This is a genomic window from Rhodanobacteraceae bacterium, assembly GCA_016713135.1.
GTDB lineage: Bacteria > Pseudomonadota > Gammaproteobacteria > Xanthomonadales > SZUA-5 > JADKFD01.
Window position 1 is genome coordinate 1 of record JADJPR010000016.1, and the last position, 57,334, is coordinate 57,334.

Genomic DNA, 57,334 nt, shown 5'->3' on the forward strand with positions numbered 1-57,334 from the left:
AGCGACCCGTCACCGTCAGAATCCCATCACCCCCACCCGCGGAGACCCCGCCATGGACCGCACCGAGCGCATCGCCCAGTTGCACGGGCTGCTGTCCACCCATCGCCGCGGCCTCAGTTACGAGCGCCTCATGGCGGAGACCGGCAACTCGCGCTCCACGCTCTATCGCGACCTCTGTTTCATGCGCGACACCCTGGGCGCGCCGCTGGAGCATGAGGGCGAGCCGGCGCGGGTCTGGCGCTACGTCAATCGCAACCTGGATGCCTTCCAACTGCCCGGCGTGTGGCTCAGCGCCGACGAGTTGTACGCCCTGATGCTGGCCCAGCAGGTCCTGAAACAGAGCGGCGCCGGCCTGCTGGGACAGGCCCTCGGCCCGTTGCAGCCGCGCATCCAGAAGATCCTGGGCGACAAGGCCAATCACCTGGACCGCCTGCTGGTCCTGCGCACCCAGGCGCGCCACAGCAACCCCAGCGTCTTCCGCATCGTCACCGAGGCCGTCCTCGGCCGGCTGCAACTGCGTTTCCGCTACCAGGCCCGCTCCACCGCCGAGGAAAAAGAGCGCCAGGTCTCGCCCCAACGCCTGATCCACCACCGCGACAACTGGTACCTGGACGCCTCGCAGGCCGGCCAGACCAGCGTGCGCCGCTTCGCCCTGGACCGCATCCGCCGCCCCGAACTCAGCGCCGAGCCGGCCATCCCCATCCCCATCGCCACCCTCGACTCGGAGGGCGACGCCGGCTACGGCATCTTCGCCGGCCCCGCCGTCGCCACCGCCGTCATTCGCTTCACGCCGCACGCCGCGCGCTGGATCGCAGACGAACACTGGCACCCCCGGCAACAACAACGCCCCCTCCCCGACGGCAGCCTGGAGCTCACCGTCCCCTACGCCAACCCCCGCGAACTGCTGATGGACGTGCAACGCTACGGCGCCGACGCCGAAGTCATCAGCCCGCCGGAACTCCGGGAACAGATGCGCGCGATGCATGCGGCGGCGTTGGGGAGGTATGGGGCTTAGCCGAGCCACTGCGCAGACGGTGTCACCAGCCTGCATTCACCCGGCACAGCGCTGTTGCGCGCCAATCCGGCAGCCGCGAATATCCCAGCCACGCTCATCACCCGGCCACACCGTGTTCCATCTGCTCGACATCCTTGGCCCCAGCGCGCGTGGCCCGGAGATCGCTGCCGCGGTCTCGGAGCTTGCGAGCAACGATGAGACCGAGCGGGGTGCGGTGTTCACGCGGCCGGAGGTGGTCGCGGCGATCCTCGACCTGTCCGGTTATGTCGCCACCCTCCCGTTGCACCGGATGCGTCTGCTGGAGCCTTCGTTCGGCGGCGGCGAGTTCCTTTTGGCGGCGGTGGATCGCCTGCTGGCTGCGTATCGACTGGCCGGCGGTCGCCTCGACGACGCGGCGCGCGCGCTCGGGCCGGCGATTCGCGCCGTGGAACTGCACCGCGACAGTTACGAGACCACCGCGCTGCAGGTCCGCGCGCGCCTGATCGCGCACGGCGTGGACCCGGCCGATGCCGGCGCGTTGTGCCGGGAATGGCTGGTTTGCGATGACTTCCTGCTCTGCGGGCTTGCCGGCGAGTTCGAGTTCGTCGTCGGCAACCCGCCCTATGTGCGCCAGGAGCGCATCCCGGAAGCCTTGCTGCGCGAGTACCGCGCGCGGTTCCGGACGATGTTCGACCGTGCCGATCTTTACATCGCGTTCTACGAGCGCGCGCTCGATCTGCTTGCGCCCGGCGGGCGCCTCGGCTCATCTGCGCCAAACCGCTGGCTCAAGAACAAGTACGGCGGCCCGCTGCGCGCCAAGATCGTGCATGGGTTCGCGCTGCAGCACTACATCGACATGGAAGGCATCGACGCCTTCCATTCCGAGGGGATCGCCTATCCCGCGATCACCGTGATCGCGCGCGCCGCCGGCGATGCGCATATCGCCGCAGCTACACGCGTCGCCCGGCCCGGCGATCACCGACGAGCACGGGCTGCCGCGGCTGGTCGCCGCAATGCTCGCCGAGCAGGCCGACGAGACCCTGGTCGGCGAGATCTCGCTGGCGGGGCCGGCGCGCGCCCTGGCTGCTCGATGACCTGACCCGCCTCGACCTCGTGCGCCGGCTGGAGCAGACCTATCCGACGCTGGAGCAGGCCGGCTGCAAAGTCGGCATCGGAGTCGCCACCGGGTGTGACCGCGTTTTCATCGGCCCGCTCAACGAACTGCCGGTCGAGGCCAGCCGCAAGCTCCCGCTGGTGATGGCGCGCGATCTGATCGACGGGCAGATCCGCTGGGGCGGAAAGGGCGTGGTCAATCCGTTCCGTGACGAAGGCGGTGTCGTCGATCTCGCCGACTATCCGCAGCTGTCTGCCTACTTCCACCAGCATTACCAGGCAGTCGCCGGCCGCCATGTGGCCACCAGGAACGGCGATGCCTGGTATCGCACCATCGACCGCATCTATCCCGATCTGATGCAGCAACCAAAGCTGCTGGTGCCGGACATAAAAGGCGAGGCGACCTTCGTGCTGGACGAAGGCCACTACTACCCGCACCACAACCTCTATTACGTCACCTCCACCCAATGGGATCTGCGTGCGCTGCAGGCTGTGCTGCGCTCCTCGGTCACCGTGTTGCTGGTCGCCACCTACTGCACACGCATGGCCGGCGGGTTCCTGCGCTTCCAGGCCCAGTACCTGCGCCGCATCCGAATCCCACACTGGCACGATGTGCCACCGCCGCTGCGCGACGAATTGGTTCAAGCAGCCTGCGCCAAGGATCAGCAAGCCATCGACGAACCGGTGTTCCGGCTCTACGGCCTGTCTCCCGAAGATGCCGAGCGCACGCGCCAGATGGCGGCGCAAGCGCAAGTCACCGCCAAGCGCAGGAATCGCCGCGAGTGACGCCCAGCCTGTTGCCCGATGACTTCGAGGAACGCGTGCGCCAAGCCACGCGGGCCTTCGGGCAACCGATCCAGCGCCAGCACCGAGCGCACCCAGGGCGGCACGCGTGACAGCGTGCTCGGCGGCAAGAACATGGACGGTTTCATCGATCTCGTCGAGCACGTCGCCCGCCACTGCGGCCTACCCGCCGACGCTGTCCATCGCCAGAAATCCAAGGTCGCCTTGCCGGGGTTCTTCCGCGCGACCAAGGACTGGGATGCCGTGGTCATCCACAAGCAGCGCTTGCTCGGGGTGTTCGAGTTCAAGTCGCAGGTCGGCTCGTTCGGCAACAACTTCAACAACCGCAGCGAGGAAGTCATCGGCTCCGCTGCTGATCTCTGGGTCGCCCACCACCTCGGTGCCTACGGTCACCGGCCGGCGCCACCGAGCGCAATCGCCCAATCCACGCCGGCGTTGCTCAACCCCGTCTACCAGATCGACCCCCGCCCGCCGTTCGTGGGCTGGCTGATGCTGCTGGAAGACTGCGAGCGCTCGACCACCGAAGTGCGCTGCGTCGAGCCCCACTTCCCGGTGTTCCCCGAGTTCAAGGGCGCTTCCTACGCCCGCCGCTACCAACTTCTCTGCGAGCGACTCGTCGAACGCCGCCTCTACAGCGCCGCCGCGCTCGAACTGACGCCAACCGGCAAAGACACCTGCACGTCGTTGTCGCCAGCAACCAGCATCAAGAACCTGTTTGCGGAGTTCGCGGGGAGAGTGTTGGCGGCGAGCGCGGCGGGTTGATTCAGACGCGCAAGCAGGGGCAGCATGCCGCCACACCGTGCGTCGAATTCTGGGTGTCCTCGTTCCATCTTGTTCATTAGCCCTACAGATCTCCCGGAACCGATGCGGGCTGCACGGAGCGAGCACACGGAACTCCGCACCAGCTCTCTGGACCGGAGGTCGTTACGACGGATCGGGTAAGATCACCAGGACGGCCAGCCAGCGCTCAGGAAGGCGACCTCCGGAGGCGCGGTTTCAGCTTCGTGCTGAGTGCCCGGAAATTATTTAGAGGGAGGGAGATGGATCCACTTTCGGCTTTGGGAGTCGCCCTTGGTGAAGGGGTCGCAAAGGCATCGGCGAGCTGATCTCGAAAGAACTGATTGGTCATTGGACAAAGTCTTCAGGTACCAAATCGCGGAAGACACGAGAAGCCCTTCGGAGAGCCATCGAGACCTACTCCAAGAGTCTGGAAAAGAGTACCAAGTATGTCCCTACGATCGCGATCCAAGGCGTGGCTTTCACCTGGACGAAATTTATGAGCCGCTTACTCTTGTCGACAAAAGAGGGAGTAGCCATGTTATCAAGTCCTTCCCGCGCGAGCTGTTTAGTGATTCGAGCAAGGTACTCGTGGTTGACTCTGCAGGAATGGGTAAGTCCACGCTTACGAGATTCTTACTCAGAGCGATCTTTCGCGAAAGCAATATTTTCCATTTTTTCGTTGAGCTCCGACGGGTCCAAGGTGAGCAGACGCTTCAGGACTTTATTATCAACTCGGTGGTTGAAAATGTAGATAACATCGACCTACGTGAAGCGATAAGGAAATTGCCCGATCATCCGAGAGTATTTTTCTCCTTGATGGCTACGACGAAATAGATGAGCAACAACGAAAAAGACTAACGGGACAGATTCAGACGCTAGCCGAGGAGTTTCCGGGCGCCAAGTTCTGGTTGACTTCGCGGCCGGACTCGGCGCTTGCAGGGTTCTTGGGATTCAGCGAATATAAAATCGCGCCACTTCGAGAAAGCACAGGCCTACTCGCTGCTCCGAAGGTATGGAAAGGGGCAAGGAAAAGCCGAGCAGTTAATCCAGCGAATTTCCACGGTGCCCCAGGTTTCAGGAGTTTCTGGGCAATCCGCTCTAGTCACGCTCCTCTACAAGGCGTTCGACTTCAAGCAACGATTCCGCTCAAAAAGACCATTTTCTACCGTCAGGTCTTCGATGCCCTCTTTCAGGATCAGGACCTGAGCAAGTCCGGTGCTTTCGAGCGGAAGAAGAGATCCGATCTGGACGTGGAAGACTTTCACAAGGCGCTCAGGTCGCTGGCCATGGTTTGTATGAAATCCGGCAAGGCTCAATATTCGCTTGAAGAATTTCACGAATTGCTCTTGGCGAGCGCTCGACTTGTGGTCGGCGTGGCAATCGATGCTGCGTCCTTCAAGGAAGACCTGCTGACGGCCGTGCCATTGTTTGTCAGAGATGGGCAGGAGGTAAGGTGGGCACACAAGTCCTTCCAAGACTATTTTATTTCTCAGTTCGTAACATACGATCTGGGAGAAAGGCAGATGGATTTTGTACGAAAGCTACTCTTGACTAGCAACGCCACGAAGCATGTGGAGATGCTTTCATTTGTGCGGAAGCTGATCTGGGAATACTTCGGCGCGCCTTTTATACGAAGCTATGTTCTCGAACTTCGGGATGGATTCGGGGCTCAGTCGAGTTCGAGGCCGATTTTGCCTTGTATTACCTGAGCAAGATCTTCAGCCTTTGCATCGTTACCGAGAGTCGAGGCAACGGCTCACGAGCTAAGGACGATTATCACCAGCGTGTTCACTCAATTATTGAGAGTGAAGATCATTCCAGGTGCTCGCACGTGGATAACCTGGGAGCCGCCGTTCGGGTATGCTTGGGTAGGATTGATCAGAGGCCAAGAACACTCGCTTCACGCTGCCCTCGCGAAGTTGGATCCAGTTACTTTCAATACTGCCTTAGTTCTAAAGAAGGGAGTCGAATCCTCCGAGCTAGAAAAGCTGTGTTCAACTTTGATTTCGAGGAAGCGTATCGGTGAGTTGGTGGACGTTCGGGACACGAAAAAGAAGCTATCTTTGGTCCGTGCTTCACTGAATTTACTTGATGGCGATATCCCATCGCTTTCGTCAATCAAAGAATTGTTGGGAAACCAGGGAGACGCTGATCGAGACGCTGAACTCGATGAACTCATGAACAGTGTGATTGGGCAGGTTTAACGACTCGCCAGCTATCCTGCCAATCAACAGCTCGCGTCTGAAAAGGTGCTGCGACTTCCCGGTATGAAATCCCAACTGCGGACACAGTCGGTCAATGCGTCAAATGATGTGAGGCGGATTGCCGCCACCCGGTTCACCCAGTTCCACGGGGTCTCTTCCGCGCCGCAGCAGGATCCGCCCCCCATTCCTCCCCACCTCGCCCGCATTCCGCCCCAGTCCTGCCCCTTCCCGTCGTAGTCTTGCGTGATGCTTCACGTTGCCGTGCGCCCGCGCGGCCTCCTTGGGGAACCTACGCATGGACCACACCGAATCCGCTGACGCGGCCGCGCAGCCGGCGCCTGCTGCACCCGGACCCCAGCCGTCATGGTGGGTTGCGCTGTTCGGGCAGTGGGATCCGCCGCCGTGGTGTCGCTGGTTGTGGCAGCGGCGGGCGAAGCGGCCGGGGTGCTGGTGGTGCTGGCGGCGCTGGGCTATGGCATGTACTGGTGGGCGACGCGGCCGGCGCCGGTGATCCCGAATGCGCTGGATCTGTCGCTGTCCGCGCCGGGGTTGACCGATTACGACCGCGACGAGATCCGGGTGGAGCCGCTGGTCCTGCAGTTCTCCGGTTCGGCGGCGCCGCTGGAGGCGGTGGATGGGCCGGCGTCGGGGGTGGCGCTGGAGCCGTCGTTGCTGGGCAGTTGGACCTGGGAGGATGACCGTACGCTGCGCTTCCAGCCGCAGACCGACTGGCCGGTGGGGCAGCACTACACCGTGACCCTGGATCCGAAAGTGACCGTGGCGGACACCGTGGTGCTGGCGCCCTTCGATTTGCAGTTCGACACCGCGCCGTTCACCGTGGAGGCGCGTGGGGCGAGTTCTACCAGGATCCGCAGGATGCGAATCTTAAGAAGGCGGTGTGCAGAATTCCGCTTCAGCCACCCGGTGGACGCGGCCAAGCTGGAATCCGCGCTGCGTTCGCGCATGTTCGATGGCGCCGGGCGGGTGCTGCAGAGCCCTGCGCTCAGCACCCAGCTCAACCCGCGCAAGCTCAATGCCTGGGTGCATTCGGCGCCGCTGGAACTGCCGCCCAACGGCGGCCAGGTGATTCTGGATGTCGGCAAGGGCATCACCAGCCTGCTCGGCGGTCCGGGCAGCGAGGCCGAGCTGTCGCAGAAGGTGGACCTGCCGGCGCTGTATTCGGTGACGGTCGACGACCTGTCGCCCACGCTGGTCGAGGATCCCGGGCAAGGACCCGATCCAGGTGATCGTGATCGGCTTCAATTCGGCGATGAAGGACACCGAGGTGGTGGCCGCCACGCGTGCCTGGATCCTGCCGGAGAAGAATCCGAAGCTGAAGGATGACGAGCAGTCCATTCCCTACCAGTGGAGCGAGGGCGAGATCGACGAGGCGCTGCTGAAGGCGTCCACGCCGCTGAAACTGACCGCCGATCCGGCTGAGCGCGAGTGGCTGGAACTGCACAGCTTCAAGTACAGCGCGCCGGTCGGCCGCCGCATCTACGTGCGGGTGGACAAGGGGCTCAAGTCCTTCGGCGGCTTCATCCTCGGCAAGCCGCACGCGGTGGCGCTGACGGTGCCGGAATACCCGCGGCTGCTGAGCTTCGTCGGCGAGGGCGCGCTGCTGTCGCTGCGCGGCGAGCGCCGGGTCACGGTGGTGGCGCGCAACATGCCGAAGATCCGCCTGGAGATCGGCCGCGTGGTGCCCGAGCAGTTGCACCACCTGGTGCAGTTCAACGAAGGCAGCTACGGCCGGCCGGAGCTGTGGACCATCGGCGAGGACAGCCTGGTCGAGCGCATGGAGAAGCGCGTGGTGCTGCCCTCGGGCGATCCGGCGAAGACCCTGTACGAGGGCATCGACCTCGGCGAGTTCTTCAGCGGCGGCCGCCACGGCGTGTTCCTGCTGTCGCTGCGCACGCTGTCCGATTACGAGGCCGAGCAGGCGCCCGACTGGACCATCGCGAATGATTCCGGCGAGACCATGGACGCGCGCCTGGTGGTGCTGACGGACCTCGGCATCGTCGCCAAGAAGACCCTGGACGGCTCGCGCGAGGTGTTCGTGCAGTCGCTGGCCGGCGGCACGCCGGTGGCCGGCGCGCGGGTGCGCGTGCTGGCGCGCAACGGCGAGACCCTGACCGCGGCCGACACCGATGCGATGGGCCGCGCCTCGCTACCGCCGCTGGATGGATTCGTGCGCGAGAAATCGCCGGTGGCGATCAGCGTGACCGCGGGCGATGACCTCTCCTTCCTGCCGCTCAACAGCTATGACCGCGGGCTGGATCTGTCGCGCTTCGACATCGGCGGCGATGCCAACGAGATCGATGCCGGCACGCTCAAAGCACATCTGTTCTCGGACCGCGGGCTGTATCGACCGGGCGACACGGTGAACATCGGCTTCATCGTGCGCGCGGCGGACTGGAACCGGCCGCTCGCCGGCATCCCGCTGGAAGTGGAGTTCTCCGACCCGCGCGGCAGCGTGGTCAAGCGCGAGCGGGTGTCGCTGGATGCCACCGGCTTCGACGGCTTCAGCCATGCGCCGCCGGACAGCGCGCCGTCCGGCACCTGGCAGGCCACGCTGTACCTGCTGGGCGATGACGATTCGCGCACCATGATCGGCGCCACCACGGTGCAGATCCGCGAGTTCCTGCCGGACACCCTGCGCGTGCGCGCCACCCTGTCGGCCAGCGCCAGCGAGGGCTGGGTCAAGCCCGACGGCATGAGCGCCACGGTGGCGGTCGAGAACCTGTTCGGCACCCCGGCGCAGCAGCGCAAGGTCGAGGCCACGCTGGTGCTGCGCCCGGCCTTCCCCAGCTTCGCGCGCTGGCCGGACTGGCGCTTCTACGATCCCTTGCGCAGCAGCGACGGTTTCAACGAGCCGCTGACCGATGGCGAGACCGACGAGGCCGGCAATGTGGTCTTCGACCTCGGATTGAACCAGTACGCCGCGTCCACCTACCAGTTGTCCTTCCTCGCGCGCGCCTTCGAGCCCGGCAGCGGGCGCAATGTCGCGGCGCAGACCGGCACCCTGGTGTCGAGCAACGACTTCCTCGTCGGCCTCAAGGGCGCGGATGACCTCAGCTACGTCAAGCGCGCCAGCAAGCGCGCGGTGGAACTGGTCAGCATCGGCCCGGATGCGCAGCCGCTGGCGGTGGACGGCCTTCGCCTGGTGCTGATCCAGCGCCAGTACGTGTCGATCCTGACCAAGCAGGATTCCGGGCTGTACCGATACGTCTCGCAGGAGCGCAAGCGCACCGTCAGCGACACGCCGATCGCGGCGCAGGCCGCGGCGCAGAAGCTGAGCCTGAAGACCGACGAGCCCGGCGACTATTTCGTCGAGATCCGCGACGCGGGCGACACCGTGGTCAACAAGTTCTCCTACACCGTGGCAGGCGACGCGAACGTCGCGCGCTCGCTGGAGCGCAACGCGGAACTGAGCCTCAAGCTGTCGCAGCCGGACTACCGCGCCGGCAGCGAGATCGAGATCGGCATCGTGGCGCCGTACACCGGCTCCGGCCTGATCACCATCGAGCGCGACCGGGTCTATGCGCACGCCTGGTTCCGCGCCACCACCACCTCCTCGGTGCAGAAGATCCGCATCCCGGACGACTTCGAGGGTTCCGGCTACGTCAACGTGCAGTTCATCCGCGACCCGGCCTCCGAAGAGATCTTCATGAGCCCGCTGTCCTACGCGGTGGCGCCGTTCTCGGTGGATCGCGGCCGGCGTACCCAGCCGCTGGAGCTGGCGCTGCCGCCGGTGAGCAAACCGGGCGCGGACATCGCGCTCAAGCTCACCACCGAGGGCCGCGCACGGGTGGTCGCCTTCGCCATCGACGAGGGCATCCTGCAGGTGGCGCGCTACCAGCTGGCCGATCCGCTCGACCACTTCTTCCGCAAGAAGATGCTGGACGTGGAGACCAGCCAGATACTCGACCTGATCCTGCCCGAGTTCAGCCGCCTGGTCGCCGCCGCGGCGCCGGGTGGCGACGGCGAGGGCGATCTCGGCAAGCACCTCAATCCCTTCAAGCGCAAGAGCGAGAAACCGGCGGTGTGGTGGTCGGGCATGACCGATGTGGACGGCGAGCACACCTTCCACTTCTCGATGCCGGACCACTTCAACGGCCAGCTGCGCGTGATGGCGGTGGCGGTGTCGACCGAGCGTGTCGGCATCGAGACCACCAAGGCCCTGGTGCGCGGCGATTTCGTGCTCACGCCGACGGTGCCCACGCACATCGCACCGGGCGATGAGTTCGAGCTGCCGGTGGGCGTGGCGAACACCGCCGAGGGCACCGATGGCAGCGCGATGGACGTCAGCCTGAAGGTGGAACTGCCGGCCTCGCTGACGCTGGTGGGCGAGGGCCCCAAGCCGCTGTCGCTCAAGCCCGGCCAGGAAGGCAAGACCAGCATCCGTTTGCGCGCCGGAGAGGCGCTCGGCGCGGTGCCGGTCAAGCTGGTCGCGCAGTCCGGCAACCGCAGCGTGCAGCGGAGCATCGAGCTGTCGCTGCGCCCCGCCATCGTCGGCCGCAGCGATCTGCGCCTCGGCCGTGCGGACAAGCGCGTCGAGCTCAAGGATCTGCGCGCGATGTATCCGGAGCGCTCGCAGCGGCTGCTGTCGGCCTCCACCTCGCCCTTCGTCGCCGCCGATGGCCTCACCGCCTATCTCAACGACTTCCCGCACCTGTGCACCGAGCAGTTGCTGAGCCAGGCGATGCCGGCGCTGGTCTACCGCGCGCGGCCGGAGTTCGGCAGCGTGACCGGCGGCAAGACCATCGATCTGATTAGCGTGCTGCGCGCGCGCCAGAACAGCGAGGGCGGCATCGGGCTGTGGATCGCCACCCCGGATGTCGATCCCTTCATCAGCGCCTGGGCGGCCTTCTACCTGGTCGAGGCGCGCGAGCGCGGCGAGCCGGTGCCGGCGGATTTGCTCGACTCGATCAACCGCTACCTCGGCAACATGGCCGCGGATGCAGCGCTGACCGAGTTGCATCAGTTGCGTGCGCGCGCGCTGGCCACCTATGTGCTGATCCGCCAGGGCCAGACCGCCACCCACCTGCTGTCGGCGGTGCACGAGCAGCTCAAGCGCGACTACCCGGATGCGTGGAAGAGCGACACCATCGGCATGCTGCTGGCAGCGAGCTACCAGTTGCTGCAACAGGCCAAGCCGGCGAAGGAACTGGCGCAGGGCGGCCTCAGCCGCGTCGGCGCCGCGCAGCCGCCCAAGTACCAGGGCTATCGCAACTACTACGACGCCTCCATCGACACCGCCTGGGTGGTCTACCTGGCGCACAAGCACTTCCCGAAGGACGCCGAGCGCGTCAGCGTGCGCGCGATCGAGAACCTGCTGTATCCGCTGCAGGACAACAGCTACAACACGCTGTCCTCGGCGCTGATGGTGATGGCGCTGGATGCCTACACCACCGCGCAGGCGGATGCCGGCCTGCCCAGGCTCACGGCGCTGGGCGGCGACGGCAAGCCGCGCGATCTCGGCGAGGCCTTCGGCGCGCTGCGCCGCGCGGCCTTCTCCGCCAGCGACCAGCTGCTGACCGTGACCCCGCCCGAAGCCACGCCGGCCTGGTATGTGCTGGCGCAGACCGGCTACGACAAGGCCATGCCGAAGGCGGTGCAGAACCAGGGCATCGAGGTGTTCCGCGAGTACCTGAATGCCGATGGCTCGCCGCTGTCCGTGGCCACGCTGGGCCAGGAGATCACGGTGCGCCTGCGCCTGCGCGCGCTCGGGTCCGAGGCCATCGGATCGATCGCGGTGGTCGACCTGCTGCCCGGCGGCTTCGAGCCGGTGGTGCAGATGCCGCCGCCGCCGGCCGACTCGGGTGAGGTCGACGAAGAAGACAGCGAGGATGGCGAATCCGCCCCGCCGGTGCCCACCCTGGCGCTGCCGGGCAGCACGCTGTACACCGAGCACATCGAGCAGCGCGAGGACCGCGTGGTGCTGTACGCCAGCGCTGGCCCGCGCGTCTCCGAGTTCCTCTACAAGCTGCGCCCGAGCAACCCCGGCAAGTTCGTCATCCCGCCGGCCTACGCCGAGTCCATGTACGAGCGCCGCATCTACGCCCAGGGCGGCCCGGCGGGGACCATCGAGGTGAAGTGAGGGGCGCCTATCCTCCGCCCCCGTCAAGGGCGGAGGATTCGCAGGTCGCGGGCGCCGGATGCCGCCGGGGCGCGCCGGCGCCTGGAACTCCATCGGGACGGCCTGCTCTGGGCGGGCTTCTCCGGTGGCTTGTTCCGGCTGGACCCGAAGGCGGTGCCGGGGATGCCCGCCCGCCTGGTCAACGTGAGCCGGGCCGGGCCGTGGGAGGTCGCCTGAGGACCGCGCGGGCGATCAATCCAGGGTGCGCCGGATCGCCACCCCCAGCCGCATCTCCCACTCCAGCGGCCGCTCGCTGGATGAGAGCGCCTGGTTGACGATCAGCCAGTCGTCGATCGGCCTGGCCTCGACGTATTTGCGGAACAGGTTGTAGAGCGCGTAGTAGGCGTATTCGACCGGGTCCGGGAATTCGAGGTCATCGTCTTGCAGCGCGGTGATCGGCTCGCGGTAGCGCACGGCCACCCGGCGGGTATCGGCGCCGGCCTGCGCGCAAGCCAGCGCGTCGTCGGGCAGGCGGGTGTCGACCCATTGCTCGGTGCCGGCGACGGTCTCGACATAGCGGATCGGTGCCGCCTGTTCGACGAAGGCCCACCAGCGGTGCAGGGCGAATTCGCACAGTTCGAAATGAACCGCGCGGCGGCCGGCGGCGCCGAGCGCGAGGAACTGGGTGTGCAGCGATTCCATGCCAAGGCGCCCGGCCAAAGGTCGATCTGATCGGCAGCCTAAGCGAAACTGAATGCGGCCGCGAATGGCCGGAAAATCAGGCGATCATTCAGAATCATCCGCGCAAGCTGATCACACCGCCGATAGCCATCGCGCGGGCCGTTTCCAGCGTTCTGCGAGGTGAGTCATGAAAAGCTTCCTGGTCCTGTCGATGGGTGCCCTGCTGGTGGCGGCCGCGGCCGGCGCGCCGGCGCAGGGCTTGTCGTCGGTGGAAGGGCGTGGCCGCGACGAAGGCCGTGGGCAGGAGCGCAGCGCGCCCTCCCATGAGCGCGGCGGTGGGCAGGATTTCAATGGCGGTCGTGGCACGTCTGATCGTAGCCAGGGTCGTGGTGGCCGCGAGCAGTCCTGGGGTGGCGGCCAGCAGCCGGTGCAGCCGCATTCCCAGGGCTATGGCTTCGGCCAGGTGCCAAGCAACAGTGGCCAGGTGCAGCCGCAATACCAGCAGCCACGCCAGGAATGGGGCCGCCAGGAGTCCCGCGACCAGCGCCAGCAGTGGGGCGGCGACCGGCGCTGGAACGACCGCGGCCTGCCGGACGTGAATCAACAGTACTACGGCCAGCAGCGCTACGATCGCCGGGACCATGACCGTCACGACCGTCACGACCGCGACTGGAACCGCTACGACCGCCACGACCGCCACGACCGCGGCTGGCGCGAAAGCGGCTGGCGCCGCAGCTGGAACCATGGCTGGACCGGCCACCGCTACCGCGCGCCGTCGCGCTACTACTGGCCGCGCGGCTACAGCTACAGCTCGCGCAGCTGGTATGTCGGCTTCCGCCTTCCGAGCGCCTTTTATGGCCGCAGCTACTACGTCGACTACCGCCCGTATGGCCTGGCGCCGCCGCCGTGGGGCTGCCAGTGGATCCGCATCGACGGCGACGTGCTGCTGGTCGAGATCGCCACCGGCGAGATCGTGGACATCCTGTACGGGTTCTACTACTGAGGAGCTGGTGTTGGTATTGGTTGAAGTGCAGAGCCGCTCTTCGCCAACACCAACCCTGCACTTCGGGTCTTGAAGTTGGTGTTGGTTGGAGCGCAGGGCCGCTCTTCACCAACACCAACAACCCACACCAACACCGTTCATGAACACCAACACTGGCTTCAGTCCGCTCCGAACGCCGCGCGCCTGCCGCGCTCCACGTCCACCCCGCGCACCACCAGCAGGCCGAACACGAAGAATGCGCCGGTGCACAGCATCGCCAGGCGGTGGTTGCCGGTGAACACCCAGGTGGCCAGGCCATAGCAGATCGGGCCGATGATGGTGGCCAGGCGCACCGCCAGGCTCCACAGGCCGAAGTACTCGGCCACCCGGTCGGCGGGCGCGAGGTAGCCCACCATCGCGCGGCCGGCGGACTGCGAGGCGCCCATCGCGATGCCTGCCAGGTTCGCCGCGGCCCAGAACAGCGGGCGGGTGGTCGCGAAATAGGCCATCAGCACCATGCCCAGCCACAGCCAGAGCGAGAGCATCAGCGCGCGGCGGTGGCCGATGTGGTCCTGCACCCAGCCGAAGCCGAAGGCACCGATGGCCGCGGTGACATTCACCGCGAGCACCAGTTTCAGCGTGTCCGCGGTGTCGAAGCCCATCGCCTCCTGCGCGTAGACCGCGGCGAGTGCGACCACCACGGCCACTCCCGCCTGGTAGCCGGTGATCGCCACCAGCAAGCGGCGCAGGTCCTTCAGGTGCGCGCCCTCGTTCCAGGTCTGGCGCAAGCGCCCGAAGGCCTGCTGGACGAGCGAACCGCGCGCGGCCGGCGGTGGCTCGGCATGCTCCTTCAGCACCAGCAGGCTGGGCAACGCGGCGATCAGGAAGAACACCGCGGTGATCGCCATGCAGCCGGGCACGAACTCGGCCGCGGTGGCCCCGCGCGCCTGTGCGCCCTGCACATAGCCCAGGCACAGCGCCAGCGCGGCCAGCCCGCCGCCATAGCCGAGCGACCAGCCATAGCCGGAAAGGCGCCCGAGTGCCTGCGGTTTCGCCAGCAGCGGCAGCCAGGCTGCGATCAGCCCTTCGCCCAGGCCAAAACCGATCGCCGAAATGATCACGAACAGCATCGCCAGGCCCACATCGCCCGGGCCCACCGCCATCAGACCGAGCGTGCCGACCACGCAGGCCAGCGTGCTGGCGGCGAGGAAAGGCTTCTTGCGCGCCCGCGCGTCCGCCGCCGCGCCCGCCAACGGCCCGAGGACCATCACCACCGCCGCCGCCACCGAGACCGCGAAGGTCCACGCCAGCGTCGCCCACGGCTTGCCCGCCGCCACGGTTGCAACGAAATAGGCGTTGAACACTGCGGTCGAGACCACCGTGGTGTAACTGGAATTGGCGAAATCGTAGAAGGCCCAGGACCAGAACTCACGCTGGCGCACGCCCGGGAGCAGCAGGGGATAGAGCGACATGGGCGGCGGCCGGCGGCGGAGGCGATCAGGGGATGCTAGCGGGCGCGGAGGGGGCGCGCGACACGCGATACGGGGCACGGGGCACGAGGGCACGAGGGCACGGGAAGACTTCGTGCCGGATTGCGCGCTGATCGCGGTTCGCGTTGACGGTGGCCCCTGCAGATCGCCCAGGCGTGCGAGCCTTTCTCGTGCCCCGTGCCCCGTGCCCCGCGGGAAGAAATTCCGCGCTCGCGTGTATCCAGGATCATCCGCCGGTGGCGACCGGCCCTGACCCCGAGGTGTACGATGATCACGACCCTGCTGCGCACCACTGCCCTGGGTGCACTTCTCATGCTGGCTGCCTGCGAGCGCGCGCCCGTGGGCGGCGCCGCAACCGATCCGCCACAGAGCCTGCGGGTGTACACGGTACCGGCCGAGCGCGCAGAAGCACTGCGTGATGCCCTGGCCGGCGCGATCGGCAAGAACGGCCGGGTGTCGCTGGCGCCGCCGGACCGGTTGCTCGTGGTGGCCCCGGACGGGCTGCAGACTTCGGTCGCGGAGAACCTCGGCAGCCTGGTGCAGGCCGCGCCGCCGGCCGCGCCCGATCCGGGACCGGTGCGGCTCATCACCTGGGTGGTCGATGTCGCCGAAGGGAACACGGTCGACCCCAGACTCGAACCGATTGAAGCGACGCTCGCGGCCTTGCGCGAGCCGCTGGCCGCAACCGGGTTTGCGCTGTTCGGACAGATCGCGATCACCGGCGATGTGGGCGAGCGCGCGCCCACCCAGAGCGCGGGGGACGGCCGGACCCAATTGCAGGTGCGGCTGTCCCAGACCGAGGGCGGCGTGCGGGCCGACATCAGCGTCTCCGCGGAGCGCATGCACCTGCGCACCCAGACCCGCCTCAAGTTCGGCGAAACCGTGGTGCTGGCGCAGGCCATGCCCGAGGACGCGGGCGGCAGTCGCGTCCGCCTGGTGATCGTGCGCGCCGATCCGGCTGGCTGAGCCGGACTCCCGCTCCATGGCGATCAGCGAGGCCGAATTGCTGGGGGCGTTCAGGCGCCTCGAGCGGCCGCTGTACAACGTGCTCTATCGCTGGCTGTGGCATGCGCACGACTGCCAGGACCTGGTTCAGGACAGCTTCCTCAAGGTCTGGGACCAGCGCGCGGCGGTCGACGCCAGCCGCCTCGATGCGCTGATTTACACCACCGCGCTGAACCTGGCGAAGAACAAGCTGCGCTGGCGCGGGCTGTGGCGCTGGGGCGAGATCGACGCTGCGTCGCCGGGCGAAAGCAGCGATGGCCCGGAGATGCAGGCCGAGCGCCGTCGGCGCGAGCAGGTCCTGCGGCGGGCACTCGACGGCCTGGACCGCGACAGCCGCAACCTGGTGCTGCTCAGCGAATGCGCCGGGCTCAGCACCGATGAACTGGCCGCAGTGTTCGGCTGGCCTGCCGGCACCGTGGCCTCGCGCAAGCACCGCGCGCTGGCGCGGCTGCGCGAGGATCTGGCGCGCTCGGGTATCGCCGCCGCCGGGATCGATGGCATCACGGAGACCCACCCATGAACGAACTGAAACCGTGGTTGCCCGCACTGGATCCGCCGCCCGGCGGCCATGCGCGGCTCGCCGCTGCGATCGCCGCGCGCCGCCAGCGCGCCGCGCGCCACGCCTGGCGCGCTCGCCTGGCCTGGGCCGGCGCCGCCGCGGCGCTGGTCCTGGCGCTGACGCCGCTGCTGCGCACGCCGGATGCCGAGCGCCAGCAGCGCGAAGCGATCGCGGCAGGCCTGGAGCGGGCCTGGGCGCAGGGCGACGCGGAGATCGTGGTGACTGACGGCGCCGCCGCCGAGATGCTCAAGGCGCCGGGATTGCGCGCCTACTGGGTGGGCACGCTGCGCGATCCAGCTGAGATCAGATAGAAAAGGCGCCCGCCGCCAGCGCCAGCAGCACCAGGCCGAGCGCCAGTCGGTAGACGAAGAAGGGCAGCATGCCGATGCGCCGGATCGTGGCGAGGAAGAAGTGGATGCACAGGTAGCCGGCCACCGCGCTGATCGCGGCGCCCAGCCAGAAGCTCCCCGCGTCCGTGTCGCTACCGTCCTTCATCAGTTCCGCCACGCCGTGCAGGCCGGCGGCGGCAGTGATCGGCACCGCGAGCAGGAAGGAGAAGCGCGCCGCGGCCTGGCGCTCCAGGCCAAGCAGCAGGCCGGCGGTCATCGTGATGCCCGAGCGCGACACGCCCGGCACCAGCGCCAGCGCCTGGGCGCAGCCGATCAGCACCGCCTGGCCGACGCTCAGGCTGCGCTCGCCGCGTTCGCTCTTCGCCGCGCGGCCGAAGGCAAAGAACAGCAGCGCGCCGAACACGATCTGGGTGCAGCCGATGACCGCATAGCTGCGCAGCGCGGTGGCACCCGCATCGCCCAGCGCCAGCGCGGCCAGCCCGCCGGGAATCGTCGCCAGCATCAGCCCCAGGAGCGTGCGCTGCTCGTTGTCGAGCGGCTTGCCCGGCCGCCAGAACCACAGCGAGGTCAGCAGCGCGAACCAGTCGCGGCGGAAGTACACCAGCACCGCCAGCAGCGTGCCCAAGTGCAGGCCAAGGTCGAACACCAGCCCCTGGTAACCCGAGCCGAACCACTCGCCGGCCAGATACAGGTGCGCGGAGGAGGAAATCGGCAGGAACTCGGTCAGCGCCTGGATCAGCGCGAGCATCAGCACATCGAGGAATTCCAAGGCGGGTCCAGGCGACATCGACGGGAGCGCGCATGCTCGGCAGCGCGGCCGGAGCGGTCAAGCCACCCGTCGCGGTTGTCTCCGCTTCGCCAGCGCACCTTGCCCGCGCGATATCCTCGGCCCATCGCCACCACGCTGAAACCGATGGAAACCCGCATCGAGGAACTGGAGATCCGCGTCGCCTTCCAGGACGATCTGCTGCACACCCTGAACGAGCAGGTGCATGCGCTGCATCAGGAGCTGGCGCGCGTGCGCAGCGAGCTGCAATCGATGCGCGAGCGCGTCGAGGGGCTGAAGTCCGGCGGCCCTGCGGACCCGGCCTCCGAGCCACCGCCGCCGCACTATTGACGCCTTGCGCTTCGCGCGGGACCGAGATCGGATAAGCGAGGCACTCCGTGTGGGAGCGACTTCGGCCGCGAGCATTCACAGGCGGCCGGCGCATTCCGGATACCGGGCTTGTCCGCAACCCATGCGCCGCATGTCCCGGCCTTGCCTGATCTTGCTCCTCAGCACCGCGGCCCACGCCGGCCAGAGCAAATGTTGCGACGCATAGACGCCGACCTCGCCGCCGCGGAACAGGCTTTCGCGGCGAGCGACAAAGCCCGCGCCGGCGAACTCCTCGGCGCCGCCGACCTCGCCTTGGGCGGCATGGCCAGCGAGCGCCTGGTGCGCCTGGCGCTCGCTGGCGCCGGGCTTTGGCCCCTGATTTCCGCGGATCGCGGGCGACGCCTGGGTCAGTCCGCGCCGGGATCCGGATGCTGCGCCAGCCAGGCCTGCACCTCGGCGAGTTCGAACCCCGGGCCACCGTGTGCGCGCGCCTCGAGGAGCGCCGCCTCGGCCAGCGCCACGGCCTGCGGCTGGTGGCCCAGGTCCCATTCGATGCGCGCGAGCAGGAAGCGCGAGGCGCCGCGCTCGTCGGGCTCCTCGCCAAGCTTTTCGTAGGCAGCGAGCGCGGCCGCGGCATGTTCGCGTGCCGGCGCCAGCTGGCCCGCCTGCCATTCGCGCAGCGCGAGGCTGGTAGCCGGCCAGCACGCTGTCGTGGTTTTCGCTGCCGAGCAGCGCCAGGTACATCGCCTGCGCCTGGCGCGAGTGCTCGACCGCCGCAGCGTAGTCCTGCAGCGTCGCCTCCGCACTCGCCAGGTTCATCAGCGATTGCGCGACATCCGGATGGCTCGCGCCGAGCACGCGCTGGCGATCCGCCAGCAACTCGCGGCACATCTGCAGCGCCTCACGCGGCTTGCCATGGTCCATCAGCAGGTTGGCGAGGTTGTTCCGGACCACCAGGGTGGACCGGTGGTCGCGGCCCAGCTGCTTTTCCAGCACCGCCTGGGCCTCGCGGTAGAGCGCCTCGGCGCGAACAGCGTCGGCCTGGTCGGCGTAGGAGACTGCGAGGTTGAACAGCGCGTAGCCGGTGCGCGTGTGCGCGGGCCCGAAGATCCTGCGGGTGCCGGCGAGGATCTCCTCGCGCATGGCCAGCGCCGCCGCCCGGTCGCCACGCATGGATGCGAGGTTGGCCAGCGACTGCGCGGCAACCAGGTGGGTCGGATGGTCGTCCGGGTACACGCGATGCTTGAGCGCCGCAGTGGTGGTGCACAGGCTGAGCGCGCTCTGCTGCTCGCGGGCGTCGATCTCGATGCTGCACTCGATCTGCGACAGCGCGGCCAGCCGGGACAGCGATGGCTCGCTCTGCGCATCCAGCGGGATCGCCAGCGCCGCTTGGCGGTTGGCCACGCCGAGGGCGCGCAGCAGGATTTCGGCGCTCGCGGCCGCCGCTGCGCGCGCCTGCGCGGTGTCGCGGCGTTCCTGGGCAATCGTCGCCAGCTGCAGCCAGGCATCGCTTGCCTGCAGGGAGTCGCCCGCTTCCGTGGCCGAGGCCGCGATGCCGCGGAGGGTGTCGACCACCTCGGCGCCGCGGCCGCTCTTGGTCATCGCCAGGGCATGGGCGTAGTCGATGGCGCGGCGCTCGCCGCCGCCCAGGTGGATCGCCTCGGCAATCCGCAGGGCCTGCGCCGCCTGCGCCAGGCTGCGTTCCGGATCGCCCAGTTCGGCATGGATCAGCGCGAGCTGCGCATACAACCACGCGCGGGTGTCGTCGTGCCCGGCCAGCCGGGTCTCCAGGGAGCTGGCGCCCCGCTCGAGCGCCTGGCGCACGCTGATGTCCTCGCCGCGCGAGCGGGTGGGATCCGCGTTGCGCAGCAGTTCGACCAGGAAGCTGGTGACTTGCTCGGCCTTGTCGCGCTGGTGCGCGGCCTGGTCGCGCTGGCGCCGGGTCTCTTGCAGTTGTTGCCACAGGACCACGCCGGAAACCAGCACCACCAGGAGCACGGCGGCCACGCTGCCGACCAGGTAACGGTGGCGCAGGGCGAACTTCGCGAGCGCATAGCGCCGGCTGCCGGCGCGCGCCGACACCGGCATGCCGCGCAGCCAGGCTTCCAGGTCGTCGCCCAGTTCGGCGGCCCCGCGGTAACGCGCCGCCGGATCCTTGCGCAGGCACTTGAGCAGAATGGCGTCCAGGTCCCCGCGCAGCGCGGCCGGCGCGATCCTTGTGGTTTCTGCGCGCAGGGCGAGGCTGGCGCGCAGGGGCTGGCTGTCGAGGATGGCGCGGAGCAGCGCGGGCGTGGCCTTCGCATCGGCATAAGGCAGGGCGCCGGTCAGCAGTTCGTAGGCCATCACGCCGAAGCTGTAGACGTCGGTCGCGGTGCTGATGGCCTCGCCGCGCACCTGCTCGGGCGCGGCGTAGCGCGGCGTCAGCAATTGCTCGCCGGTGGCCGTCTGGAACGAATCGCCGGTGTCGTCCAGCAGCTTCGCGATGCCGAAATCGAGCAGCTTGGGCGCGCCATAGCTGTCGATCATGATGTTGGCCGGCTTGAGGTCGCGGTGCACCACCAGCCGCTGGTGCGCGGCCTGCAGTGCCCGCGCGATGCTGACCAGCAGGCGGATCAGGGTGCGCAAATCCGGCTGTCGCCGCTGCACCCAGGCGTCCAGGCGCTCGCCATCGACGAATTCCATCGCCAGGTAGGGCGTGCCGTCCGCGAGGGTGCCGCCATCGTAGAGCCGCGCGATGTGCGGATGATCCAGGCTGGCGAGGATCCGCCGTTCGCTGCGGAAGCGCGCCTGGTGTGCCGGCTGCGACCAGGCTTCGTGATGCAGGAACTTCAGCGCGATCGGCTGGCGTACGCCATCGTGGTCGCGCTCGGCGAGCCAGACCTCGCCCATGCCGCCGCGTCCGAGCAGGCGTTTCAGGGTGTATCCCGGCGGCACCCGGCGGGCACCGGGCGTATCGGGCGGCGGCTCCGCGTCGGCAGCAAGCAGCGCCTCGACCTCGTGGCGCAGCGCCGGATCGGCGGCGCACTCGGCGGCCAGCAAGGCGTCGCGGGCGCTCTCGGGTTGCTCGATCAGGCGCAGGTACAAGGTCTTCACCTGCTGGTAGCGCGTCTGGGTGTTCATGCGCTCAACCTCTGGCGGAGCCAGGCGCGCGCGTGCTGCCACTCGCGGTAGGCGGTGGAAGGATGCAGGCCCAGGGTTTCGGCGCTGGCCTCGATCGACAGCCCGGCGAAGTAGCGCAACTCGACGATCCGCGCCGCCTGCGGATCCAGCGCCTCCAGCCGGGTCAGTGCATCGTCCAGGGCGAGCAGATCGCTGCTATCGGCGATGGCCACGTCGCAGGCCACATCGAGCGCCTCTGGGCGCACGCCGTTGCCGCGCTTGTCGGCATTGCGCGCACGCGCGGCGTCGACCAGCACCTGGCGCATCGCGCGCGCCGCGGCGCCAAAGAAGTGCGCGCGGTTGGCGAAATCCGCATCGGCGCCGATCAGCTTGATCATCGCCTCGTTGACCAGCGCCGTGGGTTGCAGCGTGCGGTCGTTGGCGCCGGGGCCCAGCAGACCGGCGGCCATTCCGCGGAGCTCGGCATAGACGCGGGCGCACACCCGCTCACCGGCGGCGCGATCTCCCGCATGCCAGGCGGCCAGCCAGTTGGTCAGATCCGCCTGCTCGTGCATGCGCTCCCCCTGCCAGCCATTGTGCCGCGCCGACGCAATCCGGCGGAAGTCTGCGAAAGAAATTCCACGCCACTCCGTATGCATCCAGCAGAGCCGCATTCCGGCGGCCATTTCTGGAGCCAAGCCCGATGAAAACCTGGATCAGGCGCGTTTCGATCGTCTGCCTTGCGCTGGTCGCGCTGGCGGGGGCGCTGATGTTGTACGCCGGGTGGCTCACCCGGCAGACCCTGGCGCAGCGCTGGGAATTGCCGGCGCTGGAACTCACCCGCAGCAGCGAACCGGACGCCGTGGCGCGCGGCGCGCACCTGGCGCAGACCATCGGCTGCGCGGGCTGCCACGGCAGCACCCTGGGCGGGGCGCTGGTGGTGGATGCCGGGCCGGTCATGCAGGTGTACGCGCCCAACCTGACCCGCGGCGGCACGCTGCCCGCGCTGGACCTCGCAGAATTCGAGCACGCGGTCCGCCATGCGGTGGGCGCGGACGGCAGGCCGCTGCTGCTGATGCCCGCCCGCGACTACATGCTCCTGTCGAATGCGGACATCGGCGCGCTGTACGCCTACCTGCAATCCCTGCCACCGCAGCCCGGGAACCAGCCGCCCAGCCGGATCGGTCCGGTCGGTCAGCTCCTGCACCTGGCGGGCATGCTGCCGCTCACCGATGCCACGCGCATCGACCATGCGCAGGCCAGCCGGGGCGCAGCGGCACCGCCGTTGGACGACGCGCTGGCCCACGGCGGCTACCTCGCGCAGGTGTGCACCGGCTGCCATGGCACCGGGCTCAGCGGCGGCCCGGCACCCGGATTGCCGCCCGAGGTGCCGACGCCGGGTAACCTGACGCCGCACGAGACCGGTCTCGGGCGCTGGAGCGAGGACGATTTCCGCGCCTTCATGCGCACCGGCAAGCGTCCGGACGGACGCGCGGTCGACGACTTCATGCCCTGGCGCAGCCTGGGGCAGATGAGCGATGCCGAGCTGCACGCCATCTGGACCCATTTGCGCAGCCTGCCCGCGCGTCCGGTCGGCGGCTGAACGCGGGGCAGGGCGCGGCGGGTGCGCCGCGGTCGCCCGGAATCGTCAGATCCCATCGCCTGCCATTGAGTTGCTCCGGCGCCGCCCCCATGCTGCACCGTCTGGCTTTACCCGGACACGCCCTTGAGCTCACCCACCGACAGCAAGAACGCGCCGCCGATCCAAGACATCGGCGAGCTGGTCGACTACCTGGCCGCCGGTGCGCGCAAGCCGGAAGACTGGCGGATCGGCACCGAGCACGAGAAGTTCGGCTTCCGCAACGACGACCTGCGCCCGCCGACCTATGAAGGCCCGCGCGGGATCGGTGCGCTGCTGAACGGGATCGCTGATCGCTTCGGATGGGACCGCGCCTTCGACGGCGACCATGTGGTCGCGCTGACCCGCCAGGGCTCGGGCTCGATCACGCTGGAGCCGGCCGGCCAGCTGGAACTGTCCGGCGGGCAGCTCGAAACCATCCACCAGACCTGCTGCGAGGTGGAGTGCCATCTGCGCGAGGTGCGCAGCGTGGCGGACGAGCTGGAACTCGGCTTCCTCGGCATGGGTTTCCAGCCCAAGTGGCGGCGCGAGGACATGCCGTGGATGCCCAAGGGCCGCTACGGCCTGATGCGCGCCTACATGCCCACCCGCGGGAAGCTCGGCCTGGACATGATGACGCGTACCTGCACCGTACAGGTGAACCTGGATGTCGGCTCCGAAGCCGACATGGTGAAGAAGTTCCGCGTGTCGCTGGCACTGCAGCCCATCGCCACCGCGCTGTTCGCAGATTCGCCCTTCACCGACGGCGTGCCCAACGGATTCCAGAGCTACCGCTCGCACGTCTGGACCGACACCGACCCCGACCGCACCGGCTTGCTCGATTTCGTGTTCGAGGACGGCTTCGGCTACGAGCGCTATGTCGATTACATGCTCGATGTGCCGATGTACTTCGTCTACCGCGACGGCAAGTACATCGACGCGCTCGGCATGAGCTTCCGCGATTTCCTCGGCGGACGCCTGCCCGCGCTCGAAGGCGAGCGCCCGACACTGACCGACTGGGCCGACCACCTGACCACTGCCTTCCCCGAGGTGCGCCTCAAGCGCTATCTCGAAATGCGCGGCGCCGACAGCGGCCCGTGGAACCGCATCTGCGCGCTTCCGGCCTTCTGGGTGGGCCTGCTGTACGACCAGGCCGCGCTGGATGCCGCCTGGGACCTGTGCCGCGACTGGACCCTGGAAGAGCGCCACCACCTGCGCGACAGCGTGCCGCGCCAAGGCCTGCGCACCCTGCACCGCGGCGAGCACCTGCGCGCCGTGGCCGAGCGCGCGCTGGCGATCAGCGCCGAGGGCCTGCGCCGGCGCAACCGCTTGAACCGCAACGGCATGGACGAGCGCATCTACCTCGATCCGCTGCTGGAATTCGCCGCCGCCGGGATCTCCCCGGCCGACCGCAAGCTGGCGCTGTACCATGGCGCCTGGGGCGGCAACATCGATCGCGTATTCCGCGAATTCGCCTACTGATCTCCTGCTGGAAACGCTGTCGTGACTGAATTGCTCGAAACCGATCCGCCCTCGCCGCTGGCGCCGCTGTTCACCCCCGAAGAGGCGGATGAACTGAGCGAACTGATGCTGTCCTTCGACGGCGGCATGCTCGATTTCGGCGAGCTCGACGGTTTCCTGTCAGCGCTCGCGGTGGCGCCGCAGCCGACCACGCTGGAGCGCTGGTGGGGCGCGCTGTTCGGCCCCGAACCCGAGTGGGAGGCCGATCACGAGCCGGCCCGCGCGCGGGCGCTGATCGAGCGCTACTACGCCATGGTGCAGGCGCGCGTGGCGCTGGACCCCTACGAACTGGGCCCGGAGGCGGTGCCGCCGCTGGAAAGCTCCTTCGCCGACGAGGACGACGGGTACGAAGACGACGATCCGGACTTCGATCCTGATGCCGCGGTTCCCGAAGACAACGACATCGCGGAGGTGGATGACGACTCCGACGACGACAACCCCTACGCCGAAGGCGGCCCGCTCGACGACGGCGACGAGGACGAGGACGAGGACGCGTTCGACGATCCCACATCCGACTCGGACGACGACGACATCGCCGACATCGGCAGCGACGACGAGCCCGAGTTCATCGGCGCCGACGACGAGGAGGATTTTGGCGACGGCGAGGACTTCGATTTCGCCTTCGCCGAGACCTGGCTGAGCGGCTTCCGCTACGCGCTGTCGCTGCAGGCGGACGACTGGCGCCGTGCGATCGATGCCGAGCCGCCGCTGGCGCGCTGGCTGTACGCGCTGTGGACGGCGGCCGACGACGCCCAGGGCGCCGAGGGCCCGCTGGATGCGCTGCCGGCGATGGCGCCGAGCGCCGCCGCGCCCGAGGATGCCGGTTTCCTTGCGCTGGAAGCTGCATTGCGCGAAAAGGCCGCCAGCCAGCCGTTGGTGGAGCCGCTGGACGAGAACCGTTTGATCGGCCTGATCCCGGTGCTGCTGCACCAGTTGTGGCGGCGTCACCGCGAGCAGGCGCAGGAGGTGTCGGCTCAGATCGAGATCGACCTCGCCGATGGCCTGGCCAACCAGAAGTACGCCGAAGCCGACCACCTGGCCGAGTTGCTGCAGCAGCATGCGGTACCGGCCGGCGGCATGAACCTCGAGTTCCTCGACGGCTTCTGGAGCGCCCAGCGCGCCGCGATGCTGGAGGTCTCGCCCTTCGACAGCCTGGTGCGCATCCTCGGCCCGGACAAGGTCTGGGAGGACGTGGAGGACGCGCGCGAAGTGATGATGGCGCTGATGGGCTACTGGAATGCGATCAGCGAACGCCTGTCGCGCAAGGCCGAGCCGACCGACCCGCTGTGCCATCCCTTCATCGATTTCCCGATCGACGGCGACCCGGCGGACCATCCCGAGCGCCCCTACGGCCAGGACTTCGCCAAGGGCTTCCTCGCCGCCATCGAGGACTTCCCGCGCTCGGCCAAGCTGCTGCTGATGGACCCGCAGGCGAAGCACTGGCTGGCGCCCTTCGAGGCGCTGGCCAAGGGCCACTCGCTGGAGAAGCGCCTGAGCAGGCTCGGTTTCGAGGAGCGCATGGGCCTGATCGCCGAACTGCCCGAGTGCATCGCCGAACTCGGCATTTTCTGGACCGCCAGCGGCGGCGCCATCGCCCGCGAACCCAAGCGCGTCGAAGCCCTGCCCGGGCGCAACGATCCCTGTCCCTGCGGCAGCGGCAAGAAGTACAAGAAGTGCCACGGGGCGCCGGAGCGGCTGAACTAGTGTCCTGTCCCGCATCCGCGAAGAAGTTCCATGGTTTCGTCGAAGACAAGGCGGAGGAAGCTGTGGTTCTATGGCGAGGAGACGGATTGCGGCGAAAGACGCCGGAACCATTCGATGGTATTTGCGGGACAGGACACTAGTGTGGTGTTCCGTAATTAAGTTGAAGAAATTTCCGATGAATTTTGCGGCGAGGCAAGGCGAGAGGAGGAGTCATAGCAGGGCTATGGCGACGACGAGCAACGCCGCATCGGCGCAAAAGGCGCGGAAATAATTCAAGGTAATTACGGAACACCACACTAGGTAGCGACGGCACCCTGCAGCGTGCTCAGGTGGCAGCTCGCGCGCCGCCTGGGCGCGGACTTGCGGTTGCCGTGGATCGCACCTCTGCGGCCTGCCCGGAGTGTTCCAGGTCATTCGCCTGCTTGGCTCGTCGCACAGGTCGGCACCTGCCGCGCTATCCTGCGCGCCCTCGTTGCCCGCCATTCCTTCCCACCGTGACCGCCCACGCCGCGCCGCGCCAGGCCGCGCTGATCTTCATCTTCGTCACCGTGGCGCTGGACATCCTGGCGATCGGGCTGATCATCCCGGTGCTGCCGCCGCTGATCGCCGGCTTCTTCCCGAATGCGGCCGAAGGCGCCGCGGTGTACGGCTGGTTCGTCACCGTGTTTGCGCTGATGCAGTTCCTCGCCTCGCCGCTGCTGGGCGCGCTGTCGGACCGCTTCGGGCGCCGGCCGGTGATCCTGTTGAGCAACCTGGGCCTCGGCCTCGATTACATCCTGATGGCGCTGGCGCAGACCCTGCCGCTGCTGTTCCTCGGACGCATCATCGGCGGCATCACCTCGGCGAGCATCGCCACCGCGAATGCCTATATCGCGGATGTCACGCCGCCCGAAAGGCGTGCGGCGAGCTTCGGCATGCTCGGCGCGGCCTTCGGGCTGGGATTCGTCATCGGGCCGGCGGTCGGCGGGCTCCTGGGCAGCGTCGATCCGCGCCTGCCGTTCTGGGTCGCGGCTGCGCTGTCGCTGCTGAACTTCCTGTACGGCTACTTCGTCCTGCCAGAGTCGCTCCCGGCCAGGCGCCATCACCGTTTCGAGTGGAAGCGCGCCAATCCGGTCGGCTCGCTGCTGTGGCTGAAGCAGTTCCCGCAGGTGTTCGGACTGGCCGCCGCGAGCTTCCTCTCGGTGTTGGCGCACGTGGTGTTTCCGGCGACCTTCGTGCTCTATGCCGGACACCGCTACGGCTGGAACGAGCGCGATATCGGCTTCACCCTCGCTTTCGTTGGCGTGCTCTCGGCGCTGGTGCAGGCGGTGCTGGTGCGTCGCCTGATCCCGCGCATCGGCGAGCGCCGCGCGCTGCTGGCCGGATTCGGCTTCGCGGTGGTCGGCTTCATCGGCTATGGCTGGGCGCCGACCGGCCCGTGGCTGTGGGCGGTGATGCCGCTGCTGGCCCTGTGGGGACTGGCCGGCCCCTCGGTGCAGGCGCTGATGACGCGCCAGATCGACCCCACCGAGCAGGGCCGACTGCAGGGCGCGGTAGCCAGCCTCGGCGCGGTCGCCGGGATCATCGGCCCCTACGTCTTCACCCACATCTACGCCGCCGGCATCGACCCTGCCCGCGGCTGGAACCTCCCGGGCGTGGCCTTCTACCTCGCCGCGGCGCTGGTGCTCGGCGCGCTGGTGATCGGCAACCTGGCGAGCCGGGAGCGGACGTGAGGGCGAGAAGCAAGAGCGGGGCGAGGGGCAGGGGGCAAGGGGACCAGGCCTGTCGTCTTTCCGGTCCGTGCGGCAGAACCAAGCCTCGCCGAATATTGCGCCCATGCCCCAGCGTGGGTCCCCTGCCCCTTGCCCCCTGCCCCGCTTCCCGCCTCTCACCATGACCGACTCCCCGCGCCAGCTCCTCCGCCGGGTCTTCGGCTTCGACGATTTCCGCGGTCCGCAGCGGGAGATCGTCGAGCACGTCGTGGCGGGCGGGGATGCGCTGGTGCTCATGCCCACGGGCGGAGGCAAGTCGCTGTGCTACCAGGTGCCGGCGCTGTTGCGGCGGCGGGGCACCACCATCGTGGTGTCGCCGCTGATCGCGCTGATGCAGGACCAGGTCGCGGCACTGACCCAGCTCGGGGTGCGCGCGGCCTTCCTGAACTCGACGCTGGATGCCGGCAGCGCGCTGGATGTCGAGCGCCAGCTGGTCGAGGGTGAACTGGACCTGCTGTACGTCGCGCCCGAGCGCTTGCTGACAGCGCGCTTCCTCGGCCTGCTGGAGCGCGCCTCGCTGGCGCTGTTCGCGATCGACGAGGCGCACTGCGTGTCGCAGTGGGGGCACGACTTCCGCCCGGAGTACCGCCAGCTGACGGTGCTGCACGAGCGCTGGCCGCAGGTGCCGCGGATCGCGCTGACCGCAACCGCCGACGCGCCAACCCGCGCCGAGATCGTCGAGCGCCTGGCGCTGCACGAGGCGCGCCAGTTCGTCAGCTCCTTCGACCGCCCGAACATCCGCTACCGCGTCGAGGAAAAGCGCGACGGGCGCAAGCAGTTGCTCAGCTTCCTGCGCGGACGGCCGGGCCAGTCGGGCATCGTCTACGCGCTGTCGCGGCGCAAGGTGGACGAGACGGCCGAGTTCCTGCGCGCCGAGGGCATCCATGCGCTGGCCTACCACGCCGGCATGGACGCCAGCGTGCGTGCGCACAACCAGACCCGCTTCCTGCGCGAGGACGGCGTGGTGATGGTGGCTACGATCGCCTTCGGCATGGGCATCGACAAGCCGGATGTGCGCTTCGTCGCGCACATGGACCTGCCCAAGTCGATGGAAGGCTACTACCAGGAAACCGGCCGCGCCGGGCGCGATGGCGACCCGGCCGAAGCCTGGATGGTCTATGGCCTGGGCGATGTGGTGCTGCTGCGCCAGATGATCGACAACTCCGAGGCCGGCGACGAGCGCAAGCGGCTGGAACGCAGCAAGCTCGACGCGCTGCTCGCCTACTGCGAGAGCGTGCGCTGCCGGCGCCAGGTGCTGCTGGGCTACTTCGGCGAGCAGCACCCGGGCCAGTGCGGCAACTGCGACAACTGCCTGGAGCCGCCCGAAACCTGGAACGCCACCGAGGCCGCGCAGAAAGCGCTGTCCTGTGTCTACCGCACCGGCCAGCGCTTCGGCGTCAGCCACCTGACCGATGTGCTGCTCGGTCACGAGACCGAACGCGTGGTCGACCTCGGTCACACCAAGCTGTCGACCTTCGGCGTCGGCACCGAGCTGGACGAGCGCCAGTGGAAGGGCGTGTTCCGCCAACTGGTCGCCGGCGGCCTGCTCGACGTGGAACCCGGCAGCTACGGCTCTTTGCGCCTGGCCACCGCGGCGCGCCCGCTGCTGCGCGGCCAGACCGAGCTGTGGCTGCGCCGCGAGCGCGAGAAGAAGAAAGCGCCGAAAACCCGCTTCAGCGTCTCCGCCCACCCGGCCGACGACAGCCTTTTCGAGCGCCTGCGCGAGCTGCGCGGCAAGCTGGCACGCGAGCAGAACGTGCCCGCCTACGTGATCTTCCACGACGCCACCCTGCGCGCCATCGCCAGCGAGCGCCCCTACACCCTGACGCAGCTCGGCGAGGTGCAGGGCGTCGGCGCACGCAAGCTCGAGCGCTATGGAGAGGCCGTGCTGGAACTGGTGCGGGCGGCGGATTGAGTGAGGGCGGCTTGTGTGCTGGGCGGGATTTTGGTTGTTGGTTGTTGGCAGCTGAGCGCGCAGGCCGCGGCTCCTGTGGGAGTTCCGGTCGCCCCTGCCGGCGCGCTTGTTCGCGCATCGAACTGTCGCGGACTGGTGCCTGTTTTTTGTCCGCAAAGGACGCTAAGAAGGCAAGAGCGTCTTGGGTTGCGCAAAGCCGCCATGCGCCCGTATCCGCCTGTGGATTTGGCTCTACTTTGCGTCCTTGGCGTCCTTTGCGGAAAATGTCTTGTATTTCATGAACTTAGATAATCTTCGGTGGGAGCCGACTCTGTCGGCGATCATTTCCCGGGCCGCCAGCAACAGATCGCGGCTGAAGCCGCTCCCACTGGGTTCCGGCACGCCGGGCTTGCTGCCGACAACCAACAACCAATAACCAACAACCGTCCGCGAGTTCGCTGCAGCCGCCTGGCTATCAGCGCCACCACCCGTGACATCCCACGATTGATCGCGTACAGTTCCAAGGGTTCACGCTGTTGTCCGTCGGGGCGATCCCGATTGCGCGATTCCGGATGAAGGGCCTGGGGCCTTTTGGAATGGCGCCGTCCTGCGGTGTGCGTGAGTCGGACCCCAAGCGCGTCGCGATGACGCCGTCCGCATTTCTCAGTTGATTGACAGGCTCAGGGCGCTGGATCCGGGAACGCCCGAAGCTGACCCTCATCGGCACGCAATCATGCGGCGCGCCGTGGGGACCAAGGGAGTCTTCGCTTGATGAGTTCCGACCAACTCGGGCAGCCGTCCGCGTCCATGTCCACCGATTCCGATTCGTCCACCGCGGCCGAGGCCGCAGCGCCAGCCAAGCGCACGCGCAAGCCTGCGGTGCGCAAGCCCAAGGCGGCGGCAGCCGTGGTCGCCGAGGCCGCGGTCGCGCAGGCGCCGGCCGCCGAAGCGCCCGCAGAGATCGCGGCTGCTGTCGAGGCCAACATCCCGGCCGCTGCAGCGCCCGCGGTGATCGAGCCTGCTGTCGAGGCCAGCGCCCCGGCCGCGCCGCGCACGCGCAAGACCCTGGTGCGCAAGCCCAAGGTGGTCGCCGAAGCGACGGTCGAGTCGGCGCAACTTGCATTGGCGATGGCGCCCGCGCCCTTGCCGCCGCCGGAATCCGTCCCGCTGGCGAGCACGCCAGTCGTGGTAGTCGATGCCGAGTTGCCCCAGACGAATGCGGCCGAGCCGACGCCGGTCGAAGCGGCGCCGCCGGTCGCAGTCCCGTCTGCGCCCAGGCAGCGCGTGACCCTGCCGCACCCGATCATCCACCGCGTGCATCCGGTGGCCCTGGGCCGCAAGCGTGACGCGCTGCAGTATCTGCTGGCGCAGACCCCGGACCAGCCCACGCTGATCTACACCCGCACCAAGCATGGCGCCGACAAGATTGCGCGCCACCTGGAGCGTTGCGGCCTCAAGGCGGCGGCGATTCATGGCGACAAGAGCGGCGGCGCGCGCGCACGCGCGCTGGCCGGCTTCAAGTCGGGCGAGTTGCAGGCGCTGGTGATCACCGACATCGCCGCGCGCATGCTCGATTTCACCGGGCTGCCGCGGATCATCGGCTACGATTTGCCGCATATCCCGGACGACTACGTGCAGCGCGTGCTGCGCACCGGCAGTGCGGACCAAGCCGGCCTGTCGCTGACCCTGATCACGCAGGAAGAATCGCCACAGTACCGCGGCGTGCGCGATCTGCTGTCGCAACTGATCGACCTGTCCCCGCTGCCCGGTTTCGAGGCGCCCGAGCCCTTCGATCCCGAGCGCGATCCGCCGCAACGCACGGATGGCGAGTCGGGAGACGGCGCGCCGCAAGGGGCTTCAGCCGCTGCGCCGGCGCAGGCCCAGGGTCAGGGGCCCCAGGGCGCCCCCCGCCGCGAGAACCGCGAGGGCCGCAACCGCCGCAACCGTCGCGATCGCCACGGCCGCGGCGAGCAGCGCGACCGCCCCGAGGGCGAGGCGATGCCCAACGCCGCGCCCGCGCTGGTGCCAGTCGAAGAACTTGTGGCCGATGCGCCGATGCAGCCGCAACGGGATGAGCGCCCGCGCAACGACCGACCGCCGAAGCCGGAGCGTCCGCGCAAGGAGAAGGTGGAGCGGGCGGAGAAGCCGGAGATCGGCAACCGCGCGCTGCCGCCGCCCAAGCCGTTGCCGGATTACGAGGAAGAAGACCGCCCAGGTCCCGGCAACTCGCTGGCCTCGCCGCCGCCTTCGCAGTACGACACGGGCGGCTTCGGCCGTCGCGGGCGTCGCCGTGATCCCTTCGCGCCGGTGGTGATCGGCGCCGAGGGCGAGTTCAATATCTACGACGAGCGCCAGCCGGACGATTACCGCGACCAGTGGAGCATCCTCGGCCCGGACGGCGGCCGTCCGTCGTGGACCTACGCGCAGGACGGCAATGTCGAAGAGGCGCCGCGCCGCCAGTTCCAGGGTCCGCCGCAAGGCCGCCGCGGTGGCGGCGGTGGCGGCAGCAGTGGCGGCGGCGGCGGTGGCCCGCGCGGTGCGCATCGCGGCCCGCAACAAGGCCGCGGCGGTCAGCAGCGCCACAACCGCCCGCGGCGCGCGGACGGCCGCTAGTGTCCTGTCCCGCAAGTAGCGCGAAGAAGTTCCGGATGGATTTCGTCGCGAGACAAGGCGCGAGGGTGAGAGCCGGCGGCTTGCGCGGCATGCCGCGCGCCGGCTTGAACGCTCGCAACTTGTTGCGGGCCGGGGTCGCAGGCCAGCGTGGGTTCGGCGCGACGACGAGCAACGCAGTATCGCGGCGAAAGACGCCGGAACCATTCGATGTGACTTGCGGGAAAGGACACTGGTAGATGCCGTACACGCCGATCCTGGCGACGCTGGGTTATGTGCTGTCGCCGGACCGGCAGCGCGTGCTGCTGGTCCATCGCAACGCGCGCGCCGACGACGCCCACCTCGGCAAGTACAACGGCCTCGGCGGCAAGCTGGAGCCCGATGAGGACGTGGTCGCCGGCATGCGCCGTGAGATCCACGAGGAAGCCGGGCTGCAGTGCGATGAACTGCAGTTGCGCGGCACCATTTCCTGGCCCGGCTTTGGCAAGCACGGCGAGGACTGGTTCGGCTTCATCTTCCTGATCACCGCGTTCACCGGCCAACCGCCCGCCCGGAATCCCGAGGGCAGCCTCGAATGGATCGAGATCGGGCGCATCGGCGAGCTGCCGCTGTGGGAAGGCGACCGCCAGTTCCTGCCGCTGGTGTTCGACACCGATCCCCGCCCCTTCCACGGCGTGATGCCGTACCGGGACGGGCGGATGGTCGGGTGGCGCGTGTCGCGGGTGTGAGGGGAGTCGTGAGTGGTCTGCACTCGATTCGCGCCAGGATTGGGTGAAACGTAAAACGTGAAATGTCAACCAGAGCCCCGCCAGATTGACGTTTCACGTTTCACGTTTGACTCTTGCCTTCTTGCTTGCCCGCTGCACCGCCATGCGCCCCCTCCCCGCACCCACGCTCACCAACCTGTACCCGCCGATCCCGGGTTTCCGCTATTTCGATGCGCCGGCGGGCTGGGTTTTCGACACGGGCACGGGCCTGGGCGATGCGCGACTGGCGTGGTGGCTGGCGGAGCACGCGCTGCTGGCCTATGAGCGCGCCGGGCCGGTGGAGCAGGCGCTGGCGGGGCTGGGTTATCGCGTCTACCAGGTGCGCCACCGCGCCAGCGGCGGGGTGGCCTATGCGGCCATCGGCGCCGATCACGGCATCCTGGCCTTCCGTGGGACCGAGGCGCTCAAGCCGGGCGATCCGGTGCGCAAGCTCGGTGCCGTCGCCCGCGACTGGTGGACCGACGCGCGGGTGAAGCAGGTGCCGTGCGCGCTCGGCGGGCGTGTCCACCAGGGCTTCCAGCAGGCCCTCGATTCGCTGTGGGCGGACTTGGCGCCGGTGCTGCGCCAAGCGCCGCGCTGGTGGTGCTGCGGCCACAGCCTGGGCGGCGCACTGGCGGCGCTGGCCGCGGCGCGGGTCGCCGAGGCGGCAACGCTCGCGGGCACGCTGACCTATGGCCAGCCACGCGTGGGCGATGCCGACCTCGCACGCCATCTGGACACCCTGCCACTGCTGCGCATCGTCAACGCGAGCGACCTGGTCCCCGACATGCCGCCCGAGGCGCTCGGCTATCGCCACGCCGGCCAGCTGCGCCACCTCAACCCCGAGCGCCACCGCGACTACGGCCAGCGCATGCGCGACTACTTCGCGCAACTGCAGACCCATCTGCGCAGCGGCCTGGCTGCCCTGACCCCGATCGAACTAGTCGACCACGCGCCGCTGGGGTATGTGGTGAAGGTGTACAACGAGGCGCTGCGGGGCGGTTGAGGCAAGCAGAGTGAAAAGTGAAAGGTAAAAAGTGAAAGCGTGGGCGCTCTATGCTTCCTTTTCACTTTTCACTTTCACCTTTCACTGCTTCCACACAAACACCCCCCACACCACGCCCACCACCGCCGCCACGCCGACCAGATCGAGGAACCAGCCTTCGCGCAGCATGCGGCGGTTGTCGGCCATCCCGGTGCCGTAGGCGATGGCATTGGGCGCGGTGGCGACCGGGAGCATGAAGCCCAGGCTGGCGGCGAGCGCGGCGGGGAGCATGAACAGCAAAGGGTCGACGTTCGCGGCGGCCGCGGCGGCGGCAAGGATCGGCATCAGCAGCGCGGCGGCCGCGGTGTTGCTGGCGATCTCGCTGAGCAGGGTCACGCCGAGGCACAGGCCGAACAGCATCAGCGGCAGCGGCAGATCGCGCAGCAGCACCAGGCGCTCGGCGACCCAGGCGCTGACGCCGGAGCTGCCGAAAGCGCTGGCCAGCGCGATGCCGCCACCGAACAGCACCAGCGTGCCCCAGGGGATGCGCTCGGCGGTCTCCCAGTCGAGCAGGCGGCCACCCTTGCCGTCCGGCACCAGGCCCATCGCCAGGGCGCCGAGCAGGGCGACGCTGGCATCGGAGCCGCCCGGCAGTCCCAGCCAGGTCTTCCAGCCGCCCCAGGGATCGGTGCGGAAGATCCAGGCCAGGGCGACAATGCCGAATACGGCGAGCACGCGGCGCTCGCCGGCATCGATCGGCGGCAGCGCCGGCAGGGTGGCCGCCGGCAGTCCACGCAGGCCGCGCCCCAGCCACAGCGCCAGCACCGGCAAGGTGATCACGACGATCGGCAGCCCGTAGACGAACCAGTCGACGAAGCTGATCTCGACCCCGGTGGTCTGTTCGTAGACCGAGCGGAAGATCAGGTTCGGCGGCGTGCCGATCGGGGTGCCGAGCCCGCCAAAGCTGGCGGCGTAGGCGATGCCGAGCACCAGAGGCGCGGCCAGGCGTGGATCGGGGTAGTCCTTGAGGATCGCCAGCGCCACGGGGATCAGCAGCAAGGTGGTCGCGGTGTTGGAGATCCACATGCTGAGCAGGCCCGAGGCAAGCACGAAACCCCAAAGCACATGGCGCCCGTTCTGCCCGCCGGTCAGCCTGAGCATCCACAGCGCAAGGCGCCGGTGCGCGCCGTTGCGTTCGATCGCCGCCGACAGCATGAAGCCGCCGCCGAGCAGCAGGATCACCTCATTGCCGTAGGCCTCGGCCACGCCCTTGGCATCCAGCACGCCGACCAGCGGCAGCAGCGCCAGCGGCAGCAAGGCCGTGTGCGGCGCGGGGATCGGCTCGAACAGCCACCACAGGGCAACCCAGCCGGTCAGGCCCACGGTGATTGCGAACGGCGGCGGATGACCCGCCGCACTGGCCGCCATGCCAAGCGCGAGGGCCAGCAACGGCCCCGCGCACAACAGGGCGTCGCGCGCATTCATCCGCGCGGGCCCACCGGCGGGATGCCAGCGACCGGTGGCGTGGGATCTGCGGTCATTCCGGGCTCCGGAGAAAGTCGCGTGACCGGACTATGCGCAAATGCGTCAGCAATGTCTCCGATGGAGTCACTGTCCCGCGACCATGCGGGAATGCGTGTGGGCTCTCAGTGACGCATATTGTCAATTCAGGTCCATTCTGCGACAGTCGAAACAGTCAGCGGCGCACGCTCCAGTAGCATCCTTGGACCCGTCGGGGGCGGTCGCAAGCGGGTATCGGGCAGGTCTGGGGGAGTGGGATTCGCATGATGGTCGAGGTCATCCTGCTGTTGGCTTGCCTGGGTACGGGCGCCTACGCCGGCGTGCTGCAAAGGAAGCTTTCGGCTGCGCAACAGAAGGTGGCCGACACTGCCGCCGATCTCGACAAGATGCAGCAGTCGCAGGCCCAGGTGATCCACACCACCAAGCTCGCCTCGCTCGGCCAGATGATCGCCGGCGTGGCGCATGAGATGAACACGCCTATCGGCTTCGTCAAGAGCAATGTCGAGGTGGTCCGCGAGCTGCTGGGCGAGCACCGGCAACTGGTCGACAAGTGCATGCAGGGCTTCGACATGATGCTCGGCGTGGACCTCAAGAACCCGCAGATGCACGAGCCGATGCGGCGCGCCCTGACCAAGGTACGCGCCGCGCTGTCCGGCGACGAACGCCTGCGCGATGGCGACGACCTGCTCAAGGATTCGGTCGACGGGCTGGTGCAGATCGCCAACCTGGTGAAGAACCTCAAGGGCTTCGCGCGGGTCGACCGCGACGGCATGGACCAGCTGGACCTCAACGAGTGCATCGAGAGTGCGCTGACCATCGCCGCGCACCAGTTGCGCGACCGCATCGAGGTGGTCAAGGAACTCGGCCAGCTGCCGAAGATCAACGGCGTGGCCTCGCAGATCAACCAGGTGCTGCTGAACCTGATCACCAATGCGGCGCAGGCGATGGGCGACAGCGGCAAGCTGACGGTGGCCTCGCGCCGCTCAGGCGACCAGGTCGAGATCGACATCAGCGACACCGGCAGTGGCATTCCGGACGATGTGCTGCCGAAGATCTTCGACCCCTTCTTCACCACCAAGCCGGTCGGCGAAGGCACCGGGCTTGGCCTGTCCATCGTGCACAAGATCGTGCAGAGCCACGGCGGCACGATCAAGGTGCGAACTGCGCCAAAGAAAGGCAGCACGTTTACCATTAGCTTTCCCATCGACCATGCGCTGCTGAAGCAGCAGGGCTGATGAAATGTCCGAACCGCGCATCAGAGTGCTGTGCATCGACGACGAGGCCCGCATCCTGCGCGCCTTGAAGGCACTGTTCCGCGACATGGACGTGCACACCACCACCGAACCGAGCGAGGCGATCCGCTGGGCCGCCGAGCACGACGTGGACGTGATCGTGTGCGACCAGCGCATGCCCAAGATGCAGGGCATCGAGGTGCTGCGCGAGATCCGCCTGGCCCACCCGCGCGCGATGCGCATCCTGCTGACCGGCTATGCCGACCTGAGCGCGGTGCTCGGCTCGGTCAACGAAGGCGAGGTCTTCCGCTACATCAACAAGCCCTGGGACAACCAGGAGCTGCGCAGCACCGTGCAGATGGCGGCGAAGATCGCGCGCGACACACCGGTGCTGACCGACAAGGCGATCGACGACGTCAGCCGCGAACAGGCGCGCCGCGAGGTCGGCATCCTGGTGATCGAGGACGACCCCGAAGTGCAGCAGCGCATGCGCGAGATCCTGCAACCGCACTACCAGGTGCGCTTCGCCTCGTCGCCCGAACGCGCGCTGCAGGTCCTGGAGAAACACGAGACCGGCGTGGTGATCTCCGAGACCGCCGGTCAGCACGGCGACCTGACCGCCCTGATCAAGGCGCTCAAGCAATACCACCCGCACATCGCCACCGTGGTCGTCACCGACCGCGCCAATGCCAACACGGCGATCGACCTGATCAACGAGGGCCAGGTATTCCGCCTGCTGCTCAAACCCGTGCGCATGGGTTCGTGCCGGTTGTCGGTGGACGCGGCGGTGGGCCGCTACTGGCAGCTCAAGCAAAACCCCGCCGCCACCCGCCGCTTCATCGTCGCCCCGCGCGCCGAATCGCAGTTGCCGTCCTGGCTGGCCGGGAGCCTGATGCAACGGATCAAGTTGCTCCCGTCGCGGCTGCTCGGGATGGCCCGGGCGCACTGAGGCGCAGGGCGCGCCGCTGACCTGGGCTTTTGGCTCTTGGCTTCTGGCTCTGGCTCTTGGCTTTTTGCCTTCTGGCTTTTGGCTTCTGGCTTCTGGCTTCTGGCTCTTGGCTCTTGGCTTTTTGCCTTCTGGCTTTTGGCTTCTGGCTTCAAGAGCAAGAGCGTTTCGGCCTGACGGCCGAGTGTCTTTTCTTTGAGTGGCCAAAGAAAAGTCACCAAAAGAAAGGCCACCCCGCGTCCGCGCCTCGTGTGCGTCGTGCACACGAGGTTCCCTGCGGTGCTCACGAAGCGCAGGCCGCTGCGCAACTCGCACGTCCCTGTGCTCGGACATGCTCGCTTTCCCCTGCGCTTCGCTCCGCTCCTCGGCGCTCCCGAGGGGCCCCATTTTCCCTTCGACCCGGCTTCCTGCCTGGTTCTTGAGGAGGGGTGAATCAGCCGGCTTGCGGGTCTTGAGCGGAAGGAAGCCAGAGCCAACAGCGAAGCCAAAGCGAAGCCGAAGCCCGTAGAGCGGAGCTTGTTCCGCTGCTTTCGCTTCGCCCTCGATTCCTGTCGAGCAAATCGATCAGGAAGCTCGCCTCGAAGACCAGGCAGGAAGCCGGGTCGAAGGAACCCGGGGCCCCTCGGGAGCGCCGAGGAGCGGAGCTGGATCAAGGGGAAAGCGAGCATGTTCGAGCACAGGGACGTGCGAGTTGCGCAGCGGCCTTGATCCGGCGAGCACCGCAGGGAACCGGGCGCGCCGGATGCGCGGCCGGCGCGGACGCGGGGTGCCCTCTTTCTTGGTTACTTCTTTCTGGGCAAACAGAAAGAAGTGACTCGGCCGCCAGGCCGAAACGCTCTTGCTCTTCAAGACTTCAAGAAGAAGCGAAAAGACACAGGCAACAGCAAAAAGCTCGCGGGCGGAGCCCGCTCCCACAGAGAGCAAATCAGACAGCGACAGCGACAGCGACAGCGACAGCGACAAGCGACAAGCGACAAGCGACAAGCGACAGCGACAAGCAGACGATCACAGGCGACGCGCGGCGCAACCCGCGAAATCGCCAGCGGAGCCACCTCCCTCAGTCAGCGAGGGAGCGGTGCCTCTGCCCCGAGTCAACTACCAAGCTTCCAGCGCGCCCCCTGCGGCGTGTCCTCGATCACCACCCCCATTGCCGTGAGCTCGTTGCGGATCTCGTCCGAGCGCGCGAAGTTCTTCGCCTTGCGCACCTCGGCGCGCTCGGCCATCAGGGCCTCGATGCGGGCGACGTCCACGCTGGCCGAGCCGCCCTGGAACCAGGCTTGCGGGTCCTGCTGCAGCAGGCCTAGCCAGCCACCGGCGTCGAGCAGGCGCGCCTTGGCGAGGGCCTTGGCCTGCGGGCCCTCGGCCTTCTGCGCATCGCGCGCAAGTTCGCTCAACACCGCCAGCGCCTGCGGCGTGCCAAGGTCGTCGGCGAGCGCAGCCTGCACCGAATCGGCGGGCGCCGCCACGCCCGCGATGGAGACATCGGCGAGATCGCGCAGCGCGCCGTACAGCCGGTCCAGGGTGGTCTTGGCCTGCTTCAGCGCGGCCTCGGACCAGTCCAGCGGCTGGCGGTAATGCGCGCCCAGCAGCAGCCAGCGCAGCGCTTCGGGAGGCGCCAGTTCGCGCAGGTTCTTGATCAGCAGGACATTGCCGAGCGACTTGGACATCTTGCGGCCTTCGATGGTGACGAAGCCGTTGTGCATCCAGGTACGCGCGAACTCGGCGCCTCCGTGGGCGCAGACGCTCTGGGCGATTTCGTTCTCGTGGTGCGGGAACTTGAGGTCGGCGCCGCCGGCGTGGATGTCGATGGTGTCGCCGAGGTGCTCCTCGGCCATCGCCGAGCACTCGATGTGCCAGCCCGGCCGGCCGCGGCCCCAGGGGCTGTCCCAGCCCGGCAGGTCCGGGGTGGACGGTTTCCACAGCACGAAGTCCGCCGGGTTGCGCTTGTACGGGGCGATCTCGACGCGCGCGCCGGCGATCATTTCCTTGACCGTGCGCCGCGACAGCCTCCCGTAGCCTGCATAGGTATCGACATCGAACAGCACGTGGCCGTCGGCCGCATAGGCGTGGCCGGAGGCGATCAGGCGCTCGCACATGCGGATGATCCCGGGGATGTGCGCGGTGGCGCGCGGCTCGATGTTCGGCGCGAACTCGCCGGCGACGCCGATCGCCGCCATGTCCTCGTGGAATGCGGTGGTGTACTGCGCGGTGATCACGTCGATCGGCACGCCGCGCTCGGAAGCGGCGGCATTGATCTTGTCGTCGACGTCGGTGATGTTGCGCGCGTAATCGAGATGCCCGAACTGCTGCCGCAGCAACTTGGCGAGCACCCCGAACACGGTGTACGGGCGCGCATTGCCGATGTGCGGGTAGTTGTAGACCGTCGGTCCGCACACGTACATCGTCACCCGGTCCGGATTGGCCGGCGCGAAGCGCTCGGTCTGGCGGGTCAGCGAGTTGTACAGGTGCAGGTCCATGACAGGGCAACCAAAGTCGGATCGATGAATCTATCAGTCCGCGATGGTGCAGTGCACCAGCGGCGCTGGCGGAATCCGCCTCCCGCTTGTGCCGATCCGCCCATTGCCGGCGCCGGGGCGGCGTCGCAGACTGCCGTTCCCTCGTTCACCCAAGGATTCCGCAGATGATCGGTTACGTCACCGTCGGCACCAACGACATGCCCCGCGCCGCCGCCTTCTACGACGCGCTGCTCGCCACCCTGGGCGCCAAGCGCTTCATGGAAGCCGAGCGCTTCATCGCCTGGGCGGTATCGCCCACCCAACCTTCCCTCGGCATCATCAAGCCGTATGACGGCAACCCGGCGACCGTCGGCAACGGCGTGATGGTCGCGCTGGTGGTCGACAGCAAGGAAAAAGTCGACGCGCTCTACAACAAGGCGATCGAACTCGGCGCCAAGGACGAAGGCCCCGCCGGCCCGCGCGGCGACAACTTCTACGCCGGCTACTTCCGCGACCTCGACGGCAACAAGCTCAACGTGTTCTGCATGGGCTGAGGCGGACCGAGAGACCATTCAACGCGGAGACACGGAGGACGCGGAGAAGAGCGCAAGCTGTTTTCCCGACGGGACGGCAGCAGCCGTCACGGCATTCGGATCTGGCGCCTTTCTCTGCGCTCTCCGCGTCTCCGCGTTGAACCGGCCCGCTCAGAGCTGCGGCAACCCGCTCTCCAGCCACCAGGTCTTCACCGTCTCGTCGTAGCGCCAGCGCTGGCGGTCGACGATGGTGCGGACGGTCTGGGTGGCGCGGTCGACCAGTTCGATCTGCACTGTCTGCAGCACGCGTCCTTCCGCATCGGTGGACTGCGGCGCTTCGTAGTAGCGCGAGACCTGGACCTGCTTCCAGCGCTCGCGCTGCTCTGCGGTAAACGGCTTCTCCGCGAGCACCGCCGGGTCGACATATGCCGCCGCCTGGTCGATCTCGTTCCAGCGGATCGCCGCGGCGTAGTTGTACAGGCGCACGCGCAGGCTTTCGTTCTTTGTCGCGCTGGCGCAGGCGCCGATGGCGAGCGCCGTCGCCGCGAGCAGTACCCAGGTCCATCTCGTCGCGATTGCTTTCATGCCGGGTCCTCAGCCTTCCGTTTGGACACGAATCGTGCACGCAGCGTGGTCGCCGGTCCAGCCTCGCCGGCTGCCGCGGCGTACAGGGTGATGCGGGCCTTGCCGCGCGCGGCCTGCATCGCGACGAAGTCTGCCAGCGATTGCCCGTCGTCGGCGCGCGCGACGATCTCGATCTCGCCCCAGACCGGCGCCAGGTAGTCGATCTGCGAGTCCTGCACGTAGATGTCGGGCTCCATCGCGTGCTCGCGCAATGCAAGGCGCGCCAGGCCCCAGCAGGCCAGGGTGAGCAGACTGGCGAGGCTGCCACCGAAGGCGCAGCCCTTGTCGTTGACATTCGGCCCCAGCGGCGCGGCGAGGCGCAGGGTGCGGCCGTCGTACGCGACGACGCGCAACTGCATCGCACGGGTCAGCGGGATCTGCGACAGCAACTCGTGTTCCAGGAAGGCGGCGGCTTCGGACTGTGCGGGGATCATGGGGTACTCGATGGGGTGAGCGTTCTGGTCGCCATTGCCGGTCCGCATGTCGTGCATCGGGCTGTCGCGCACCCTGGTCAAGAAAATCTTGTCCGCAAAGGACGCAAAGGACGCGAAGAAAGCAAGAGCATCCTCGGCTGCAGAGCTTTCCCGAGCCCGCGGATCCGACCACTGGCCTCTGCTCTACTTTGCGTCCTTTGCGTCCTTTGCGGACAAATGTCCTCTACTTCATTCACGTAGATCATTCATCCCCAAGAGGGCGCGTGTCGAGCAGGGCCTGCGCCTGGGCTGCCAGTGGGTGGGTGGCGGCCGCCAGGCGCTCGAGCGCGGCGCGGGCGCGGGGTGGATCCACCTCGATCAAGGTGCGCGCGAGGGCCAGCGCGATCTCCGGGCGACGCTCGCGTGCATAGGCCTCGCGCCAGATCGGATGGGCGGCGCGCGCGCCGGCCAGGTGTTCCAGCAGGTCACCGAGTTCGATCAGTTGCGCGAGATCGATGTGTCCGTCGCGGCGCAGCGCCGACAGCGCCTTCGAGCGCTCGCGCGCATCCGCGTGGGCCGCATGGCAGTCCGCCCACGCCGGGGCGAGCAGCGCATCGAAAGGCGCTTCAAGCGCAGTCCACACGCGTTCGGCCAGACCTTCCCAATAGAGCGCGGCGGCGGCGCTGCGGTGACTGCCGCCAGCCAGCGTGGGGCCGCCCAGCGCGTCGATGCGCCGCCCGGTGGGATGGTCCACCGGAATCCGGTCGAGCAGCGGCTGCCAGCCGCCGCGGCCACGCTGCTCGATGCGTGCGCGCAGTTCGCCGAATGCGCGCGTCGGCGGCGCGGCCTCGCGCCGTGCGCGCCGGGTCCACGGCGCCAGCCAGTCCTCGCGCCCGATCTGTGCCGCCGTCTCCAGCCGCGACAGGGTCCGCGCCAGCACCACGCGACCGACTCGCCCGACCACCCGCGCATCGTCGCCGCCATCGAGCGCACCCGGCACCACGCGCGCGCCGGTCAGGGCGAGCGCCAGCGCCGCGCGCACCTCGTCGGCATCCAGCACCTGCATCAGCGGCCACCCCAAGGCGAGCGTGGCCTTGCGCGCGGCGAACCAGCCGCCCGGCGCGTGCATCCGGATCGCAAACTCCGCGGTGTGCAGGATCTGCGCCGGCTTCGAGCACTTGAGGCCCTCGCAGAGCGCGTCGACATCGCGCGTCAGCGCCGGTACGTCCTCGCGGTCGAAGGGCATGCCGGCAGGCGCGCCCGTGCCCACCAGGCTGGACGCCTCGATTCGTGCATCGACCTGCATGGATCCTCTGTCGCCGCGTGCGCAAGGCGGCGCAACCTAACCGCCCGCACCCGCGCCGCGCAAGCCACGACGGAAGTCGACTGACCCTTCAGGCCCGCTTCGGCGACAATTGCGCATCATCAAGTCCAGCGCTGCACACTGCCGGCAGTATCCGGCGCGGCGCAAACCGCACCCAGGGATAGAACCATGACCATCGAAACGGACGTCGTCATCGTCGGCGCAGGCCCCGTCGGCCTGTTCCAGGTCTTCGAACTCGGCCTGCTCGGCATCAAGGCGCATGTGGTCGACGCGCTGCCGGCCACCGGCGGCCAATGCATCGAGCTGTACCCGGACAAGCCGATCTACGACATCCCGGCGCTGCCGGTGGTCACCGGCAAGGAACTGACCGACAACCTGATGCAGCAGATCGCGCCCTTCCATCCGGAGTTCCACCTGGACCAGGAAGTGTCGGTGGTCGAGAAGATCGATGAGCTGCACTTCCGCGTCGCCACCAGCAAGGGCACCGAGTTCAAAGCCAAGGCGGTGATCGTCGCCGCGGGCCTGGGTGCCTTCCAGGCGCGCAAGGTGCCGGTGGCTGGCGCGGAAGCCTTCGAGGGCCGCCAGATCCACTACTCGGTGAAGAACCCGGAGCAGTTCCGCGGCAAGGACCTGGTGATCCTCGGCGGCGGCGATTCGGCGCTGGACTGGGTGCTTGCGCTGCAGCCGATGGCACGCAGCGTGGTGCTGATCCACCGCTCCAATGAATTCCGCGCCGCGCCCGCCTCGGTGGCCAAGATGCGCGCGCTGTGCGACGAGATGCAGATGCAGCTGATGATCGGCAATGTCACCGGGATCAAGACCGAGGGCGATACCCTCAAGGGCATCAATGTGATCGGTGCCGACACCGTCACCCGGGTGGTCGAGTTCGACCACCTGCTCGCCTTCTACGGCCTGTCGCCCAAGCTCGGGCCGATCGCCACCTGGGGCCTGGGGATCGACAAGAACCAGATCACGGTCGACACCGAGCGCTTCGAGACCAGTGTGCCGGGCATCTACGCGGTGGGCGACATCAACACCTACCCCGGCAAGAAAAAGCTGATCCTCTGCGGTTTCCACGAGGCCGCGCTCGCCGCCTTCGCGATCAAGGCGCGCATGAACCCCGGCGCGAAGGTGCACCTGCAATACACCACCACCAGCCCGATCATGCACCAGCGCCTCGGGGTGCAGCCGCAGGTCGAGCTGACCGCGATCTGACCCCGGGAGCCTCATTCAACGCAGAGACGCAGAGGACGCAGAGAAGAGCGGGAGCAGGATCGGAAAGGCACTTCTCCGCGCCTCCCCGTCTCGGCATCGGGAATCTGTTGAACGCAGAGACGCAGAGAAAGCATCGAGAGCGCTTTTCTCTGCGTTTCCTCTGCGTCCTCCGCGTCTCCGCGTTTAACTGGATCGGACGCGTCAGAAGCTGTACACCAGGTTGGTGGTGAACAGCGAGTCGGTCTTCTTCAGGCCCGGGGCGACGTCCGAGTTGTGGCGGAATTGCAGGCCGGCCTTGAGCGCCAGCTTGGCGTTCATCTTGACCACGACGCCGCTGTCGTTCTGCGCGAAAGTGTTGTCCGAGCCCGCTTCCACCAGCAGGATGTTCTCGAAGGAGGTCTGCGCGTTGAAGGCGTGGTTGTAGGCCATGCGGCCGCGGAACACGGCCTCGCCGTCGGTCTGACCGGTGGCGACTTCCTTGTAGCGGCGGTAACCGGGGCCGCCTTCGAACAGCCACTGGGTGGTGTCGTTCTTGACCGCATACCAGCCGGCGCCGATCGACGCGATGGTCTGGTACTCGTAGGGCGCGAAATCGTCGTTTTCGTAACGCAGCGAGCCGATCAGGTAGGCGCGCTCGCTGAACTTCCAGGCGCTCGAACCGCTGAGCTCATAGCGGTTGGCAGTCAACTGCAACTCGTCGGTTCCGTCGATCTCACCCTTCTGGCGCAGCGCAGAAGCACCGATGTCGTGCTTCCACTGCGTGTCTTCGAAGGACAGGCCGAGCTTGGCATTCAGGCTCTCGGTCTCGGAGTTGCCGCGGGTCAGGGCCAGGCCGAGCTCGCCCGAGCCTTTCCAGCCGTCTTCGGCGATGGCCATACCGCTGGCGGCGAGCAGCGCCAGGAACAGGGTCTTGCGCATGGGGTGTCCTCAAGTCGTCGGTGCAAGGACGGCCGATGCTTGAGGCGCGGCACTGAATCGCTGGTGAGCGCAGCGGCAGCCGAAGGCAGGCGCGTTGGCCGGCCTTCAGCTTGGCGGGAACCCGGATCAGCGCTGCATGAAACTGCCGAACATTTTCGAACCCGCGGCCAGCAAATCCTGCGCGTCGACATCGCCGTCGCCGTCGCTGTCGAGCAGGCTGCCCACCGCCTTCGGCACGCCGCCGCCCTGGCCACCGAAGCCGCGCGTGACCTGACCGAGCAAGTCCGACAGGCCGCCGGCATCCAGGCCCTGCGTCTGCGTCGCCTGGCCCAGCGTGCCCATCAGCATCGGCGCCAGCATCGCCATCAGCCTGGCCGCGGCGCCGGAATCCAGCCCCGACGCGCGCGCGACGCCGGCCGCGGCGCGCGGCTGCGCCTGGCCGAAGACATGGCCGAGGATCGCCGCGCCATTGTCCAGCGGCGAGCGCTGCGCGCCCTGCGGCTGGCCACCGCCCATTGCGCCCATGACGGCGCCCATCAGGCCGCCGAGCCCGCCGCCGCCGAGCAGGTCGCCCATGCCGCCGCCGGTCCCTCCGCCACCGAGCAATCCACCGAGCAGGCCGCCCAGGTCCACGCCCTGGTGGTCGCGCGTGACCGCGCGGTGTAGCGCCTCGGCGCCTTGCGATGTGCTCGCATTGCGCTGCATTGCGCCCATCAGCATCGGCAGCGCGGCCTGGATCGCGCCCTGCGTCTGCTGCGGCGTTGCGCCGAGCTGCGCCGCCATGCGTTGGATCGTGTCGGGGCCGAGCTGGCCGAGCAGACTGTCGAGTGCGTTCATGGCGTGCTCCCTGGGTTGGAAAGCCGATCATCGCACCGAACGCTGGCAACGGTTGCGGGCTAGACTCCGCTCCGCATGCTCACCGCCGCCGACATCGACCGCCTCTCGCACATCGGTTTTCGCGCCGAACACTGGCCCGAACTCGTGGTGCCCGACGACAGCGTCGTCGCACGCATCGTCGAGCAGCATCGCTCCGGCTATGTGATCCACGATGGCAGCGACACTTTCCCGGCCAAGTCCCTGCCACGGCTGCGCCACCGGGTGGACCACGCCAGCGAGCGCCCGTGCGTGGGCGACTGGTGCATCGCCGCGCTGCGCCATGGCGGCGAATGGATGATCGAGGAACTGCTGCCGCGCTTCTCGACGCTGGTGCGCGGCGCGGCCGGCGAGACCCAGGCCAAGCAGGCGATCGCCGCGAACATCGACCATGTCCTGGTGGTCACCGGGCTGGACCGAGATTTCAACCTGCGCCGCATCGAGCGCTACCTGACGCTGGTCAGCAACTCGGGCGCGCGGCCCTGCCTGGTGTTGACCAAGGCCGACCGCGCCGAGGACGTCGAGGCCTTCCGCGCCCAGGTGGAAGCGATCGCCCCCGGCACCGGGCTGTACGCGATCAATGCCAAGTCCGCCGAGAGCTGCGCGGCGCTCGCCGCCGAGCTGCAGCCAGGCCAGACCGCGGTGCTGGTGGGCTCATCCGGCGCCGGCAAATCGACCCTGACCAACACCCTGCTCGGCAGCGAGCTGCAGGCCACCGGCACGATCCGCGAGAGCGATGGCCGCGGCCGCCACACCACCGTTTCGCGCGCGCTGAAGCCCTTGCCCGGCGGCGCCTGCCTGATCGACACCCCGGGCCTGCGCGAGATCAAGCTGACCGGCGAGGAAGACCTGGCCGACGCCGGCTTCGACGACATCGAGGCGCTCGCCAGCGCATGCCGCTTCCGCGACTGCCGCCACGAGAAGGAACCCGGCTGCGCCGTACGCGGCGCGGTCGAGCGCGGCGAAGTGGAACCCGCGCGCCTGGCCAGCTGGTCCAAACTCGGCGGCGAAATTGCCCGCGCCGGGGAATCCGCGCTGCAACGCGTCCAGCGCAAGCAGCACGACGCCAGCATGGCGCGGGCGCTGCGCGATGTGCTGAAGAAGAAGGGGCGGAAGTGACGGGCGGGGGTTGGCTTCTCCGCACATGCGACAGCGCAAGCAAAGTGAAATGTGAAACGTAAGACGTCAATGGAACCGCGCTCCGATTGACGTTTCACGTTTCACATTTCACCCCGCTTGCCACCAACCACAACCGGCGAGCCGCAAGCGGCTCGCCGGCAGCGAAAGTTCAGGCAGAGATCGCCAAATGCTCGCGGTGGTACAGCCTGGCCGCGACCAGCGCGATGACGATGCCGATGGCCAGGGTGCAGCCGATCGACGCCGCGGCCTGCCACGGCACCACGGATTCGCCGCGCACGGTCTGTTCGATCAGCAGCTGGTGGCTGAGCAGCGGCACCGCGTACATCCAGTCGGCCGGCTTGACCGGGTTCAGCGCCATCAGCATCGACGGGATCGCCGGCAGGATGATCAGCAGGGTGTTGTAGGTCTGCGCCTCGCGGAAGCCCTTGGCGAAGGCCGAGACGCTGGTCAGCAGGCCGGCGCCGATCAGGCCGAGCGGCGCAACCACCAGGAACAGCAGCGCGATCTCGGTGGGGCCGAACTTCACCACCATGCCGATCTTCTCCACCGGCAGCAGCGGGCCGACTGCGGCAAAGGCGAGCAGCGAGATCGCCAGCGAGACCACGGCGAAGGCGAAGGTGGCCATCAGCTTGCCGCCCATGATCTGGCCACGGCTGACCGGGTTGATCAGCAGCGGCTCCAGCGACTGGCGCTCGCGCTCGCCGGCGGTGGCGTCGGTGGCGAGGTAATTGCCGCCGGCGAACACGGTCAGGATCAGCAGGTAGGGCAGCATCGCCAGCAACATGCCGCTGCGGCTCTGCGGCGTGGACTGGTCGACATCCGCGATCAGCACCGGCTGCACCACCTCGGGGCTGATGCCGCGCACCAGCAGGCGCTGCGAGACGGTCACCGAGGCGTACTCGCCGATCAGTCGCTCGGCGCGACGGATGGTCTGCTCCGCCTTCTGCTGCGAGCGGTCGACGATCAGCTCCAGGGTCGCCGCACGGCCCTCGCGCCATTGCTCCGCGTACTCCGCCGGGATGCGCAGCACCACGTCCACATCGCGTTTGCGGATCGCCGCTTCGGCATCGGCCGGCGCGGGCTCGATCTCCACCTCGTGGGTCTTCAGCCAGGCGATCAGGTTGGGTGCGTGCTCGCCGCCAGCCACCGGCAGCTTCAGCGGCTTCTCGGCGCGTTCCAGGGTCACCGAGATCATCAGCCCGATCAGCCCGGCGAACAGCACCGGGCCCATCAGCGTGCCGAGCACGAAGGTGCTGAACATGGTGCGGCGGTCGCGCATGTTCTCGCGCACTTCCTTCCAGAAAACCACTTTCCACGGGCTCACAGCGAGAGTCCTTCTTCCGAACCGATGATCTTGACGAAGGCGTCCTCGAGGTTCGCCTCGCCGGCCTGGGCACGCAGCTCGTCAGCCGTGCCCTGCGCCACCACATGTCCCTTGGCGATCACCACGATGCGATCGCACAGGGCAGCCACCTCCTGCATGATGTGGCTGCTGAACAGCACGCAGCGCCCCTCTGCACGCAATTGCTGCATGAACTTGCGCAATGAGCGCGTAGCCATCACGTCCAAGCCATTGGTCGGCTCGTCCAGCAGCACGTTGCGTGGATCGTGCACCAGCGCGCGGGCGATCGCGGTCTTGACCCGCTGGCCGTTGGAGAAGCCCTCGGTACGCCGGCCGGCGATGTCGGCGATGTCGAGCGCGGCGATCAGCGCATCGGTGCGCGCCTTCAGCGTGGCCTCGTCCAGCCCGTGCAGGCGCCCGAAGTACTCGATGTTCTCGCGTGCCGTGAGCCGCTTGTACAGCCCGCGCGCATCCGGCAGCACGCCGAGCTTGCGCCGCGCGCCGTCCGGATCGGTGGTGATATCGCTGCCGTCGACCTTGATCGACCCGGTCTCCGGCTTCATCAGGGTGTAGAGCATGCGCAGCGTGGTGGTCTTGCCGGCACCGTTCGGGCCCAGCAGGCCGGTGATCTCGCCGTCGCGCGCGGTGAAGCTGACGCCATCGACGGCCTTCACCGCGCCGAAGGTCTTGCGCAGGTTGGTTAGTTCGAGCATGGGGAGGGTCCTTGAAGGGCGTAAAGGCGGGGCAAGGGGAAGGGGGCGGGGGACCTGACCTGGGGCCTTGGATCCCGCCTGCAGCAATCCGAACCTGCGCGGTTCGTCTTGATGTCCGGCCCACGTCGCCGACCGCAAGCCGCACTGCATTCCCCCTGCCCCTGCCCCCGCCCCGCTTCTGCTGTCTCACGGCGCACTCCCCGAGAAATTCAGGAAGAACGGCGCCGGGGACTGCTGCTTGAGGCACTCGGCATCCAGCTTTTTCGCGTCGGCGGTCTTGACGAACTGGGTGAGGAGCTTGGGGCCGCAGCCGCGGCCGAGCACGCTGTGGCCCTGGCCTGGGACGATCAGGTGGCGGCCGTTCGGCAGGTTCTTCACCACCTGGTCGCCATAGCGCGGCGGGGTGACCGGATCGAACTCGCCCGACATCACCAACACCGGCGTATCGCCGCTCATCGGCGCGTGGAAATCGGCCGGGATCTCGCGCGTCGGCCAGGCGCTGCACCAGGCGATGGCCATCGAGACCAGATCCTGGCGAAGCATCAGGCCATCATCTTGCGGCCGCGGCGTGAAGCCGGGTACATCTTCGGCGCACATGACCGACCATTGCATGCCGTTGGCGATCTGGCTGCCCAGATCGTCGCTCATCATGGCCCCCTGGGACATCAGCGGTTCGAAGCGACCCGCCTGCGCTTCAGCCAGTATCAACGGTAATAGGGCCGCGGTTTCACCGCTGTACATGTACATGCGCGCCACCACCGCCAGGGTATTGGCGCTCAATGGGCGCCCGGCGGTTTCGCCGGTGCGCGGATCGCGCGCCGCGACCATCCGCGGCTGTGCCCGCAGTTGCTCCGCCAGGGACTTCAGCGTGGCGTAGGGATCGCCGAAGCGTTTGCCGCACTCGGCATCGTCCTTGCAGCGATCGAGCTGGCGCTTGAGCGTGTCTTCCAGGTTGATCGCGTGCTCGCTGCCGAGCATCAGCTCGTTCGGCACCGCGCTGTCAAGCAGCAGGGTGCGCACCCGCGCCGGGTAGCGCTTGGCGTAGATCTGGCCCATGCGCGTGCCGTAGGACACGCCGACCAGGTTCACCTGTTCGGCGCCGATCGCCGCGCGCACGCGGTCCAGATCCAGCGCCGCGTCCTCGGTGCTGTACCAACGCACGTCGTGGGTGTCCCGCACATTGGCGACGCAGTCGCGCGCCAGCTGCGCGGCGAGCGCCGTATCCACGTCCACCGCGAGGGGGTCGCTATCCGTGGGCAATGGACAATCGAGGCGATTCGAAGCGCCGGTGCCGCGCTGGTCGAGCAGGATCACGTTGCGCTCGGCGAGCACCTCGCGGAAGCTGCCTGCCATCCCGCGCCAGACTTCGCGCGCCGCCTGGCCCGGGCCACCGGCGAGGATGAACACCGGGTCCGGCAAGGGCTTGGGCGAGCGCGAAGGCACCAGCGCGATGGCCAGCTCGATCTGCCGCCCGCCCTGCCCGTCCGGCGCCTCCGGCACCTTCAGCGTGGTGCATTCGGCATTCACCGGATTGCTCGGGCGGATGCCCACCACCGGCAACTCGCATTTCTCGAAACTCAGTTCACCCAGCTGGCGCGCCTCGCTGCGCGGCGCCACCAGGGTGGCCGCCAGCAACGCCAGCGGCAGGGTCAGGCCTTTCATGTCGCTTCCTCGTCGGGCATGAAGATGGATTCGATCGGTGTGGCAAACACCTGCGCGATCTTGAACGCGAGCGGCAGGCTCGGGTCGTACTTGCCGGTTTCGATGGCATTGATGGTCTGCCGCGACACCCCCAGCGCATCGGCCAGCTCGGCCTGCGACCAGTGGCGCTCGGCGCGCAGCACGCGCAGGCGATTGTTCATGCCTGCGCCCCGGTGAAACCGGCGTGGATGCGCTTCATGCGTACTTGCGCGTCGCCCACCAGACGGCGGGCCCGTAGATGCCGCAGAACAGCGGCAGCACCATCAACACCGGCACCTTGGGCAAGCCGGCCAGCTCCAGCAGGCCCCAGGCGAAAGTGAGCATGCAGGTGAGGATCGCCGCGGTGGTCACCGCCTCGAAATGCACCCGCCGCTCCAGTTCGTCCAGCGAGGCGAAGAAGCGCAGCATCTCGCTGAGCGCGACCACGATCGGCACCATCGGCACCAGCACCATGATCGCCTTCGCCCAAAGCGGCTCCACGCCCTTCACCAGCCGCAGCATCAGCACGATCAGCGCGGCGTAGACCGCCATTGCTCCCATGAAGCGCGCGCGGTAGCGATGCAGTGCAGCCTTGCGTTCCTGGCGCATGAGAAGCGGCTCCCGGTCGATGGACGCAGGTTAGTCAAGCACCCTTGTCGTGTCAAGTGAGCTTTACTTATGGCCAAGCGCACTTGACAGAGCTGGTATTGGTGTTGGTCGTTGGTGTTGGAAGGAGCCGCTTGCCGCCGGCCGGCGACTGTCCGCCCTGACCCACACCAACAACCCACACCAACACCAGCTCTTTCCGCTAGCCTCCGCGCATGAATCCGAACGACCACAACGATCAGGAAGTCCCCAGCCGCAGCCAGATGCGCCGCGAGGCGCTGGATGTGCTGGAACTGGCCGAGCGCCTGGTGGCGCTGACGCCCTCGCAACTGGCGAAAGTGCCGCTGGAAGAGAAGATCCTCGACAACGTGCACCTGGCGCAGAAAATCACCTCGCACATCGCGCACAAGCGCCAGGTGCATTTCCTCGCCAAGCTGATGCGCAAGCTGGATGATCTGGAGCCGATCCGCCTGGCGGTCGACAAGCCACTGGAGGTGCGCCGGCGCGAGACCGCGCAACTGCACCTGATCGAACGCTGGCGCGAACGCCTGATCGACGACGGCGACGATGCGCTGGGCGAGTTCATCCAGGAGTTTCCCAACGCCGACCGCCAGCGCCTGCGCCAACTGGTGCGCCAGGCCCACGTGGAACGCCGCGAGAACCGCGCGCCCTCGGCGCAACGTAGCCTCTTCCAACTGGTCAAGGCTCAGGTGCGCGGCGACGAAGACGCCACGGACGAGGGCGATGCGGCGACCGAGGCCGGCAGCGACTGAGGCTCTTCGCGATCCCACCCAGAAGCAGGAAGCAGAGGACCCAGAGGGACCTTCGCAGACCCACCTAGAAGCGGAACGCAGAGAACGCAGAGGAAAAGCAGAGAGGACGCGGAAAAGGCGATTCGGCCATTCTTCAGCGGTTTAATGTGCGCTCGCGAGAGTCGAAGCTTCCGGGCCGCGACCAGTGGGCTTGATTGACGCGATGCCGGCAGCCAATCCATGGAGAGACGCAAAAAAAAAAAAAAAAGGGCTCTCACCGAACACCAGGAAACCCCTTGGGCGGGAAGGGGGTTTTTCCCCCAAAAAAACGAAAAAAAAAAAAAAAAGAGGGAACCCCCCCCCCCCCCCCCCCCCTGCGCCGCCGCCGCCCCGGAAAGAGGGGGGGGGGGGGGGGGGAAGGCGGCGGGGGGAGGAGGGGGGCCGGGGGGGGGGACCGGACTCTCTCCGCGTTCTCTCTGCTTTTCCTCTGCGTCCTCTGCGTTCGGCTTTTGGTCCGATCCCCCCGACTAGCGACCCTCGCGTACCCGTGCCACGCGCTCGGGCACGGCGGCGAAGCGCTGGTCGATGCGGATGTCGATCTGGGTCATGCCGGTGGTGATCCGCAGCGGGACCAGCAGCGCAGCCACGCAGCCCGGTGGCGCATCGGTACAGTCGCGCAGACTGCGACCAAACGCGGCCACCATGCCCTCGGGGTTGCCTTCCAGCGGATAGGCCGCGAGGTAGTAGTCCGCGCCGGCCAGGCCATCGATGCGGAACTTCTTGAGTCTGGCCGGCAGCTCGGTGCAGCGCAGCGGCAGCGACACATCGACCGGGATGGCGCACACGCGGGTGGGCGCCTTGGCTGCGCCGGGATAAGCGAGCCGACCCTCAACCGCCGCGGCCAGCTCCGTCACCGGCTCGCCGGTGACTTCGCAGGCCAGTTGCGTCGCGCCGTCATCGCGCACCGACACCCGGAAGCGCCGGGTCACATCGTCCGGCGCGAACGCCAGCCAGCCGCCGCGATCGGCCTCGAATTCCAGGCCGAGGCGCTTTTCGACCACTGGACGCACGCGCTCATCGCCGGCCTTGAACATCAGCGCCAGCCGCCGCGTCCCGCCCGCCTGCAGGCTGGCAGAGACCTCGACCACACCCAGCCCGAAGGCACTCTTCGCCCGCGCGAGTTCGCAGTTCAGCGTGTCCGTGCCGTGCACACGGGTGCGCCTGCATTGACTCGCATCGGCGCCCATGAACGCCGCCAGCGCATCCGGACCGCGCCGGATGGCGTCGACGTCCTCGCATTGCAGGTAGTTGGCGGCCGGCGCCAGCGATCCGACGGCCAGCAGCACCGCACCCAGCATCCATCGAGTCATGACGGCACCTCCTCGAAGCGATGGCCCAGCATTGCGCAGGCCTGCGAAACGGCGGCTGACCGGCGTCAACCCTGCGGGCGTAGCCCGGAGTGCCGCGCAGCGGCTCTCCGGGTACTTGCGGCAAGCACCCGGTGAACGCGCTGGGCGTGTACACCGGGCTACGCGTCGAGCCTACTTCTTCGACTTGCCCGCCTTCGACGTGCTCGCGGGCGCCTCGGCCTCGGCCGATTTCGGCGGCTGGTCGCCGAGGATCCGAGTGGCCGGGCAGATCGCGAACACCGGGCACTTCTTGCAGCCGACAGCGATCGCAATGGGGCAGACGGTCATGGCGGCGGATCCTTGGCGACTGGGAGGCCTAGCTTAACCTTCACGGCCGCTATTGGGCGCGGATCCGTCCTCGCCACGCAAGCACAGGTCGACCCGATGCATGCCGTCCACCACCCCGTGCTCCAGCCGCCCGCCATGCGATTGCGCGATGTGGCGGCAGAGCGCCAGGCCGAAGCCGCGGTGCGGCAGGACCGCGGACTCGTCAGCCGGCGCGCGCAGGGCGTTGTCGATACGCAATCGCCAGTGGCCGCCGTCGCCGGCCAGTTCGGCGGCGAACGGCGCGGCGCCATGCTGCTCGGCATTGTCGATCAGGTTGGCGATCAGTCGCGCGAGTACGCCGGGTTGACCGCGCACGCGGGCCCGCTCCGGCAGGCGCTCGGCCCAGGGATGGCCGCGTGCGACGCTGGCCGCAACTTCCGCCCGCAGCAGTGGCACCAGGTCGACCTGGGTATAAGGCTCCTCGGCGCCGGTGCGCGCATGCTCAATGAAGCGATCGATGCGGCGGTCGAGCTCGCCGATGTCCGCGTGCAGCGCCTCGCGCTCAGCCTCCGGCAAGCCGTCCAGCAGGTCGATGCGCAGCAGCAGGCGCATCAGCGGCGTGCGCAGATCATGACTGAGACCCGCGAGCATCAGGTCACGCTCGCGGCGCTGGGTTTCGATGCGCCCCAACGCCTGCGCCAGGCGGTCGCCCAGCAACTGGATCTCGCGCGGGCCCGATACCCGGAATTCGTCCGCAGCCACCGGCTCCGGCAGTCGCGCGGCGATCGCCGCAAGGCGTTCCACCGGCGCGGCGAGGCGGCGCGCCAGCCACCACGCCGCCAGCAACGCCAGCAGCAGCGAGAGCGCGGCGACCAGCAGCGCGAAGCGCGCCACCAGGGTGCGCATCGGCTCCAGCGGAATGCCGATCCAGTCGCCGCGCGCGCTCGCCAGCCAGATCCGCACGCTCCCGGCCGCGCCCTTCTCGATCTCCGCCGCGCGGCCGCTCTCGCTGCGCAGGTAGGCGACCAGCACTTCAAGGAAAGGCACCGGGAGTTTATCCACGGACGGCCGCGGCCGCGCGGCGCGCTCGATGCCCTGGCGCTCGAGCGCGCGGGCTGCGCGCGCCGGATCACCCGCGTCGCCCGCGTCGGCGAGTTCCACGACCGCGAGCAGGGGCAAGGCCAACTGGCGCACCGAGGGCTGCAGCGCCGCCTTCTGCAGCATCAGGGTCGCCGCCACCGCCAGCACCACCAGGAATCCGATCAGCGCCGCCAGGACCAGATGCACCGTGCGCCAGCCGCCCGGCGCGCGCTGCGCCTCAGTCGGGGACGAATACATAGCCGTGGCCCCATACCGTCTGGATATGCCGCGGCGCCTTCGGATCGTCCTCGATCATGCGCCGCAGCTTGGAGATGGCGACGTCGATGGAGCGCTCGAAGGGATCGCTGTCGCGCCCGCGCGCCAGGCTGATCAATCGATCGCGCGTCAACGGCACGCGTGGATGGCGCACCATCGCCACCAGCAGGGCGAACTCGCCGCTGGTCAGTCGATGGGTCTGCCCGTCGCGGCTCAGGGTGCGCGCAGAGGGATCGAGCTGGCAGCGGCCGAAGCGCAGCGGCGCCTCGGCTTCCACCGGCGCCCCGGGCACCGCGGCCACGCGGCGCAGCACTGCGCGGATGCGCGCCAGCAGCTCGCGCGGATTGCACGGCTTGGGCAGGTAGTCGTCCGCGCCGAGTTCCAGTCCGACGATGCGGTCCACTTCGTCGCCCTTGGCCGTGAGCATGATCACCGGCGTCGGCACGCCTTCCGCGCGCCAGCGCCGCAGCAAGGTCAAGCCGTCCTCGCCGGGCAACATCAGGTCGAGCACGATCAGGTCGTAGTGGCCCTGGTCCAGCGCGCGCTTGCCGAGTACGCCATCGGCCACGGCCTTGACCACGAAGCCTTCGCGGCCCAGGTAGCGCGACAGCAGATCGCGCAAACCAGGGTCGTCGTCCACCAGCAGGATGCGTTCGTCGTTCATGGTTGCCTTGTAGCGGCCCGGACCGGGCGCGGCAAGCGCGCGCATGAGCAATCGTGAGCGCAGCCGCGCCGGGAAACATCCGCTTACAACCTCGGCGTCCGCGCACATAGAGCGCTTACCGCTGAGCCGGATTCTGACCCTGCCGCCAATCGGGCGGCTCACCCGGAAATGCACCATGTCCCGCAAGATGCTGTTGGCGCTGGCACTCGTCACCGGCCTGGCCAGCACTGGCCCCGTGCTCGCCGGCCCCTTCCTGCAGCGGCTGACCCCACCGACCGCGGCCGAACTGGGGCTGACTGCCGCCCAGGCGGCCGAATGGCAAGCGATCCAGGCCGACGCGCAAGCGCTGCGCCAGGCCACCCTGGACCAGGTCAAGGCCGAGCTCGACCATACCCAGGAAGCCTTGGCCGAGCCGGACGCCGACCTCGCGGCCATCGGCCAGGAGTACCAGTCCATCGCCTTGGCCGCGCTGCTGGAACAGCGCCAGTTGCGCAACCGCCGGCTCGCCTTTTACGAATCGCTGAACCCGGATCAGCAGGCGCAGGTGCGCGCCTTCCTGATCGAAGTCAGCGAGCGCGCCGAGCGCGCGATCCGCGCCTTCGAAGTGCTGCAAGGCGGCTGAGCTGGACTTTCGTAGCCCGGAGTACCGCGCAGCGGTTCTCCGGGTGCTTGCCGCAAGTACCCGGTGAACGCGCTGCGCGCGCACACCGGGCTACGCCCCGCTCCATCTTTCGCCCTGAAACCACCCCACACCCAAGGAATTCCAGACCATGAACAAGCTGATCCAGACCGCCCTGCTCGCCCTCGCCACCGCCACCGCGCTGGTGCTCTCCCTGCCCGCCGATGCCCAGAGCGGCCGCGTCAAGGCCCGCGGCGCGACCCCGAACGCCGCCGGCGGGACCACCGCCGGCAGCGCCAGCGCAGGTGCCGGCCCCAACGGCGGCCGCTTCGCCCGCGGCGCCGGTGTCACCACCGACGGCCAAGGCAACGCGACCGGCGCCAGCGGCGGCGCAGCGCAGACCGCCAGCGGCGGCTACGGTGCGCGCGCCGGCCAGTTCCAGCGTAACGCCGATGGCAGCGCGAGCCGCCAGGGCGGCGCGGCCGGGCAGACCGCCGCCGGCGGCCGCTTCGCGACCAGCGGCAGCGCCAGCACCGATGGCCAGGGCAACGCCACGGCAACCCGCGGCACATCGGCCACCGCGGCCTCAGGCAACAGCTACCAGGGCCAGACCACCGCGACCACTGGCCAGGGGGTGCAGCACAGCGGCACCTGCTACGACGCCGT

The 57,334-nt window shown here is 68.2% G+C and carries 48 protein-coding genes and 1 pseudogene (1 of these 49 cut by a window edge); 27 read left to right on the forward strand and 22 right to left on the reverse strand.

The features are described 5' to 3' along the window. The first annotated feature begins 52 nt into the window (after positions 1-52). The 6 genes and pseudogenes from IPK27_12910 (at position 53) to IPK27_12935 (ending at position 11,995) form a co-directional block, all read left to right on the forward strand. Positions 53-1,015 (forward strand): WYL domain-containing protein, encoded by a 963-nt coding sequence (locus IPK27_12910; GenBank protein MBK8068482.1) that lies wholly within the window; start codon positions 53-55, stop codon positions 1,013-1,015. Between the two features lie 555 nt (positions 1,016-1,570). After that, positions 1,571-2,893, forward strand: a complete 1,323-nt coding sequence (locus tag IPK27_12915; GenBank protein ID MBK8068483.1) for a hypothetical protein — start codon at positions 1,571-1,573, stop codon at positions 2,891-2,893. Positions 2,894-2,901: 8 nt separating this feature from the next. Continuing rightward, a pseudogene (locus IPK27_12920) lies at positions 2,902-3,673 on the forward strand (restriction endonuclease). Between the two features lie 962 nt (positions 3,674-4,635). Further along, positions 4,636-5,400 carry a hypothetical protein gene (locus IPK27_12925; protein ID MBK8068484.1) on the forward strand — a complete coding sequence of 255 codons (765 nt, stop codon included), beginning with the start codon at positions 4,636-4,638 and terminating at the stop codon, positions 5,398-5,400. 897 nt (positions 5,401-6,297) lie between these two features. Continuing rightward, complete coding sequence (locus tag IPK27_12930; GenBank protein ID MBK8068485.1) at positions 6,298-7,239, forward strand: hypothetical protein; 942 nt, start codon at positions 6,298-6,300, stop codon at positions 7,237-7,239. Continuing rightward, positions 7,145-11,995 (forward strand): alpha-2-macroglobulin family protein, encoded by a 4,851-nt coding sequence (locus tag IPK27_12935; protein ID MBK8068486.1) that lies wholly within the window; start codon positions 7,145-7,147, stop codon positions 11,993-11,995. Before IPK27_12930 ends, IPK27_12935 begins: the two co-directional genes overlap by 95 nt. A 231-nt stretch (positions 11,996-12,226) precedes the next feature. On the opposite strand, the gene IPK27_12940 is transcribed toward IPK27_12935, so the two are convergent. Continuing rightward, on the reverse strand, positions 12,227-12,676 hold the full coding sequence (locus tag IPK27_12940; GenBank protein MBK8068487.1) for a hypothetical protein: 450 nt from the start codon (positions 12,674-12,676) through the stop codon (positions 12,227-12,229). A 166-nt stretch (positions 12,677-12,842) separates the two neighbouring features. On the opposite strand from IPK27_12940, the gene IPK27_12945 reads away from it, so the two are divergent. Then, complete coding sequence (locus tag IPK27_12945; protein MBK8068488.1) at positions 12,843-13,658, forward strand: RcnB family protein; 816 nt, start codon at positions 12,843-12,845, stop codon at positions 13,656-13,658. Positions 13,659-13,816: 158 nt separating this feature from the next. Here the strand turns inward: IPK27_12945 and IPK27_12950 are convergent, their stop codons facing one another. Further along, complete coding sequence (locus IPK27_12950; protein ID MBK8068489.1) at positions 13,817-15,109, reverse strand: MFS transporter; 1,293 nt, start codon at positions 15,107-15,109, stop codon at positions 13,817-13,819. 285 nt (positions 15,110-15,394) lie between these two features. Between IPK27_12950 and IPK27_12955 the strand changes: the two genes are divergently transcribed. From IPK27_12955 to IPK27_12965, 3 genes are read left to right on the forward strand one after another with little or no spacing between them, the layout of a single operon-like run. Further along, positions 15,395-16,093 (forward strand): hypothetical protein, encoded by a 699-nt coding sequence (locus IPK27_12955; protein MBK8068490.1) that lies wholly within the window; start codon positions 15,395-15,397, stop codon positions 16,091-16,093. A 16-nt stretch (positions 16,094-16,109) separates the two neighbouring features. Further along, positions 16,110-16,652 carry a sigma-70 family RNA polymerase sigma factor gene (locus tag IPK27_12960; protein ID MBK8068491.1) on the forward strand — a complete coding sequence of 181 codons (543 nt, stop codon included), beginning with the start codon at positions 16,110-16,112 and terminating at the stop codon, positions 16,650-16,652. Then, entirely contained in the window at positions 16,649-17,002 is a 354-nt protein-coding gene (locus IPK27_12965; GenBank protein ID MBK8068492.1) for a hypothetical protein, read from the forward strand. Before IPK27_12960 ends, IPK27_12965 begins: the two co-directional genes overlap by 4 nt. Here the strand turns inward: IPK27_12965 and IPK27_12970 are convergent. Beyond that, a complete protein-coding gene (locus IPK27_12970; protein MBK8068493.1) occupies positions 16,995-17,810 on the reverse strand; it encodes an undecaprenyl-diphosphate phosphatase in 816 nt (271 codons plus the stop codon). The genes IPK27_12965 and IPK27_12970 overlap by 8 nt on opposite strands. Positions 17,811-17,954: 144 nt before the next feature. Between IPK27_12970 and IPK27_12975 the strand changes: the two genes are divergently transcribed. Beyond that, positions 17,955-18,158, forward strand: a complete 204-nt coding sequence (locus tag IPK27_12975) for a SlyX family protein (protein MBK8068494.1) — start codon at positions 17,955-17,957, stop codon at positions 18,156-18,158. Positions 18,159-18,233: 75 nt separating this feature from the next. Here the strand turns inward: IPK27_12975 and IPK27_12980 are convergent, their stop codons facing one another. Both IPK27_12980 and IPK27_12985 read right to left on the reverse strand, forming a co-directional pair. Then, a complete protein-coding gene (locus IPK27_12980; protein ID MBK8068495.1) occupies positions 18,234-21,257 on the reverse strand; it encodes a serine/threonine protein kinase in 3,024 nt (1,007 codons plus the stop codon). Beyond that, entirely contained in the window at positions 21,254-21,811 is a 558-nt protein-coding gene (locus IPK27_12985) for a sigma-70 family RNA polymerase sigma factor (protein MBK8068496.1), read from the reverse strand. The genes IPK27_12980 and IPK27_12985 overlap by 4 nt, the downstream gene beginning before the upstream one ends. Before the next feature lie 128 nt (positions 21,812-21,939). Between IPK27_12985 and IPK27_12990 the strand changes: the two genes are divergently transcribed. The 8 genes from IPK27_12990 to IPK27_13025 all read left to right on the forward strand — a co-directional run bounded on the left by IPK27_12990 (position 21,940) and on the right by IPK27_13025 (position 34,086). Beyond that, on the forward strand, positions 21,940-22,839 hold the full coding sequence (locus IPK27_12990; GenBank protein MBK8068497.1) for a cytochrome c: 900 nt from the start codon (positions 21,940-21,942) through the stop codon (positions 22,837-22,839). Between the two features lie 123 nt (positions 22,840-22,962). Next, positions 22,963-24,336, forward strand: a complete 1,374-nt coding sequence (locus tag IPK27_12995) for a glutamate--cysteine ligase (protein ID MBK8068498.1) — start codon at positions 22,963-22,965, stop codon at positions 24,334-24,336. A 21-nt stretch (positions 24,337-24,357) separates the two neighbouring features. Then, positions 24,358-26,079: a UPF0149 family protein gene (locus IPK27_13000; GenBank protein ID MBK8068499.1), complete on the forward strand. Its 1,722-nt coding sequence runs from the start codon at positions 24,358-24,360 to the stop codon at positions 26,077-26,079. 494 nt (positions 26,080-26,573) lie between these two features. Then, positions 26,574-27,791, forward strand: a complete 1,218-nt coding sequence (locus tag IPK27_13005; protein ID MBK8068500.1) for a TCR/Tet family MFS transporter — start codon at positions 26,574-26,576, stop codon at positions 27,789-27,791. A gap of 160 nt (positions 27,792-27,951) precedes the next feature. Then, positions 27,952-29,745, forward strand: a complete 1,794-nt coding sequence (gene recQ, locus IPK27_13010; GenBank protein MBK8068501.1) for a DNA helicase RecQ — start codon at positions 27,952-27,954, stop codon at positions 29,743-29,745. A 786-nt stretch (positions 29,746-30,531) separates the two neighbouring features. Then, the gene (locus tag IPK27_13015) at positions 30,532-32,337 is read left to right on the forward strand and encodes a hypothetical protein (protein MBK8068502.1); all 1,806 of its coding nucleotides are present in this window, start codon (positions 30,532-30,534) and stop codon (positions 32,335-32,337) included. Positions 32,338-32,573: 236 nt separating this feature from the next. Beyond that, a complete protein-coding gene (locus tag IPK27_13020; protein MBK8068503.1) occupies positions 32,574-33,062 on the forward strand; it encodes an 8-oxo-dGTP diphosphatase in 489 nt (162 codons plus the stop codon). A 142-nt stretch (positions 33,063-33,204) separates the two neighbouring features. Further along, the gene (locus tag IPK27_13025; protein MBK8068504.1) at positions 33,205-34,086 is read left to right on the forward strand and encodes a lipase family protein; all 882 of its coding nucleotides are present in this window, start codon (positions 33,205-33,207) and stop codon (positions 34,084-34,086) included. Positions 34,087-34,167: 81 nt separating this feature from the next. On the opposite strand, the gene IPK27_13030 is transcribed toward IPK27_13025, so the two are convergent. Beyond that, the gene (locus IPK27_13030) at positions 34,168-35,550 is read right to left on the reverse strand and encodes an SLC13/DASS family transporter (GenBank protein MBK8068505.1); all 1,383 of its coding nucleotides are present in this window, start codon (positions 35,548-35,550) and stop codon (positions 34,168-34,170) included. A gap of 302 nt (positions 35,551-35,852) precedes the next feature. On the opposite strand from IPK27_13030, the gene IPK27_13035 reads away from it, so the two are divergent. Both IPK27_13035 and IPK27_13040 read left to right on the forward strand, forming a co-directional pair. Then, the gene (locus IPK27_13035; GenBank protein ID MBK8068506.1) at positions 35,853-36,821 is read left to right on the forward strand and encodes an ATPase; all 969 of its coding nucleotides are present in this window, start codon (positions 35,853-35,855) and stop codon (positions 36,819-36,821) included. A gap of 4 nt (positions 36,822-36,825) precedes the next feature. Next, positions 36,826-37,767: a response regulator gene (locus tag IPK27_13040; GenBank protein ID MBK8068507.1), complete on the forward strand. Its 942-nt coding sequence runs from the start codon at positions 36,826-36,828 to the stop codon at positions 37,765-37,767. Positions 37,768-38,328: 561 nt separating this feature from the next. On the opposite strand, the gene IPK27_13045 is transcribed toward IPK27_13040, so the two are convergent. Both IPK27_13045 and IPK27_13050 read right to left on the reverse strand, forming a co-directional pair. Beyond that, positions 38,329-38,727, reverse strand: a complete 399-nt coding sequence (locus IPK27_13045; protein ID MBK8068508.1) for a hypothetical protein — start codon at positions 38,725-38,727, stop codon at positions 38,329-38,331. 128 nt (positions 38,728-38,855) lie between these two features. Then, positions 38,856-40,241, reverse strand: a complete 1,386-nt coding sequence (locus tag IPK27_13050; protein MBK8068509.1) for a cysteine--tRNA ligase — start codon at positions 40,239-40,241, stop codon at positions 38,856-38,858. A 164-nt stretch (positions 40,242-40,405) separates the two neighbouring features. On the opposite strand from IPK27_13050, the gene IPK27_13055 reads away from it, so the two are divergent. Next, positions 40,406-40,774 carry a VOC family protein gene (locus tag IPK27_13055; protein MBK8068510.1) on the forward strand — a complete coding sequence of 123 codons (369 nt, stop codon included), beginning with the start codon at positions 40,406-40,408 and terminating at the stop codon, positions 40,772-40,774. A 150-nt stretch (positions 40,775-40,924) separates the two neighbouring features. On the opposite strand, the gene IPK27_13060 is transcribed toward IPK27_13055, so the two are convergent. The 3 genes from IPK27_13060 to IPK27_13070 all read right to left on the reverse strand — a co-directional run bounded on the left by IPK27_13060 (position 40,925) and on the right by IPK27_13070 (position 43,096). Next, entirely contained in the window at positions 40,925-41,338 is a 414-nt protein-coding gene (locus tag IPK27_13060) for a hypothetical protein (GenBank protein ID MBK8068511.1), read from the reverse strand. Beyond that, the gene (locus tag IPK27_13065) at positions 41,335-41,811 is read right to left on the reverse strand and encodes a YiiD C-terminal domain-containing protein (GenBank protein MBK8068512.1); all 477 of its coding nucleotides are present in this window, start codon (positions 41,809-41,811) and stop codon (positions 41,335-41,337) included. Before IPK27_13065 ends, IPK27_13060 begins: the two co-directional genes overlap by 4 nt. 241 nt (positions 41,812-42,052) lie before the next feature. After that, positions 42,053-43,096 (reverse strand): hypothetical protein, encoded by a 1,044-nt coding sequence (locus IPK27_13070; protein MBK8068513.1) that lies wholly within the window; start codon positions 43,094-43,096, stop codon positions 42,053-42,055. A 186-nt stretch (positions 43,097-43,282) separates the two neighbouring features. On the opposite strand from IPK27_13070, the gene IPK27_13075 reads away from it, so the two are divergent. Continuing rightward, positions 43,283-44,329: an NAD(P)/FAD-dependent oxidoreductase gene (locus IPK27_13075; GenBank protein ID MBK8068514.1), complete on the forward strand. Its 1,047-nt coding sequence runs from the start codon at positions 43,283-43,285 to the stop codon at positions 44,327-44,329. 201 nt (positions 44,330-44,530) lie between these two features. On the opposite strand, the gene IPK27_13080 is transcribed toward IPK27_13075, so the two are convergent. Together IPK27_13080 and IPK27_13085 are read right to left on the reverse strand one after the other, a co-directional pair. Further along, a complete protein-coding gene (locus IPK27_13080; protein ID MBK8068515.1) occupies positions 44,531-45,247 on the reverse strand; it encodes a DUF481 domain-containing protein in 717 nt (238 codons plus the stop codon). A 126-nt stretch (positions 45,248-45,373) separates the two neighbouring features. Continuing rightward, complete coding sequence (locus tag IPK27_13085) at positions 45,374-46,084, reverse strand: DUF937 domain-containing protein (GenBank protein ID MBK8068516.1); 711 nt, start codon at positions 46,082-46,084, stop codon at positions 45,374-45,376. Positions 46,085-46,159: 75 nt separating this feature from the next. On the opposite strand from IPK27_13085, the gene rsgA reads away from it, so the two are divergent. After that, positions 46,160-47,239 (forward strand): ribosome small subunit-dependent GTPase A, encoded by a 1,080-nt coding sequence (gene rsgA, locus IPK27_13090; protein ID MBK8068517.1) that lies wholly within the window; start codon positions 46,160-46,162, stop codon positions 47,237-47,239. A 169-nt stretch (positions 47,240-47,408) separates the two neighbouring features. On the opposite strand, the gene IPK27_13095 is transcribed toward rsgA, so the two are convergent. From IPK27_13095 to IPK27_13115, 5 genes are all read right to left on the reverse strand, one after another. Continuing rightward, the gene (locus IPK27_13095) at positions 47,409-48,539 is read right to left on the reverse strand and encodes an ABC transporter permease (GenBank protein MBK8068518.1); all 1,131 of its coding nucleotides are present in this window, start codon (positions 48,537-48,539) and stop codon (positions 47,409-47,411) included. 41 nt (positions 48,540-48,580) lie between these two features. Next, positions 48,581-49,315: an ATP-binding cassette domain-containing protein gene (locus tag IPK27_13100; protein ID MBK8068519.1), complete on the reverse strand. Its 735-nt coding sequence runs from the start codon at positions 49,313-49,315 to the stop codon at positions 48,581-48,583. A gap of 186 nt (positions 49,316-49,501) precedes the next feature. Next, positions 49,502-50,977, reverse strand: coding sequence for an alpha/beta fold hydrolase (locus IPK27_13105; protein ID MBK8068520.1), 1,476 nt, complete (start codon positions 50,975-50,977; stop codon positions 49,502-49,504). Continuing rightward, positions 50,974-51,177, reverse strand: coding sequence for a helix-turn-helix transcriptional regulator (locus IPK27_13110; protein ID MBK8068521.1), 204 nt, complete (start codon positions 51,175-51,177; stop codon positions 50,974-50,976). Before IPK27_13110 ends, IPK27_13105 begins: the two co-directional genes overlap by 4 nt. 34 nt (positions 51,178-51,211) lie before the next feature. Further along, complete coding sequence (locus IPK27_13115; GenBank protein ID MBK8068522.1) at positions 51,212-51,604, reverse strand: hypothetical protein; 393 nt, start codon at positions 51,602-51,604, stop codon at positions 51,212-51,214. A gap of 212 nt (positions 51,605-51,816) precedes the next feature. On the opposite strand from IPK27_13115, the gene IPK27_13120 reads away from it, so the two are divergent. Continuing rightward, positions 51,817-52,374 carry a DUF615 domain-containing protein gene (locus IPK27_13120; GenBank protein MBK8068523.1) on the forward strand — a complete coding sequence of 186 codons (558 nt, stop codon included), beginning with the start codon at positions 51,817-51,819 and terminating at the stop codon, positions 52,372-52,374. Positions 52,375-52,880: 506 nt separating this feature from the next. On the opposite strand, the gene IPK27_13125 is transcribed toward IPK27_13120, so the two are convergent. The 4 genes from IPK27_13125 to ompR form a co-directional block, all read right to left on the reverse strand. Then, entirely contained in the window at positions 52,881-53,723 is an 843-nt protein-coding gene (locus IPK27_13125; GenBank protein ID MBK8068524.1) for a hypothetical protein, read from the reverse strand. A 171-nt stretch (positions 53,724-53,894) separates the two neighbouring features. Next, the gene (locus IPK27_13130; GenBank protein ID MBK8068525.1) at positions 53,895-54,050 is read right to left on the reverse strand and encodes a hypothetical protein; all 156 of its coding nucleotides are present in this window, start codon (positions 54,048-54,050) and stop codon (positions 53,895-53,897) included. Positions 54,051-54,083: 33 nt separating this feature from the next. Beyond that, positions 54,084-55,367 (reverse strand): HAMP domain-containing histidine kinase, encoded by a 1,284-nt coding sequence (locus IPK27_13135; protein ID MBK8068526.1) that lies wholly within the window; start codon positions 55,365-55,367, stop codon positions 54,084-54,086. After that, the gene (ompR, locus tag IPK27_13140; GenBank protein MBK8068527.1) at positions 55,348-56,049 is read right to left on the reverse strand and encodes a two-component system response regulator OmpR; all 702 of its coding nucleotides are present in this window, start codon (positions 56,047-56,049) and stop codon (positions 55,348-55,350) included. The genes IPK27_13135 and ompR overlap by 20 nt, the downstream gene beginning before the upstream one ends. Before the next feature lie 175 nt (positions 56,050-56,224). Between ompR and IPK27_13145 the strand changes: the two genes are divergently transcribed. Further along, positions 56,225-56,671 carry a Spy/CpxP family protein refolding chaperone gene (locus IPK27_13145; protein MBK8068528.1) on the forward strand — a complete coding sequence of 149 codons (447 nt, stop codon included), beginning with the start codon at positions 56,225-56,227 and terminating at the stop codon, positions 56,669-56,671. A gap of 148 nt (positions 56,672-56,819) precedes the next feature. Continuing rightward, on the forward strand, positions 56,820-57,334 hold the 5' portion of the coding sequence (locus IPK27_13150; GenBank protein MBK8068529.1) for a hypothetical protein. 28 nt of this gene lie beyond the right edge of the window; 515 of the gene's 543 nt are visible here — the first part of the coding sequence; its start codon is at positions 56,820-56,822; its stop codon lies off the right edge, out of view.

Coding starts and splice junctions, on each gene's coding strand:
- IPK27_13075 (MBK8068514.1), top strand. CDS start 43,283: ATGACCATCGAAACGGACGTCGTCATCGTCGGCGCAGGCCCCGTCGGC.
- IPK27_12980 (MBK8068495.1), bottom strand. CDS start 21,257: ATGAACACCCAGACGCGCTACCAGCAGGTGAAGACCTTGTACCTGCGC.
- IPK27_13100 (MBK8068519.1), bottom strand. CDS start 49,315: ATGCTCGAACTAACCAACCTGCGCAAGACCTTCGGCGCGGTGAAGGCC.
- IPK27_12985 (MBK8068496.1), bottom strand. CDS start 21,811: ATGCACGAGCAGGCGGATCTGACCAACTGGCTGGCCGCCTGGCATGCG.
- IPK27_13130 (MBK8068525.1), bottom strand. CDS start 54,050: ATGACCGTCTGCCCCATTGCGATCGCTGTCGGCTGCAAGAAGTGCCCG.
- IPK27_13065 (MBK8068512.1), bottom strand. CDS start 41,811: ATGATCCCCGCACAGTCCGAAGCCGCCGCCTTCCTGGAACACGAGTTG.
- IPK27_13030 (MBK8068505.1), bottom strand. CDS start 35,550: ATGAATGCGCGCGACGCCCTGTTGTGCGCGGGGCCGTTGCTGGCCCTC.
- recQ (MBK8068501.1), top strand. CDS start 27,952: ATGACCGACTCCCCGCGCCAGCTCCTCCGCCGGGTCTTCGGCTTCGAC.
- IPK27_13105 (MBK8068520.1), bottom strand. CDS start 50,977: ATGAAAGGCCTGACCCTGCCGCTGGCGTTGCTGGCGGCCACCCTGGTG.
- IPK27_13015 (MBK8068502.1), top strand. CDS start 30,532: ATGTCCACCGATTCCGATTCGTCCACCGCGGCCGAGGCCGCAGCGCCA.
- IPK27_13025 (MBK8068504.1), top strand. CDS start 33,205: ATGCGCCCCCTCCCCGCACCCACGCTCACCAACCTGTACCCGCCGATC.
- IPK27_12975 (MBK8068494.1), top strand. CDS start 17,955: ATGGAAACCCGCATCGAGGAACTGGAGATCCGCGTCGCCTTCCAGGAC.
- IPK27_12945 (MBK8068488.1), top strand. CDS start 12,843: ATGAAAAGCTTCCTGGTCCTGTCGATGGGTGCCCTGCTGGTGGCGGCC.
- IPK27_12955 (MBK8068490.1), top strand. CDS start 15,395: ATGATCACGACCCTGCTGCGCACCACTGCCCTGGGTGCACTTCTCATG.
- ompR (MBK8068527.1), bottom strand. CDS start 56,049: ATGAACGACGAACGCATCCTGCTGGTGGACGACGACCCTGGTTTGCGC.
- IPK27_12940 (MBK8068487.1), bottom strand. CDS start 12,676: ATGGAATCGCTGCACACCCAGTTCCTCGCGCTCGGCGCCGCCGGCCGC.
- IPK27_13120 (MBK8068523.1), top strand. CDS start 51,817: ATGAATCCGAACGACCACAACGATCAGGAAGTCCCCAGCCGCAGCCAG.
- IPK27_13070 (MBK8068513.1), bottom strand. CDS start 43,096: ATGCAGGTCGATGCACGAATCGAGGCGTCCAGCCTGGTGGGCACGGGC.
- IPK27_12910 (MBK8068482.1), top strand. CDS start 53: ATGGACCGCACCGAGCGCATCGCCCAGTTGCACGGGCTGCTGTCCACC.
- IPK27_13115 (MBK8068522.1), bottom strand. CDS start 51,604: ATGCGCCAGGAACGCAAGGCTGCACTGCATCGCTACCGCGCGCGCTTC.
- IPK27_13035 (MBK8068506.1), top strand. CDS start 35,853: ATGGTCGAGGTCATCCTGCTGTTGGCTTGCCTGGGTACGGGCGCCTAC.
- IPK27_13080 (MBK8068515.1), bottom strand. CDS start 45,247: ATGCGCAAGACCCTGTTCCTGGCGCTGCTCGCCGCCAGCGGTATGGCC.
- IPK27_13135 (MBK8068526.1), bottom strand. CDS start 55,367: ATGTATTCGTCCCCGACTGAGGCGCAGCGCGCGCCGGGCGGCTGGCGC.
- IPK27_12960 (MBK8068491.1), top strand. CDS start 16,110: ATGGCGATCAGCGAGGCCGAATTGCTGGGGGCGTTCAGGCGCCTCGAG.
- IPK27_12950 (MBK8068489.1), bottom strand. CDS start 15,109: ATGTCGCTCTATCCCCTGCTGCTCCCGGGCGTGCGCCAGCGTGAGTTC.
- IPK27_12965 (MBK8068492.1), top strand. CDS start 16,649: ATGAACGAACTGAAACCGTGGTTGCCCGCACTGGATCCGCCGCCCGGC.
- IPK27_13050 (MBK8068509.1), bottom strand. CDS start 40,241: ATGGACCTGCACCTGTACAACTCGCTGACCCGCCAGACCGAGCGCTTC.
- IPK27_13085 (MBK8068516.1), bottom strand. CDS start 46,084: ATGAACGCACTCGACAGTCTGCTCGGCCAGCTCGGCCCCGACACGATC.
- IPK27_13040 (MBK8068507.1), top strand. CDS start 36,826: ATGTCCGAACCGCGCATCAGAGTGCTGTGCATCGACGACGAGGCCCGC.
- IPK27_13110 (MBK8068521.1), bottom strand. CDS start 51,177: ATGAACAATCGCCTGCGCGTGCTGCGCGCCGAGCGCCACTGGTCGCAG.
- IPK27_13020 (MBK8068503.1), top strand. CDS start 32,574: ATGCCGTACACGCCGATCCTGGCGACGCTGGGTTATGTGCTGTCGCCG.
- IPK27_13055 (MBK8068510.1), top strand. CDS start 40,406: ATGATCGGTTACGTCACCGTCGGCACCAACGACATGCCCCGCGCCGCC.
- rsgA (MBK8068517.1), top strand. CDS start 46,160: ATGCTCACCGCCGCCGACATCGACCGCCTCTCGCACATCGGTTTTCGC.
- IPK27_13125 (MBK8068524.1), bottom strand. CDS start 53,723: ATGACTCGATGGATGCTGGGTGCGGTGCTGCTGGCCGTCGGATCGCTG.
- IPK27_12990 (MBK8068497.1), top strand. CDS start 21,940: ATGAAAACCTGGATCAGGCGCGTTTCGATCGTCTGCCTTGCGCTGGTC.
- IPK27_13060 (MBK8068511.1), bottom strand. CDS start 41,338: ATGAAAGCAATCGCGACGAGATGGACCTGGGTACTGCTCGCGGCGACG.
- IPK27_13095 (MBK8068518.1), bottom strand. CDS start 48,539: ATGCGCGACCGCCGCACCATGTTCAGCACCTTCGTGCTCGGCACGCTG.
- IPK27_13145 (MBK8068528.1), top strand. CDS start 56,225: ATGTCCCGCAAGATGCTGTTGGCGCTGGCACTCGTCACCGGCCTGGCC.